The 57,671-nt window shown below is 37.3% G+C and carries 49 protein-coding genes and 1 tRNA gene (1 of these 50 running past the window's edge); 34 read left to right on the top strand and 16 right to left on the bottom strand.

What is annotated here, in order from left to right:
* The 4 genes from L1967_RS06520 to trxA form a co-directional block, all read left to right on the top strand.
* A protein-coding gene (locus tag L1967_RS06520; RefSeq protein ID WP_249600923.1) for an efflux RND transporter permease subunit crosses the window boundary here: on the top strand, positions 1-2,984 show its 3' portion. Its footprint begins 163 nt before the window's first position; only the last 2,984 of its 3,147 coding nucleotides appear in the window; its start codon lies off the left edge, out of view; it ends in the stop codon at positions 2,982-2,984.
* A gap of 5 nt (positions 2,985-2,989) precedes the next feature.
* Positions 2,990-4,387 carry an efflux transporter outer membrane subunit gene (locus L1967_RS06515; protein ID WP_249600922.1) on the top strand — a complete coding sequence of 466 codons (1,398 nt, stop codon included), beginning with the start codon at positions 2,990-2,992 and terminating at the stop codon, positions 4,385-4,387.
* 84 nt (positions 4,388-4,471) lie between these two features.
* A complete protein-coding gene (locus L1967_RS06510) occupies positions 4,472-5,584 on the top strand; it encodes an adenylate/guanylate cyclase domain-containing protein (RefSeq protein WP_249600921.1) in 1,113 nt (370 codons plus the stop codon).
* A 188-nt stretch (positions 5,585-5,772) separates the two neighbouring features.
* The gene (gene trxA, locus L1967_RS06505; RefSeq protein WP_249600920.1) at positions 5,773-6,069 is read left to right on the top strand and encodes a thioredoxin; all 297 of its coding nucleotides are present in this window, start codon (positions 5,773-5,775) and stop codon (positions 6,067-6,069) included.
* Between the two features lie 113 nt (positions 6,070-6,182).
* On the opposite strand, the gene L1967_RS06500 is transcribed toward trxA, so the two are convergent.
* Both L1967_RS06500 and L1967_RS06495 read right to left on the bottom strand, forming a co-directional pair.
* On the bottom strand, positions 6,183-6,650 hold the full coding sequence (locus L1967_RS06500; RefSeq protein ID WP_249601009.1) for a CYTH domain-containing protein: 468 nt from the start codon (positions 6,648-6,650) through the stop codon (positions 6,183-6,185).
* A complete protein-coding gene (locus L1967_RS06495; protein WP_249600919.1) occupies positions 6,637-7,311 on the bottom strand; it encodes an NAD(P)H-binding protein in 675 nt (224 codons plus the stop codon). The genes L1967_RS06500 and L1967_RS06495 overlap by 14 nt, the downstream gene beginning before the upstream one ends.
* A 97-nt stretch (positions 7,312-7,408) precedes the next feature.
* On the opposite strand from L1967_RS06495, the gene dinB reads away from it, so the two are divergent.
* Positions 7,409-8,497 carry a DNA polymerase IV gene (dinB, locus tag L1967_RS06490; protein ID WP_249600918.1) on the top strand — a complete coding sequence of 363 codons (1,089 nt, stop codon included), beginning with the start codon at positions 7,409-7,411 and terminating at the stop codon, positions 8,495-8,497.
* Positions 8,498-8,587: 90 nt separating this feature from the next.
* Here the strand turns inward: dinB and pyk are convergent, their stop codons facing one another.
* The 5 genes from pyk to L1967_RS06465 all read right to left on the bottom strand — a co-directional run bounded on the left by pyk (position 8,588) and on the right by L1967_RS06465 (position 12,868).
* The gene (pyk, locus tag L1967_RS06485) at positions 8,588-10,018 is read right to left on the bottom strand and encodes a pyruvate kinase (RefSeq protein ID WP_249600917.1); all 1,431 of its coding nucleotides are present in this window, start codon (positions 10,016-10,018) and stop codon (positions 8,588-8,590) included.
* Positions 10,018-10,506 (bottom strand): IPExxxVDY family protein, encoded by a 489-nt coding sequence (locus L1967_RS06480; RefSeq protein WP_249600916.1) that lies wholly within the window; start codon positions 10,504-10,506, stop codon positions 10,018-10,020. Before L1967_RS06480 ends, pyk begins: the two co-directional genes overlap by 1 nt.
* Before the next feature lie 117 nt (positions 10,507-10,623).
* Positions 10,624-11,355, bottom strand: coding sequence for a ribonuclease III (rnc, locus tag L1967_RS06475; protein ID WP_249600915.1), 732 nt, complete (start codon positions 11,353-11,355; stop codon positions 10,624-10,626).
* Between the two features lie 6 nt (positions 11,356-11,361).
* A complete protein-coding gene (fabF, locus tag L1967_RS06470) occupies positions 11,362-12,615 on the bottom strand; it encodes a beta-ketoacyl-ACP synthase II (protein ID WP_249600914.1) in 1,254 nt (417 codons plus the stop codon).
* A 16-nt stretch (positions 12,616-12,631) separates the two neighbouring features.
* The gene (locus L1967_RS06465) at positions 12,632-12,868 is read right to left on the bottom strand and encodes an acyl carrier protein (protein ID WP_013069791.1); all 237 of its coding nucleotides are present in this window, start codon (positions 12,866-12,868) and stop codon (positions 12,632-12,634) included.
* Between the two features lie 147 nt (positions 12,869-13,015).
* On the opposite strand from L1967_RS06465, the gene purN reads away from it, so the two are divergent.
* The 4 genes from purN (at position 13,016) to L1967_RS06445 (ending at position 17,185) form a co-directional block, all read left to right on the top strand.
* Positions 13,016-13,615, top strand: coding sequence for a phosphoribosylglycinamide formyltransferase (purN, locus tag L1967_RS06460; RefSeq protein WP_249600913.1), 600 nt, complete (start codon positions 13,016-13,018; stop codon positions 13,613-13,615).
* A gap of 3 nt (positions 13,616-13,618) precedes the next feature.
* Positions 13,619-14,080, top strand: a complete 462-nt coding sequence (gene rnhA, locus L1967_RS06455; RefSeq protein WP_249600912.1) for a ribonuclease HI — start codon at positions 13,619-13,621, stop codon at positions 14,078-14,080.
* Between the two features lie 83 nt (positions 14,081-14,163).
* Positions 14,164-15,087, top strand: coding sequence for a PfkB family carbohydrate kinase (locus L1967_RS06450; protein WP_249600911.1), 924 nt, complete (start codon positions 14,164-14,166; stop codon positions 15,085-15,087).
* A 199-nt stretch (positions 15,088-15,286) separates the two neighbouring features.
* Positions 15,287-17,185 (top strand): amidophosphoribosyltransferase, encoded by a 1,899-nt coding sequence (locus L1967_RS06445; protein ID WP_249600910.1) that lies wholly within the window; start codon positions 15,287-15,289, stop codon positions 17,183-17,185.
* Between the two features lie 285 nt (positions 17,186-17,470).
* On the opposite strand, the gene L1967_RS06440 is transcribed toward L1967_RS06445, so the two are convergent.
* The gene (locus L1967_RS06440; RefSeq protein WP_249600909.1) at positions 17,471-18,079 is read right to left on the bottom strand and encodes a superoxide dismutase; all 609 of its coding nucleotides are present in this window, start codon (positions 18,077-18,079) and stop codon (positions 17,471-17,473) included.
* Between the two features lie 157 nt (positions 18,080-18,236).
* Here L1967_RS06440 and L1967_RS06435 point away from each other — a divergent pair, with 157 nt between their 5' ends.
* The 6 genes from L1967_RS06435 to L1967_RS06410 all read left to right on the top strand — a co-directional run bounded on the left by L1967_RS06435 (position 18,237) and on the right by L1967_RS06410 (position 28,602).
* A complete protein-coding gene (locus L1967_RS06435; protein WP_249600908.1) occupies positions 18,237-21,359 on the top strand; it encodes a UvrD-helicase domain-containing protein in 3,123 nt (1,040 codons plus the stop codon).
* Positions 21,360-21,404: 45 nt separating this feature from the next.
* Complete coding sequence (gene kbl, locus L1967_RS06430; protein WP_249600907.1) at positions 21,405-22,601, top strand: glycine C-acetyltransferase; 1,197 nt, start codon at positions 21,405-21,407, stop codon at positions 22,599-22,601.
* A gap of 178 nt (positions 22,602-22,779) precedes the next feature.
* Positions 22,780-24,165, top strand: a complete 1,386-nt coding sequence (locus L1967_RS06425) for an OmpA family protein (RefSeq protein WP_249600906.1) — start codon at positions 22,780-22,782, stop codon at positions 24,163-24,165.
* 88 nt (positions 24,166-24,253) lie between these two features.
* The gene (locus L1967_RS06420) at positions 24,254-26,995 is read left to right on the top strand and encodes a PD-(D/E)XK nuclease family protein (RefSeq protein WP_249600905.1); all 2,742 of its coding nucleotides are present in this window, start codon (positions 24,254-24,256) and stop codon (positions 26,993-26,995) included.
* Positions 26,996-27,001: 6 nt separating this feature from the next.
* On the top strand, positions 27,002-27,904 hold the full coding sequence (locus L1967_RS06415; protein WP_249600904.1) for an alpha/beta hydrolase family protein: 903 nt from the start codon (positions 27,002-27,004) through the stop codon (positions 27,902-27,904).
* A 122-nt stretch (positions 27,905-28,026) separates the two neighbouring features.
* Entirely contained in the window at positions 28,027-28,602 is a 576-nt protein-coding gene (locus tag L1967_RS06410) for a DUF4468 domain-containing protein (RefSeq protein ID WP_249600903.1), read from the top strand.
* A 27-nt stretch (positions 28,603-28,629) separates the two neighbouring features.
* Here L1967_RS06410 and L1967_RS06405 read toward each other — a convergent pair.
* A tRNA-Ala gene (locus L1967_RS06405) sits at positions 28,630-28,703 on the bottom strand.
* Between the two features lie 57 nt (positions 28,704-28,760).
* Here L1967_RS06405 and L1967_RS06400 point away from each other — a divergent pair.
* The 7 genes from L1967_RS06400 (at position 28,761) to L1967_RS22255 (ending at position 32,628) form a co-directional block, all read left to right on the top strand.
* Positions 28,761-29,264, top strand: coding sequence for a GNAT family N-acetyltransferase (locus L1967_RS06400; protein WP_249600902.1), 504 nt, complete (start codon positions 28,761-28,763; stop codon positions 29,262-29,264).
* A gap of 23 nt (positions 29,265-29,287) precedes the next feature.
* Positions 29,288-30,628 (top strand): MATE family efflux transporter, encoded by a 1,341-nt coding sequence (locus L1967_RS06395; protein WP_249600901.1) that lies wholly within the window; start codon positions 29,288-29,290, stop codon positions 30,626-30,628.
* Between the two features lie 110 nt (positions 30,629-30,738).
* On the top strand, positions 30,739-31,506 hold the full coding sequence (locus L1967_RS06390) for an enoyl-CoA hydratase/isomerase family protein (RefSeq protein ID WP_249600900.1): 768 nt from the start codon (positions 30,739-30,741) through the stop codon (positions 31,504-31,506).
* A gap of 3 nt (positions 31,507-31,509) precedes the next feature.
* Positions 31,510-31,668: a hypothetical protein gene (locus L1967_RS06385; RefSeq protein ID WP_249600899.1), complete on the top strand. Its 159-nt coding sequence runs from the start codon at positions 31,510-31,512 to the stop codon at positions 31,666-31,668.
* 123 nt (positions 31,669-31,791) lie between these two features.
* Positions 31,792-32,241 carry a GNAT family N-acetyltransferase gene (locus L1967_RS06380; protein WP_249600898.1) on the top strand — a complete coding sequence of 150 codons (450 nt, stop codon included), beginning with the start codon at positions 31,792-31,794 and terminating at the stop codon, positions 32,239-32,241.
* Positions 32,242-32,326: 85 nt separating this feature from the next.
* Positions 32,327-32,500 (top strand): hypothetical protein, encoded by a 174-nt coding sequence (locus L1967_RS06375; RefSeq protein ID WP_249600897.1) that lies wholly within the window; start codon positions 32,327-32,329, stop codon positions 32,498-32,500.
* Positions 32,500-32,628 (top strand): hypothetical protein, encoded by a 129-nt coding sequence (locus L1967_RS22255; RefSeq protein ID WP_262917421.1) that lies wholly within the window; start codon positions 32,500-32,502, stop codon positions 32,626-32,628. The genes L1967_RS06375 and L1967_RS22255 overlap by 1 nt, the downstream gene beginning before the upstream one ends.
* A 115-nt stretch (positions 32,629-32,743) precedes the next feature.
* On the opposite strand, the gene L1967_RS06370 is transcribed toward L1967_RS22255, so the two are convergent.
* Entirely contained in the window at positions 32,744-33,388 is a 645-nt protein-coding gene (locus L1967_RS06370) for a 2OG-Fe(II) oxygenase (RefSeq protein ID WP_249600896.1), read from the bottom strand.
* A 289-nt stretch (positions 33,389-33,677) separates the two neighbouring features.
* Between L1967_RS06370 and L1967_RS06365 the strand changes: the two genes are divergently transcribed.
* The 6 genes from L1967_RS06365 (at position 33,678) to L1967_RS06340 (ending at position 43,003) form a co-directional block, all read left to right on the top strand.
* Positions 33,678-34,262 carry an RNA polymerase sigma-70 factor gene (locus L1967_RS06365; RefSeq protein WP_249600895.1) on the top strand — a complete coding sequence of 195 codons (585 nt, stop codon included), beginning with the start codon at positions 33,678-33,680 and terminating at the stop codon, positions 34,260-34,262.
* Between the two features lie 167 nt (positions 34,263-34,429).
* On the top strand, positions 34,430-35,365 hold the full coding sequence (locus tag L1967_RS06360) for a FecR family protein (protein ID WP_249600894.1): 936 nt from the start codon (positions 34,430-34,432) through the stop codon (positions 35,363-35,365).
* An 84-nt stretch (positions 35,366-35,449) separates the two neighbouring features.
* Positions 35,450-38,890 (top strand): SusC/RagA family TonB-linked outer membrane protein, encoded by a 3,441-nt coding sequence (locus L1967_RS06355; protein ID WP_249600893.1) that lies wholly within the window; start codon positions 35,450-35,452, stop codon positions 38,888-38,890.
* A 43-nt stretch (positions 38,891-38,933) separates the two neighbouring features.
* The gene (locus tag L1967_RS06350) at positions 38,934-40,352 is read left to right on the top strand and encodes a SusD/RagB family nutrient-binding outer membrane lipoprotein (protein ID WP_249600892.1); all 1,419 of its coding nucleotides are present in this window, start codon (positions 38,934-38,936) and stop codon (positions 40,350-40,352) included.
* A gap of 27 nt (positions 40,353-40,379) precedes the next feature.
* Entirely contained in the window at positions 40,380-41,954 is a 1,575-nt protein-coding gene (locus tag L1967_RS06345; protein WP_249600891.1) for a calcineurin-like phosphoesterase C-terminal domain-containing protein, read from the top strand.
* Positions 41,955-42,085: 131 nt separating this feature from the next.
* Positions 42,086-43,003 carry a glycerophosphodiester phosphodiesterase family protein gene (locus L1967_RS06340; RefSeq protein WP_249600890.1) on the top strand — a complete coding sequence of 306 codons (918 nt, stop codon included), beginning with the start codon at positions 42,086-42,088 and terminating at the stop codon, positions 43,001-43,003.
* 294 nt (positions 43,004-43,297) lie between these two features.
* Here L1967_RS06340 and rseP read toward each other — a convergent pair whose 3' ends face one another.
* Positions 43,298-44,617 carry an RIP metalloprotease RseP gene (gene rseP / locus L1967_RS06335; RefSeq protein ID WP_249600889.1) on the bottom strand — a complete coding sequence of 440 codons (1,320 nt, stop codon included), beginning with the start codon at positions 44,615-44,617 and terminating at the stop codon, positions 43,298-43,300.
* Positions 44,618-44,770: 153 nt separating this feature from the next.
* Here rseP and L1967_RS06330 point away from each other — a divergent pair, with 153 nt between their 5' ends.
* From L1967_RS06330 to feoB, 3 genes are all read left to right on the top strand, one after another.
* Positions 44,771-45,445, top strand: a complete 675-nt coding sequence (locus tag L1967_RS06330) for an SCO family protein (RefSeq protein ID WP_249600888.1) — start codon at positions 44,771-44,773, stop codon at positions 45,443-45,445.
* Between the two features lie 199 nt (positions 45,446-45,644).
* Complete coding sequence (locus L1967_RS06325) at positions 45,645-45,875, top strand: FeoA family protein (RefSeq protein WP_013069760.1); 231 nt, start codon at positions 45,645-45,647, stop codon at positions 45,873-45,875.
* On the top strand, positions 45,872-47,974 hold the full coding sequence (gene feoB / locus L1967_RS06320) for a ferrous iron transport protein B (protein WP_249600887.1): 2,103 nt from the start codon (positions 45,872-45,874) through the stop codon (positions 47,972-47,974). The genes L1967_RS06325 and feoB overlap by 4 nt, the downstream gene beginning before the upstream one ends.
* A 255-nt stretch (positions 47,975-48,229) precedes the next feature.
* Here the strand turns inward: feoB and L1967_RS06315 are convergent, their stop codons facing one another.
* From L1967_RS06315 to L1967_RS06300, 4 genes are read right to left on the bottom strand one after another with little or no spacing between them, the layout of a single operon-like run.
* Positions 48,230-48,637, bottom strand: a complete 408-nt coding sequence (locus L1967_RS06315; RefSeq protein WP_249600886.1) for a hypothetical protein — start codon at positions 48,635-48,637, stop codon at positions 48,230-48,232.
* A 51-nt stretch (positions 48,638-48,688) separates the two neighbouring features.
* Complete coding sequence (locus tag L1967_RS06310; protein ID WP_249601008.1) at positions 48,689-49,510, bottom strand: ZIP family metal transporter; 822 nt, start codon at positions 49,508-49,510, stop codon at positions 48,689-48,691.
* A 14-nt stretch (positions 49,511-49,524) separates the two neighbouring features.
* Positions 49,525-51,417: an Nramp family divalent metal transporter gene (locus L1967_RS06305; RefSeq protein ID WP_249600885.1), complete on the bottom strand. Its 1,893-nt coding sequence runs from the start codon at positions 51,415-51,417 to the stop codon at positions 49,525-49,527.
* Positions 51,410-52,072 (bottom strand): metal-dependent transcriptional regulator, encoded by a 663-nt coding sequence (locus tag L1967_RS06300; protein ID WP_249601007.1) that lies wholly within the window; start codon positions 52,070-52,072, stop codon positions 51,410-51,412. The genes L1967_RS06305 and L1967_RS06300 overlap by 8 nt, the downstream gene beginning before the upstream one ends.
* A gap of 97 nt (positions 52,073-52,169) precedes the next feature.
* Here L1967_RS06300 and L1967_RS06295 point away from each other — a divergent pair, with 97 nt between their 5' ends.
* Both L1967_RS06295 and L1967_RS06290 read left to right on the top strand, forming a co-directional pair.
* A complete protein-coding gene (locus L1967_RS06295; RefSeq protein WP_249600884.1) occupies positions 52,170-54,530 on the top strand; it encodes a TonB-dependent receptor in 2,361 nt (786 codons plus the stop codon).
* 231 nt (positions 54,531-54,761) lie between these two features.
* Positions 54,762-55,202 (top strand): hypothetical protein, encoded by a 441-nt coding sequence (locus L1967_RS06290; RefSeq protein WP_249600883.1) that lies wholly within the window; start codon positions 54,762-54,764, stop codon positions 55,200-55,202.
* A 132-nt stretch (positions 55,203-55,334) separates the two neighbouring features.
* On the opposite strand, the gene L1967_RS06285 is transcribed toward L1967_RS06290, so the two are convergent.
* Positions 55,335-55,697 carry a hypothetical protein gene (locus tag L1967_RS06285; protein WP_249600882.1) on the bottom strand — a complete coding sequence of 121 codons (363 nt, stop codon included), beginning with the start codon at positions 55,695-55,697 and terminating at the stop codon, positions 55,335-55,337.
* Positions 55,698-56,882: 1,185 nt separating this feature from the next.
* Between L1967_RS06285 and L1967_RS06280 the strand changes: the two genes are divergently transcribed.
* Positions 56,883-57,173 carry a GIY-YIG nuclease family protein gene (locus L1967_RS06280; protein ID WP_249600881.1) on the top strand — a complete coding sequence of 97 codons (291 nt, stop codon included), beginning with the start codon at positions 56,883-56,885 and terminating at the stop codon, positions 57,171-57,173.
* The last annotated feature ends 498 nt before the right edge of the window (positions 57,174-57,671 follow it).

Below are 57,671 nucleotides of genomic sequence, written 5' to 3'. Positions count from 1 at the left end.
AAACGATCTTAGAAAGTGTAATTATCCCTATTGAGGAACAGATCAATGGTGTGGAGGGGATGACCTACATTACCTCTACCGCTACCAATAACGGTACGGCTGAAATTACTGTATTTTTTGATCAGGAAATAGATCCAGATATTGCTGCGGTAAACGTACAAAACCGGGTGGCCCGTGCCAACCCTCTACTCCCTGCTGAAGTAAAACAAACCGGGGTTACCACGCAAAAGCAACAGACCAGTGCATTAATGTTCATGTCTTTTTATAGTACAAATGAAGATTATGATGATACCTTTATTCAGAATTACCTGAAAATAAATGTGATTCCTGAAATTCAAAGGGTAAATGGGGTAGGTAACGTAAATGTATTTGGGGAAAAAGATTATGCCATGCGAATCTGGTTACAGCCAGAAAAATTGACGGCCTATAATTTAGTCCCTTCTGATGTTATTGGAGCACTAAATGAACAAAGTTTAGAGGCCGCTGCCGGTGCGCTTGGTGAAAATAATGGAGAAGCTTTTTCGTATACTATTAAGTATAGTGGTCGTTTTAAAACAGAACAAGAATACAACAATATCATCATAAAGGCTTTAGGAGATGGTGAATATTTAAGGTTAAAAGATGTTGCCAAAATCGAACTGGACGCCCAATCCTATAGCGGCGGTTCTACGACCAAAGGAAATCCTGCGGTAAACATGGGTATTTTTCAGACCAAAGGGTCTAATGCCCGTGATATTATTCAAACCATTAAAACCAAATTGAGTGAAATTGAGGCTAACCTTCCTGAAGGTATAGAAATTTATATCCCTTACGATACCAATAATTTCTTAAATGCCTCTATCGAAAAAGTAGTGCACACACTGGTAGAAGCATTCATCCTGGTTTTTATTGTAGTTTTTATTTTCCTTCAAGATTTTAGATCTACTTTAATTCCGGCTATTGCGGTTCCCGTTTCTATTATCGGTACCTTCTTTTTCTTAAACCTGTTTGGGTATTCCATTAACCTGCTTACACTTTTTGCATTGGTACTGGCCATTGGTATTGTGGTAGATGATGCCATTGTGGTGGTAGAAGCGGTGCACGCAAAAATAGATGAAGGCGCCAATAGTGCAAAAAATGCAACACTGGATGCGATGCACGAAATCTCTGGAGCAATTGTTTCCATTACCCTGGTTATGGGAGCGGTTTTTGTTCCGGTGACATTTATTCAGGGACCTACTGGTGTTTTCTATGAACAATTTGGGATTACTTTAATTGTAGCCATCTTTATTTCTGCAGTTAACGCCTTAACTTTAAGTCCGGCATTATGTGCATTATTCTTAAAAACCCACAATGAAGAAGAACACGAAAAAAAGAAAAACTTCTTACAAAGATTCTATGCCGCATTTAACCGTGGATTTAACGCAACCATTAACCGCTATGGTAAATCACTTCATTTTCTGTATAAAAACAAATGGATTAGTGCGCTAATCCTTATCCTGGCAGTAGTAGGTATTTGGTGGACTTCTTCTACAACTCCTACCGGATTTGTACCTGATGAAGATAGGGGGTTATTATTTATAAATGTTGAATTACCTGCCGGGGCTTCCATTGATAGAACGTCTCAAGTGAATAATGAGCTTTATCAAAAAATAAAAGATATACCTGGTGTTGAAGGCGTATCTGTAATTAATGGACGAAGTTTAATTAGTGGTGCCGGTAGTAACTATGGTCTGGGCTTTGTAAAACTACAAGATTGGGAAGAACGTGACACTGATGAACTTTCGCTAAAAGCAATTACCGGAAAATTATTTGGTGTTGCAGCTACTATTCCAGAAGCGAATATTATATTTTTCGCACCGCCAAGTATTCCAGGTTTTGGGAACTCTGCAGGATTTGAAGTGAATCTATTAGACCGTTCAGGTTCAAGTTTTGAAGAATTAGATGCCGCCAACCAGGAATTTATAGGAAAGCTGATGCAGCGCCCAGAAATACAATACGCGCAATCTTCCTTTAACACCAAATATCCACAATATGAGATTAAGTTAAATGTTCCTGTAGCAAAAGATAAAGGAGTTTCGGTAAGTGAAATTTTCTCGACCTTACAAGGTTATATTGGAGGAATTTATGCCGCCGATTTTTCAAGATTCGGTAAACAATATCGTGTATATGTACAGGCACTTCCGCAAGATAGGGCCACTAAAAGTGATTTAAACAAACTTTATGTGCGAACTAAAAGTGGAGAAATGTCACCTATTACCCAGTTTGTAACCCTAAAAAGAGTGTATGGTCCGCAATCGGTAACCAGGTTCAACTTATTTAATTCAACTAAACTAACAGGGGCCACCAATCCAGGATTTAGTTCGGGTGATGCGATTAATGCCATTGAAGAAGTAGCTTCTACTTTACCGGGTAACTACGGAACCGCGTATTCAGGGTTAACACGAGAGGAAGTAAATGCCGGTAGCCAAACCACGACTATATTTTTACTTTCTATTGTATTTGTTTATTTCTTATTGGCTGCACAATACGAGAGTTATTTATTACCGCTTTCAGTATTGCTTTCATTACCATTAGGAGTATTTGGCGCTTATTTTACAACCAAAATGGCAGGACTTCAGAATAACATCTATTTCCAGATCGCCCTGATTATGTTAATTGGTCTGCTCGCTAAAAATGCGATTTTAATTGTAGAATTTGCCATCCAAAGAAGAAAACGTGGAGAAAGCATTGTAGATGCTGCTATAGATGGCGCCAAAGCCAGGTTACGACCAATTTTAATGACCTCTTTTGCTTTTATTCTAGGATTAATGCCGTTAGTATTAGCCAGTGGTGTGGGTGCTGAAGGTAACCGATCTATTGGTACCGGTGCGGCCGGAGGTTTATTAATTGGTACAATTACAGGAATATTTGTGATCCCTATGTTGTTTATCCTTTTCCAATGGTTACAGGAAAAAATTGGTAAAAAGCCAGAAGCTGTACAATCTCAAAACACAGAACAATAAACGCTATGAAATTTTTATATAAACATAAATTTATCGTCCTATCGGTAGTGGTGGTTAGTCTACAATCTTGTTTTGTAGCAAAAGATTACGAGCAACCCGATATTGTTAACCAAAACAATTTTAGAACCGATAGCATTCCGCAAGATAGTCTAACCATGGCAAATGTTTCTTGGCGAGAAATGTTTACCGATCCCGTTTTACAAGAGTATATTGAAGAGGGGCTTACCAATAATATTGATATTCGGGTAGCGCTTCAGCAAATTCTTTACGCTGAAGCTTACCTGAAACAAGGAAAAGCAGGTTATTTCCCTTCTTTAACGGGAAATGCCACATTCACCCATCAGGAACTATCTTCTAACAGTCAGTTTGGTGGATTTTTCTCTTCTTTAGATCAATATGAAATTTCAGGAAACCTATCTTGGGAAGCTGATATTTGGGGAAAAATCAGGAGTCAGAAAAGAGCTTTTGAAGCTTCCTACTTACAAAGTGTAGCAGCCCATCAAGCGGTAAAAACCAAGCTTATCTCTAATATTGCTTCTACCTATTACCAATTACTTTCTTTAGATGAGCAACGAAAAGTTACTGAGGAAACAATTGAAAACAGGAAAAACAGTTTAGAGACTACCAAGGCGCTTAAAGATGCAGGGAATGTAACTGAAGTTGGGGTAAAACAAACCGAAGCCCAGTTGTACACCGCTCAAGCTATACTTATTGACACCAACAATCAAATAAGATTATTGGAAAATACGATGTCTATTTTGTTAGGGAAAGAACCGGAAGATATTAACCGAACTTCCTTAGCTCAACAAAGTATTGATACCGAATTAAAAACCGGGGTACCCGCGCAATTGTTGAGAAACCGACCAGATGTAATTCAAGCGGAATATGGTTTAGTGAATGCTTTTGAAATGACCAACGTGGCAAGAGCTAATTTTTACCCATCCCTTACGCTAACAGCAACGGGAGGTCTGCAATCATTAGATTTAGGAGAGCTTTTTGACACCAATTCTTTATTTGCTACGATTGTAGGAGGATTAACTCAGCCTATTTTTCAAAAGAGAAAAATAAGAACGCAATATGAAGCTTCACAAGCACAACAAGAGCAAGCAAGACTTCGTTTTAGACAAGCCTTTTTAACAGCAACTAAAGAAGTAGCCGATGCTTTATATAATTATGAAGCGGCTACCGAAAAAATTGAAGTAAAAGAAAAAGAATATAATGCTTACGACACTGCTACCAATTATTCAGAAGAATTATTGGATAATGGTTTAGCAAATTACCTGGAAGTTTTAACCGCAAGAGAAAATGCGTTAAACTCTAGGCTAAATCTAATCAACGCCAGGTATACCCAATTAAATTCGATGGTGAATTTATATGAAGCACTTGGTGGTGGCTGGCAATAATTTGAATATTGTTATTTGTTAATTGTTGAAAATAGCCTCGAATTTTAATTCGGGGCTGTTTTATCTAATTTATATTTACAGCTTATGAAAAAAAATTACGCTGTAAGTTTTTATAGCTTTTCTAATCAATATCCATTTTTAAGCAAAATCATCAAACAGATTGTTTTTTGGATTTTTGCTTACGGATTATTGTTTTTGATTATTCATCTAACCGCACTATCGGTTTTACAGGCAATGGGCAGATCTACAGATCTTTCTATTGGTGGTGTCTTCACATTGTTTTTAAGTCTTGGGGCTTTATTAGGGATCGCATTAGGCATTACAGATCATTTTCTAAACAATCGTACCTTTAGAAATCGATCACTAGGTTTCAATATTTTGGTTGGTGGGATTCTTTATTTTACCGTTTTAACCATCATCATCTTCCTTTTAAGATACGTGGTAGTAGAATACGCAAGTGAAAACATGCTAAACCAATATACCGAAAACATTGTTAGAATGAACTGGAAATTCTATAATGTGATTATCTTAAGCTATACGCTGTTTATGACTTTGATATTGAGTTTTATTAATCAAATGACCACTAAATTTGGCCCTGGTTTGCTTGTTCCCTTTTTATTAGGAAAATTTAGATACCCATCTGAAGAAAACAGGTTATTCATGTTCCTCGATTTAAAAGATTCTACCAAATTAGCCGAGAAGTTAGGGCATTTAAAATACAGTGCTTTTATTCAGGAAAGTTTTATGGATATTAACCAGATTGTCAAAGAATATAATGCCCAAATTTATCAATACGTTGGTGACGAAGTCGTGGTAAGTTGGCCATTATGCTCTTTTGATACCAGCCAGGCAATCAAATTTTTCTTTGCGGTTCATAAACGTTTTCAGAATAAAAAAGAACACTACTTAAAAGTTTACAATCATGTCCCCATATTTAAAGCAGGTGCTCACCAAGGATTGGTTACCGCTGTAGAGGTTGGCGATATAAAACGAGAAATCGCCTACCATGGCGACACTTTAAATGTAACGTCTAGAATAGAGGGACTTTGCAAAACCTATGATAAATCAATCCTCATTTCCGGAACGGTAAACCAAAACCCTAAAATCGGCCAGGATTTTATTGTTGCTCCTTTAGGCCCTCAAAAATTGGAAGGCAGGGAAATGAGTGTAGAGGTATTTTGTGTTGCTGAAAAATAAGCCGAATACTTAACAATATTGCATTTTAATTTTCTGCTGAATTTTCTAATTTTATGAAAACGACTTTTATTAAAAATTTGAAGCATTTGAGTATTAAAATAAGCTGAACTACCTATTTCAAAAAAATAACACGTTAGATTAACGAATATCAGCTGAAATAAAAACAACCAACACGTAAAAATTAAAACATGAGCACTTTTGGAGATATTATTGCAGATGACAAACCCGTTTTAATCGATTTTTATGCCGACTGGTGTGGCCCGTGTAAAACTTTGGCTCCTATTTTAAAAGAAGTTAAAACCGAACTTGGCGCAAACATAAAAATTATAAAAATAGATGTTGATAAAAATCAGCAACTCGCGGCTAAATATCAGGTACGTGGTGTTCCTACGGTGCTATTGTTTAAAAATGGCTCGCAACTTTGGCGTCAATCTGGAGTGTTACAAAAGCAAGAGCTTATCAATATTATTAAATCTAAGACCTAATTTGCCCAATTCCTTTCCTGTTAAACAATTTTATTCACCTTAGTTTCCAGGCATTCCCAAGTGGAATTTCACTTAAAAATCCAGTCCTAAAATCACCAAAATCGAATAACCTTTTACCATGATTTAAACGGATTTTTACTCAGTTGCGAATTGTAATATTTAGGATCCCCGGTAACCTCTTCACCTAGCCAATCTGGTTTCTGAAAAACTTCAGACTCTGTTGCCAATTCTACTTCAGCAACAATTAATCCGTCGTTGTCACCATAAAATTCATCCACCTCAAAAACATGATTCCCTGCGTTCACTAAAAACCGTGTTTTATCGATCATTCCAGGTTCGCAAAGTTTTAAAAGTGCCTCTGCATCCGTCTTATCGATTTCTTTTTCCCACTCAAACCTGCTTAAACCAGCTTCATTATTTTTTCCTTTAACGGTTAGAAAGGCCGTTTCGTCCTTAATCCTGATTCTAACGGTACGCAATGGATCGGTATTTAAAAATCCTTGCTTTATACGGTTCTTTTGGTAAGCTTCCTCTTTAAAAAGTGCAGACTTTACTAAAAATTTCCTTTCAATCTCTATCATCATATTTTGCTGCCAGTTCGTTTATTTTATCTGATTTAATAATGGGACCTGAATACCAAAAATTTGCCACCTGCATCATAGCTTTTGCAATATTCTGGGATTTAACCGATCGATATTTCTTAAGGTTCCCAACCAGGATAAAATTAAATAATTTAAAAGCATGCATCGCCACTTTCTCGAAAAAACGTTTCTCTTCGCGATCACCAACAATTAATGCCGGCCTAAAAATGTAAATATTCGGGATATTTTTTTCCATGACATCCTGCTCCATTTCGCCTTTGGTACGATTATAAAAAATACGACTATTAGCATCGGCTCCCATAGCCGAGATCACCACAAAACATTCGGCTCCATTTTTTGCGGCCAGCTTTGCAGCTGTCACCGGAATCCCGTAATCAATCTTTTTATAAAGTGTTTTATCGGGTGTTTTTGTTTTAGTAGTCCCTATACAACAAAATACGTCGTGAGCTTTAAAATTATCCTTGCAATTTTCTAATTCTAGCACATCGACAAGGTATTCTTCCAGCTTTGGGTGTTCACTCCCAAACTTGCTTCTAGAAAACAAGGTTACTTTAGTATAGTTTTTATTTCTTAAAAGCTCTTCTACCAGATGTCGCCCTGTTAACCCGGTTGCTCCCAAAACAATGGCTGTCTTCTCCATAATGCACGATTTAGATGATCCTTTTAAATATAATTAAATTAGCTGACTGTACTTTCTGCTTGCATGCTTTTAGCATTAAATTTGCAGTATCGTGAAAATGCGCAAGATAATTCATATCGACATGGATGCGTTTTACGCTTCAGTAGAACAGTTGGACAATCCCGAATTACGTGGCAAACCAATTGCCGTTGGTGGCAGTTCGCAACGTGGCGTGGTAAGCGCTGCCAGTTACGAAGCAAGAAAGTTTGGAGTGCGAAGTGCAATGAGTAGCGTGATCGCGAAAAGAAATTGCCCTGACTTAATTTTTGTAAAAGCGCGTTTTGATCGTTATCGAGAAATATCACAGCAAATACGAAATATCTTTTTTGAATATACAGATTTGGTAGAGCCGCTTTCATTAGATGAAGCCTATCTGGATGTAACTGAAAATAAAAAAGGAAATCCCAGCGCTACGATGATTGCCAGGGAAATTCGGGATAAAATAAAGCAAAAAACAGGCTTAAATGCTTCGGCAGGAATTTCTATAAATAAGTTCATTGCAAAAGTTGCCAGCGATATCAACAAACCTAACGGACAAAAAACCGTGAATCCTGAAGAAGTCATGGATTTTCTGGAACAACTGGAAATCAGGAAATTTTATGGCGTAGGTAAAGTAACGGCTGAAAAAATGTACCGCCTGGGGATTTTTACCGGAAAAGATCTAAAATCGAAATCTGAAGAATATCTTGCAGATCACTTTGGCAAACACGGGCCATATTATTATAATGTTGTTAGAGGAATACATGAAAGTGAAGTAAAACCAAACCGAATGCGAAAATCCCTTGGTGCAGAGCGCACTTTTAGTGAAAATATTTCTTCGGAAATTTTTATGCTTGAAAAACTTACCAATATTGCTGAAGAAATAGAACGCCGTTTACAGAAAAGTAAAGTTGCCGGAAAAACAGTAACCTTAAAAATAAAGTATAGTGATTTTACTCTACAAACCCGTAGTAAAACAATTTCTTATTTTATTTCCAGCAAAGACTTAATCCTGGAGATGGCTAAAGAATTACTCTATCAGGAAAAGATGAAAGATTCAGTGCGCCTTTTAGGAATATCGCTATCTAATTTAAATACTGATAAGCCTTCTCAAAAAACAAAAGAAGAAAAGAAAGAAGTCGCCGTACAACTTAAATTCGATTTTTAAATTGGTAAAAAGTGCTTTCAGTAATAAAAATGCATAAAAAAACCTCGAATAAAATCCGAGGTTCTTTACTCTTATAAAATTGTTTGGGTATTACTCAATTTCAGAAACTCTAAGTGTATTTACCATGCCCTTGGATGCAATAGGCATTGCTGCCAGATTAATGGTAAAATCCCCTTGCTCTACAAAACCTCCAGCTTTCGCGATACTATTAATATCGTCAATGGTTTCGTCTGTAGTGCTATATTTATCGTAATAAAAAGCCTTCACTCCCCAAAGTAAACTTAAACGGTTAAGGATCCTTTTATTATGGGTAAATACTAAGATATGACTTTCTGGGCGCCATGCTGAAATCTGAAAAGCAGTGTACCCACTGTTAGTCAAAGTACAAATTGCTTTTGCTTTAATTTCATTGGCCATGTGTGCTGCATGAAAACAAACAGACTTCGTAATATATCTTTTAGTACGCACATGTGGTGGATCGTGAGGAACTTTAATTAGCGGAGAATTTTCTACACTTGTTAAAATTGATGCCATCTTTTGGATCACTTGTACAGGATATTGACCAACTGAAGTCTCCCCACTAAGCATTACGGCATCTGCACCATCCATAACCGAGTTAGCGACATCATTAACCTCTGCCCTGGTTGGTGTTAAACTGGTAATCATTGTTTCCATCATTTGGGTAGCAATAATTACAGGGATACGGGCTTTTTTAGCAACCAATACTAATTTCTTCTGAATTAATGGTACTTCCTGAGCCGGGATTTCAACCCCCAGATCTCCACGAGCAACCATTAAACCATCACAGTAAGCTACAATCTTTTCGATGTTCTCTACTCCTTCAGGCTTCTCGATTTTAGCAATAATCGGAATTTTATATTCGGTATGCTCTTTAATTAAATCCTGAAGTTCTATAATATCTTTTTCATGTCTCACGAAAGATAAAGCTATCCAATCTACATCTAAACTACAGGCAAATTTTGCATCTTCCACGTCTTTTTCTGTAAGTGCAGGTAAAGAAATATTAGTGTTAGGAAGGTTTACGCCCTTTTTAGATTTTAAAGGTCCACCCTGAACTACTTTCGCTACAACCTCGTTCTCTCTATTGGTGCTAACAACCTCGAAGATTAATTTTCCATCGTCTAAAAGAATTCGCTCTCCTTCATTTACATCTCTAGGAAAAGCGTCATAATTCATATAAACACGCTCCTTAGACCCCTCGAATCTTTCTCCTGTTGCAAAAACAATTTCATCTCCCTTCGCAACGACCACATCCTCTTTCATGGTCCCTACACGCAACTTAGGTCCTTGTAAGTCGGCTAAAATTGCAGCGGTAAAACCTTCCTGGTCGTTAAGATCTCTAATCATTTGTACACGCTCCCTAACATCATCATAATTAGCGTGGGAAAAATTAATTCTGAAAACATTTACTCCTGCCTGGAGCATTTCTCTTAAGGTGTCTTTGGAACTTGTTGCCGGCCCTAAAGTGGCAACTATTTTTGTCTTCTTATTTGTTGGCATTATTCAAATATTAGATTTTGTTTGGATTTTAATTGATCTACATGGATCTTGTACGCAGCCTGTACCTGGGGAATGCGACCAATTAGGTTCACCAACTGATGAACCTGCTGATCTTCTATATTTTCTTCTATCTTCAAAAAAAAATCGACTTTTTTATATTGAGGAATTAAATTAACCTCTAAAGGTCTTACTTCTTCTTCCAAAAATAAAGATCCAGTATTCAATATTTTTCTGGATTTACCTTTAAATTTATTACTAACAAGGTAATAATCTCTATAATTCGCAAGGTCTTTGTACGTAAATAAAGCATACATCGCCTGGACATCCTTATGATTAAAATCGACATCAAAACGACTTCGCATCAATTTTAAATTCAAAAAACGGTTTAGCAGAAAAGCCATTTTATAAGGCTCTAAATTTGCGTAAATCGCGATTAATTTAAAGTCTGCTTCATCTACATCATCCAGCAACATTTTATGTGCTTGCATGCTAAATCTGCTTTATCGATAAAGATAAAATATCGATGACAAAAGTAAAGATTTAAATTGATTAATTTTTCATAATTTTTCACGAAAACGTTATAGTTATAGAGAATATGACAAAAATTAATTCATTTTATTTTGAAGTGCATAATACGCCCTTCTCGAAGCTTTCTCCTCAGCTTTCTTCTTGGAAGTAGCGCGAGCTTTAGAAATTACCTTTTTATCGATCCATAATTTAACCGCAAAATGCTTAAGCTCATCTTTACCGGTATCCTCGTAAACCTGATAATTAAATTCCTTTTTTTGCTTTTGGCACCATTCTATTAAAAGGCTCTTATAACTTATTACACGGCCTTCTAAAACTTCGATATCAACATAAGGTTCTATAACGCGGTTGTAAATAAACCGGTTACAATATTTATACCCCCTATCAAGATAGATCGCCCCTACAAGTGCCTCAAAAATATTTCCGTGAATATTTACACCAAACTGATCGTTAGGAATGTTAGATTTTACAAATCTTATAAGATTAAGATCTTTACCTAACTCGTTAAGATGCTTTCTACTTACAATTTTAGAACGCATTTTGGTAAGATACCCCTCATCCCCTTCAGGTACTTCCTGATAAAGGTGGGAAGCAATAACAGATCCTAACATGGCATCTCCTAAAAACTCGAGTCGCTCATAATTTATAGGATTCCCCAATTGATCTTTTACATTTAATGATCTATGGGTAAAAGCCCTCTCATATATCGAAAGATCTTTAGGGCGAAAACCTAATAATTTATGCAGCATATTAAAAAAATTCCCGCCTTTTGAAGAACGGGAATTTAATATGTTACGAATAACACTCATTAAGAGTTACTCAGTTAATTTTTTAAATGCTACACAGGCATTATGCCCGCCAAACCCAAAAGTATTACTCATCACGATATTCAATTCACGCTTTTGAGCTTTATTAAGGGTTAAGTTTAACGAAGCATCAATATTTTCATCAACATTTTCATGATTAATGGTTGGGGGTACGATGCTATGTTGCATAGCAAGTACACTCGCTATCCCTTCAATCGCACCGGCAGCACCAAGAAGGTGACCCGTCATCGATTTTGTTGAATTGATATTAATATTCTTCGCGTGATCTCCAAAAACTTTAGTAATTGCCTTTAATTCTGCCACATCTCCTAAAGGAGTAGATGTTCCATGCGTATTAATAGCATCTACATCTTCAGGCTTAATACCGGCATTTCTTAGACAGTTTTCCATCACTCTAACTACACCGTTTCCATCTGGATGTGGCGCTGTCATGTGATAAGCGTCTGAAGAAAGACCTCCACCAATTACTTCCGCATAGATTTTAGCACCTCTTGCTTTTGCGTGCTCATACTCTTCCAATATAAGCGCGCCGGCACCTTCACCTAGAACAAAGCCATCACGGGTTGCATCAAATGGTCTGGATGCAGTCTCTGGACTTTCATTTCTGGTAGAAAGGGCATGCATGGCATTAAATCCTCCCATTCCTGCAATAGTCACAGCAGCTTCTGATCCTCCTGAAACTATCACATCGCTATATCCTAAACGGATATTATTTAACGCGTCTATCATTGCATTGGCTGAAGAAGCACAAGCCGACACCGTAGTGTAGTTAGCCCCCATAAAACCATGTTTAATAGAGATATTACCAGGGGCAATATCAGCGATCATTTTAGGAATAAAGAAAGGATTAAATCTTGGAGTCCCATCTCCCGCCGCGAAGTTAAGCACTTCGTTCTGGAAGGTTTCCAATCCACCAATTCCGGCACCCCAGATTACACCTACGCGATATTTGTCTACCGCGTCCAGGTCTATCCCGGAATCTGCAATAGCCTCGTCTGAAGCTACCATGGCATATTGGGTAAATTTATCCAGCTTTCTAGCTTCTTTCCTGTCGAAGTAGTCTAATGGATTAAAATTTTTGAGTTCACAAGCGAATTTTGTTTTGAACTTTTCGGGGTCGAAATGCGTAATAGGGCCGCTACCACTTTTACCATTTACCAAGCCGTCCCAATATTCGCTAATATTGTTACCGATTGGGGTAAGGGCACCCAAGCCCGTTATTACAACTCGCTTTAACTCCATATGGTTCTTTTAAATTTTATTTTTTCGCGTCTTCAATATAAGAAATTGCTTGACCTACTGTTGCGATATTTTCAGCCTGGTCGTCTGGAATTTGAATATCGAATTCTTTTTCGAATTCCATGATTAATTCCACAGTATCTAATGAATCAGCACCTAAGTCGTTGGTGAAGCTTGCTTCATTAACAACTTCGTTCTCATCAACACCTAATTTGTCAACGATAATCGCTTTTACTCTTGATGCAATGTCAGACATAATATTTTATTTTAATTTTGATTAGGTGGCAAAAATAAAAAACTTTATTTTAAAACCGATTTTTACTTTAAAAATGTGAAGGTAATTTACATATTTTTCGATGAAAGAGGTTAACTTTATGTCCTAATAATTGTTAATAGCCTTGTTTTGAGCGATCAACTAAATAATAATAATGTAAGAAAAATCGTAATATTTGCTTCCGGATCAGGATCAAATACCGAAAATATTATACGCTATTTCGAAAACTCTGAAAATATTAAGGTAGCAGCCGTCTTCTCGAACAAAAGAAACGCCAGGGTTTTGCGCCGCGCTTACGATTTAGATGTACAGGCATTATATTTTGATAGAGATGCCTTTTATCACTCCAATGATGTACTTCATGTTTTAAAAGATATCGATCCAGATCTTATTGTACTTGCTGGCTTTTTATGGATCGTACCTAAAAATATCATCGAAAATTTCCCAAATCGTATTATTAATGTGCATCCTGCCCTATTACCTAACTATGGGGGAAAAGGAATGTATGGGATGCGCGTTCATGAAGCAATTATTACCAATAAGGAAAAAGAAAGTGGCATTACCATTCATTTTGTAAATGAACATTATGATGAAGGAGAGCATATCTTTCAGGCAAAAACCACTATAGAAACACATGATTCTCCAGAAAGTCTGGCCTCTAAAATTCACGAATTAGAACATCACCATTTTCCTTTGGTGATCGAAAAAATACTCCAAAAAGACACCTAAACATTGCAGGAACAAGTTCGAATTTATACTGATGGAGCTGCCAGAGGCAATCCCGGCCCGGGCGGTTATGGCATAGTCATGGAATGGGTGGGTAAATCTTACAAAAAAGAATTTGCCCAGGGCTTTAAACATACGACCAATAACCGTATGGAACTTTTAGCGGTGATCGAGGCACTTAAAAAACTCAAAAAAAATAATCTTACTATTAGAGTTTTTACCGATTCTAAATATGTAGCCGATGCCGTAGAAAAAAAATGGGTTTTTGGATGGGAGAAAAAAAACTTCAAAGACCGTAAGAATGCAGATTTATGGAAAGAGTTTCTAAGGGAGTACAGGAATCACCAAGTCTCATTCACCTGGATTAAAGGACATAACAATCATCCCCAAAACGAAAGATGTGATTCACTGGCTGTTCAAGCTTCCAAAGAAAAAGAATTATTAGAAGATACAGGTTTTAAAAATTAACCTTACAAATCGTCTAATTTAACTTTTGGTTTACAGCTTGAAAAACAAACCGTATATTTGCACCATAATTTTTGAATGCAATTATGAGCAAACTAGTTATTGTAGGAACTGTAGCCTTTGATGCTATCGAAACTCCTTTTGGAAAAACCGATAAAATTCTTGGTGGTGCAGGAACTTACATTGGCCTTTCGGCCTCAAACTTTAATGTAGATAGTGCAGTAGTCTCTGTAGTTGGTGGTGACTTTCCTCAAAAATACCTGGATCTTCTTTCTTCAAAAAATATAAATATAGACGGTATCGAAATTGTTGAAAACGGGAAGACATTTTTTTGGAGCGGTAGATATCATAACGACCTAAACTCTAGAGATACCTTAGATACCCAATTAAATGTACTGGCAGATTTTAATCCTGTAGTCCCTGAAGCATATAAGGATGCTGAATATGTGATGCTTGGCAATCTACATCCTTTAGTGCAGCTTAGTGTATTGGACCAGGTTAAAAATCCAAAACTTGTGGTTTTGGATACCATGAATTTTTGGATGGACAATACATTAGAAGATTTAAAAAAGGTAATCGCTAAAGTAGATGTTATTACTATTAATGATGAAGAAGCAAGGCAACTTTCTGGTGAATACTCTTTAGTAAAAGCAGCCAGAGTTATCGAAAAAATGGGACCAAAATATGTAGTTATTAAAAAAGGAGAGCATGGTGCTTTACTTTTTCATGAAGAAAAAGTATTCTTTGCCCCTGCCTTACCTTTAGAAGAAGTTTTTGATCCAACTGGCGCAGGCGATACTTTTGCCGGTGGTTTTATTGGCTATTTAGCACATACCAATGATATTTCTTTTGAAAACTTAAAAAATGCGATTATTTATGGATCAAATCTCGCTTCGTTTTGCGTAGAGAAATTTGGCACCGAACGCATGAATAACCTGTCGAAAGAAGATGTAAATATGCGGCTTGAAGAATTTAAAAAACTCACACAGTTTAAAATAGAACTAAAGTAAAGAAACGCGCCCTGTAATGTCAGGGCTTTTTTTGTTACTAATGTAAAATAAGGATGTCGATGAGCACATCATGATATTCTAAAAATAGAAATATAATTTAATTAACTAGAGTCCCTTATTCTAAAATTATGAGGATGAGGAAAAAATTAAAATCTCGTTGATCGAGTAAACAAATCCCACAAGGAGCAACAATACAACTATGAGTGACGCCATTAAACACGAATGTGGAATTGCACAGGTTAGACTGTTAAAACCACTTGAATACTACAAGGAAAAATACGGCACCGCTTTTTACGGCGTAAATAAAATGTACCTGTTAATGGAAAAACAGCACAACCGTGGGCAGGATGGTGCTGGTTTTGCCAGCATAAAACTTAATGTGCAACCTGGCGAACGCTATATAAGCAGGGTTCGCTCTAACCAGGCACAACCTATACAGGATATTTTTGAGCAGATAAATCAGCGTATTAATGACGAGATGAAAGAGCATCCCGAATATGCCGATGATATAGCGCTTCAAAAAAGAAAAATCCCATATTTAGGTGAACTTTTTCTAGGGCATGTGCGCTACGGTACTTTTGGCAAAAACAGCATCGAAAGTGTTCACCCATTCTTAAGGCAGAACAACTGGATGCACCGTAACCTTATCGTTGCAGGGAACTTTAATATGACCAATGTGAACCAGCTTTTTAACAACCTGGTAGAACTTGGGCAACATCCAAAAGAAAAGGCAGATACCGTGACCATTATGGAAAAAATTGGTCATTTCTTAGATTCTGAAGTTAGAAAATTATACAAAAAACTAAAGAAAGAGGGCTACACCAAACAACAGGCCTCCCCGCACATTGCAGAGCAACTTAATGTTGCCAAAATCCTTAAAAAATCTTCTAAAGACTGGGATGGCGGTTATGCAATGGCCGGACTTATGGGACACGGCGATTCATTTGTGCTTCGTGATCCTGCCGGAATTCGCCCTTGTTATTACTATAAAGACGACGAGGTTGTAGTGGTCGCTTCAGAACGACCTGTTATACAAACAGTTTTCAATTTAAATTTTGAAGACATTAAAGAATTAGATCCCGGCCATGCCATTATTACCAAAAAAAATGGCGATGTTTCGATTACTAAAATTATTGAACCTTTAGAACGAAAAGCATGCTCTTTTGAACGCATTTATTTCTCTAGAGGAAGTGATGCCGAAATTTATAAAGAGCGTAAAATGTTAGGTAGATTATTAATGCCCGAAGTACTTAAGGCCATTAACTATGATACCATAAATACGGTATTCTCATTTATTCCAAACACTGCTGAAACCTCTTTCTACGGAATGGTTGAAGCCGCACAGGATGAGTTAAACCGACAAAAAAACGAAGCCATCTTAACTGAAAAAGAAAACTTAACCGATGAGCGTCTTCAGGAAATCCTGGCCCATCGTCTAAGAACAGAAAAGATTGCGATAAAAGACGTAAAACTAAGAACTTTTATTACTGAAGATAGCAGCCGTGACGATCTTGTAGCCCATGTTTATGATGTAACTTATGGTGTTATAAAAGAAGAGGACAATCTGGTAATTATAGATGATAGTATCGTAAGAGGTACTACCCTAAAGAAAAGTATCATCAAAATGATGGATCGTCTTAATCCAAAACAAATTGTGGTCGTTTCTTCTGCACCACAAATTCGTTATCCAGATTGCTATGGGATTGATATGGCACGTCTTGAAGATCTTGTTGCTTTTAGAGCCGCTTTAGAATTACTAAAAGAACAAGACAATTATCAACTGGTTGAAGAGGTTTATAAAAAGTGTAAAGAACAATTAAACCTTAAAGATAAAGACGTTCAAAATTTCGTAAAAGAGATTTACGATCCGTTTACAGACGAGCAAATTTCAGCAAAAATATCTGATCTGCTAAGCGAACCTACCGTAAAAGCCGATGTAAAAGTGATCTACCAATCGGTAGACAATTTGCATAAAGCCTGCCCTAAAAACCTAGGAGACTGGTATTTTACGGGAGACTACCCAACTCCTGGCGGTAACAGAGTTGTAAATAGAGCATATATCAACTTTTTTGAAGGAAATAAGGACAGAGCTTATTAATTTTATTAAAATATGTGTATTTCAACCATTTTATAAGCCTTTTATCTAAAAGTTTTTAAACGAATATACATTATATCTATCTTAGTCTTGCCATAAAATTTAAGTAGGTTAAGTTCATGGTAGATTTGGGGCAAAAAAGGTGGATAACAATCCACCTTTTTTATTTTCTATACTTTCCTAAACACCCAAATACTAAAATCTTGAGGTCATTTCTAAAAACTTTAGAAATTAAAAAAGGCCGTTCTTACGAACAGCCTCTTTCAAACTTTAACATTAATCACTTAACTATTTTTCTTTTGCATAGCGACTTGCTACTTCTTTCCAATCGATCACGTTAAAGAATGCATCGATATAATCTGGACGTTTATTTTGATAGTTTAGGTAGTAAGCATGTTCCCAAACATCTAATCCTAAGATTGGTGTCCCGCCACATCCTACTTCAGGCATCAATGGATTATCCTGATTTGGAGTAGAGCAGATTTCTAATTTTCCGCCGTTGTGAACACATAACCATGCCCAACCTGAACCAAACTGAGTAGCTGCAGCGTTAGAAAATTCTTCTTTAAAAGCATCAAAAGAACCAAAAGCACTATCAATAGCTTCCGCTAATTCACCTTCTGGTTTTCCACCTCCGTCTGGAGACATCACTTCCCAGAATAAAGAGTGATTGTAAAAACCACCTCCATTATTTCGAACAGCGCTATTAGTTAAATCTAAATTTTTAAGAATATTCTCGATGGTTTTACCTTCAAGATCAGTTCCTTCGATTGCATTATTCAATTTTGTGGTATATCCAGCATGATGTTTATCATGGTGAATCTCCATTGTTTTTGCATCTATATGTGGCTCTAACGCATCGAATGCGTATTTAAGCTCTGGTAACGCAAATGCCATAGTCTTATATTTTTTTAGCGATTAGTAATAAATTCACTCAAATTTAAGTATTAAGCGGTGCAATGAAAACATTTAAATGTTATAATATACTTAAAAGCTTAGCCTTTTATAAAATCAATTTTACCTTACCTTTAACTCACATTTTTTACGAACAACTTTGACTAACAATTTCACCATATACAACGCTTCGGCAGGATCTGGAAAAACCTTTACCCTGGTAAAATCCTACTTAAGCCTACTTTTTAAATCGGGAAAAACCGATAGTTATAAAAACATCCTCGCTATTACCTTTACCAACAAGGCAGTAAACGAGATGAAAACCAGGATTGTAGAAAGTCTTTATGCCTTTACCAAAAAACCGGTTCCAGAAAGCTCCAAGGCACTTTTAGAAGCGGTTGCCAAAGAAACAAAACATTCTACGGAAGAAATTCAGCAAAAATCGGTAGCCATTTTAAAGAATATCATCCATAATTATGCGGCTTTCGAGGTTTCTACGATAGATGGTTTTACGCACCGCGTACTGCGCACATTTGCCAAAGACCTTGGATTACCCGTAAATTTTGAAGTGGAACTGGATACCGATAAGATCCTGAATGAAGCAGTAGACCGATTAATAAACCGTACCGGAAAAGACGAAAAGCTTACCAAAGTGCTGGTCGATTTTTCATTAAGCAAAGCCGATGACGACAAAAGCTGGGATATTGGTCGGGATTTGCTAGAAATTGCCAGGCTTTTGGTAAATGAGAACAATCAGTTTTACCTAAAACAACTACAGCCCAAAACGCTGGAAGATTTTGAAACCTTCAGAAAAAAACTAAAGCGACAAATCAAAAACAATCAGGCAGAAATTGGGCAAAAAGCAGATCAATTTTTTGAATTGATTGCCGATAGCGGCATTGACGCCACAGATTTTAGCGGGCAATATTTACCCAAGCACTTTCTAAAGCTTAAAGCCAACGAATCACCAAACTTCACTTCTAAATGGGTCGAAAAACTGGAAAATGAAGGCATTTTACCGTTAAAAAAGGGCAAAATGGCACTTGGTGACGCGATTCAGTCGCAAATCCTGGATCTATTTATTCAGACTAAAAAACTCTATTTCAGCTTAGAATTTTATACTGAAATTGGCAAACGCCTCACACAACTTTCGTTATTAAATGCCTTAAATCGGGAAATTCAGGACATTAAAGAAGAGCGACAAATTTTACTGATTTCAGAATTCAACCCCATGATCAGCGCTCAGGTTAAAGACCAGCCGGCACCGTTTATCTATGAACGTTTGGGCGAGCGTTACCAGAATTATTTTATCGACGAATTTCAGGATACCTCACAAATGCAATGGGAAAACCTGATCCCGCTTATCGATAACAAACTCTCGATGGAATCTCTACCTAACGAAACTTCAAGTTTAATGTTGGTAGGCGATGCTAAACAATCTATTTATCGATGGCGTGGCGGTAAGGCAGAGCAGTTTATCGATTTAAGCAACGAAGGCAATCCTTTTCAGATCGAAAAACAAGTTTACAACTTACCCGATAATTATAGAAGTGCTGCTGAAATTGTGAATTTTAATAATCGGTTTTTTGGATATGCTGCCGATTTTCTTGGTCACCCCGAATACAGTAACTTATTTAAACAAAGTGCACAAAATCCTAAAAAATCGGGATCGGGATATGTAAATATCAGCTTTATCGAAGCTGAAAATAGCGAGGAAGAACAAGAAGTTTATCCTGAAAAAGTGATCGAAATAATAAACAATCTCGACGCTAAAGGTTTCAAAAGAGCTGATATTTGTATTCTTACCCGACGAAAAAAAGAAGGTATCGCGATTGCTTCAGCTTTAAATGAACAGGAAATCGATGTGGTTTCTTCTGAAACCCTATTGATTTCGCGCTCACCTGAAGTACATTTTATCTGTGACCTTTTAAAATTCTCGATCACTCCAGAAAATAATGAGCTTAAATTATCGATTTTCGCTTTTATACAGGAACATTTATTACAACTTAAAGATCCCCATGCGGTAATTTCAGAAAAAATAACAGCGAACGGAAACGACTTTTTTATCTGGTTGCAGCAATTTGAATTCGATTTTAATCTGGATTTCTTAAATGAATATTCCGTTTACGAAAGCTGCGAATACATTATTAGAAGTTTTGGACTGGTTAAAGATTCTAACGCCTACATTCAGTTTTTTCTGGATTTTGTTTACGAAACCACACAAAAAGACACCGAAGGGATTCAGGGGTTTTTAGAAATCTGGGAACAAGAAAACGAGAAGCTTAGTATTATTGCACCGCAACAGGAAAACGCGGTGACTATCATGACCATTCATAAAGCCAAAGGCCTGGAATTCCCTATCGTGATCTATCCTTTTGCCAATTCAGATTTTAAAGACACACGCAAAGACTCGCTTTGGGTGCCAAATGATAAAAATTTAAACGAGATTCCGGTAAGTTATATCAACGCATCATCTAAAATGGAAAATTGGGGCGAAATCCCAGACGCCTTGTATACGCAATTGCTTTTTCAAAACGAGTTAGATACCCTAAACGTATTATACGTAGCTTGTACAAGGCCCGTAAAACAGCTGTATATTTTATCGAAACTCGACCTGGATAGAAGTGGTAACGAAAATCCTTCAAAAACTTCAGGATTACTTATGGGCTATCTAAAACAAAATAACGTTTGGAACGACGAGCAAAAAAATTACGAATTTGGTGAGATTGAACCACCAACTTCCAAAGAGAAAGAAAATGCAGACATCACCCTGCAATACTTTTACTCCTCTGCAACGCAAAACCAGGCCGTAAATATTGTTACGCGATCGGGTAGTTTATGGGATACCAAACAACAGGAAGCGATCGAAAAAGGGGAAATTATTCATGATCTTTTAGCTGAAATTAATACCGTAAAAGACCTAAAACCGGTATTAAAAAATGCCATTGCCAACGGCATTATTACTGAAGAGGTTTTTGATACCATAGAAACTTTACTAAAAAGCATTATTAAGCATCCAGAGCTTGAAACCTATTTTTCTGAAGCCGTAAAAAATTATAACGAAAGGGATATTATTACTCAAGACGGCGAACGATTACGCCCGGACCGATTAAATTTTAAAGAGCAGCTGGTAAGCATCATCGATTATAAAACCGGTGCTTTTGATGCAAAACATGAACGCCAGATTAATAATTATGGCGAAACGCTCACCAAAATGGGCTATCAAATCGACAAAAAAATACTCGTATATACAAACAAAGCGCTTTCCCTTCGGTTTGTATAAAAGAGATACTTAATTTTGAAAAAAAAATCAAATCACCTAACGATTATGTACGGATCTATTAAAGAACACCTTCAAAAAGAAATAGAAGACATTAAAGACAACGGATTGTTTAAAAGAGAACGTATCATTACGACTCCACAAGATGCTGTTATTAAAATTAATACCGGGCAGGAAGTGATTAACTTTTGCGCCAATAATTACCTGGGGCTTTCTTCGCACCCAGAAGTTATCCAGGCCGCAAAAGAAACCATGGATACACACGGATTTGGAATGTCTAGCGTTCGTTTTATTTGTGGGACTCAGGATATTCATAAAGAATTAGAACAAAAAATTGCCGATTTTTACGGAACAGAGGACACCATTCTTTATGCCGCTTGTTTTGACGCGAATGGCGGAATTTTTGAGCCACTGTTAACCAAAGAAGATGCAATTATCTCAGATTCTTTAAATCATGCTTCGATTATAGATGGAGTTCGCCTTTGTAAAGCAGCACGTTACCGTTACCAGAACGGAGACATGGCAGATTTGGAAGCACAACTTAAAGCCGCTAACGAAAATGGCGCCCGTTTTAAATTGATCGTTACCGATGGTGTTTTCTCTATGGACGGACTCGTGGCGCCATTAGACGAAATTTGCGACCTCGCCGATAAATATGATGCCATGGTGATGATCGACGAATGCCATGCCACCGGATTTATTGGAGAAAAAGGAATAGGCACTTTAGAAGAAAAAGGAGTGCTGGGCCGTGTAGATATTATCACAGGTACTTTAGGGAAGGCGCTTGGTGGCGCCATGGGCGGCTATACTACAGCAAAAAAAGAAATTATAGAAATACTTAGACAACGCTCTCGTCCTTATTTATTTTCAAATTCTTTGGCACCTTCTATCGTTGGGGCTTCCCTAAAAGTTTTTGAAATGCTAGAAAAAGATGATAGCCTAAGAAATAAACTAAAAGAAAACACCAAATACTTTAAACAAGGAATTAAAGATGCCGGTTTTGATATTATTGATGGTGACGCGGCTATTGTACCGGTAATGCTTTACGATGCAAAACTATCACAGGATATGGCCGATAAATTACTGGAAGAAGGTATTTATGTAATAGGATTCTTTTATCCTGTAGTGCCAAAAGAAAAAGCAAGAATTAGAGTGCAATTATCGGCAGCACACCAAAAGAAACATCTTGATAAAGCTATCGCAGCATTTACAAAAGTTGGAAAAGAACTTGGGGTTATTGATTAACTTATTTTTAGGAATTAGAAAATAAATTCTTAACAAAACCATAAAATCGAAGCAAATCTTCTAAAGAAAGTTATTATATCGATGATATTATTAAGAAAACTTTATTATCGCAAACTTTGGTACTGAGCAAACACCAACTAATTTTGCGGTAATTAACACTTAAAACTAAACTATTGATATGAAACATCTTTCTAAACTAATCGCACTATCGATGGTCGTTCTGGGTATAAGTTCTGCTAGTGCGCAGGATTCAAATAACCCTTGGGCGGTAAGCATTGGTACAAACGCTGTGGATTTTTATCCAACAAATAACGGAGCTCCATTGAGTAATGGATTTTTAGATGAATATTTTAATGTAGGTGACCACTGGAATATTTTGCCTTCTGTTTCCCAACTTACTGTTGGTAGATATATTGGTGCCGGGTTAGTTGCAGAAATTGACGGTTCTATTAACCAAATTAGTGATTTTGGAGACAGAGCCGTAGATGATCTTTCTTACTACTCTGTAGACGGATCTATTAATTACTCTTTAAGAGCAATGCTTAACGATGGATGGTTTGATCCTGTTGTTGGTGTTGGTGGTGGTTATACCTGGATTGGTGACCAAGACGGTGAAGATCTTGAAAATTTAGATGCTGCTACTTTAAATGGTAGCTTAGGGATTAACTTCTGGTTTACAGATAACTTAGCACTTTTTGTAGAGTCTAAATATAAACATGCTTTTGACCCTAAAATGGGACAACATTTCCAACATAGTGCGGGTATCAAATTTATGTTTGGTGGAACAGATACCGATGGTGACGGAATTTACGACAAAGATGATGAATGTCCAGAAACACCAGGACTGCCAGAATTTAATGGGTGTCCAGACTCAGATGGTGATGGAATTCCAGATAAAGATGATGAATGTCCTAATACTCCTGGTTTAGCAGAATTTAATGGGTGTCCTGATACTGACGGTGACGGAATCGCTGATCCAGATGATGAATGTCCAGAAACTCCTGGTTTAGCTGAGTTTAACGGATGTCCAGATTCAGATGGTGACGGTGTACCAGATAAAGATGATGAATGTCCTGATACTCCTGGTTTAGCCGAGTTTGACGGATGTCCAGATTCAGATGGTGATGGTGTACCAGATAAAGATGATGAATGTCCAGAAGTTGCAGGAACTGTTGCTAACAATGGATGTCCAGAGCCTACTGCTGAAATTATTAAAGAATTAAACGAATATTCTAACACTGTATTATTCGACTTTAATAAAGCTACAATTAGAAGCGAGTCTGAAGAAGCTCTAAATTCTATCGTAGAAATTATGCAGGAATACCCAAAAACTACATTCCACATTGGTGGCCATACTGATAGTGTAGGTAGTGATAAATATAACCTTAAACTTTCTAAAGAAAGAGCTGCTTCTGTTAGAGAATATCTAGTTGAAGGTGGAATCCCAGCAAACAGATTAACTTCTGAAGGTTATGGCGAAACAAGACCTATCGCTTCAAACAGTACTGATGCCGGTAGACAAGAGAACAGAAGAGTTGAAATCTCTTTACAGGAAGAAGAATAGTAACAAACGCTAACAAAATACTTGTTAGAAACACTATAAATCTCGAAAAAACGCGCTGAATGCTCAGCGCGTTTTTTATTTTTATACTATGAAATCATTTATTCGTCAGGTACTAGAACAACTGCAAAAAGAAGATACTCCAATCTCAGATTTAGTATTTGTTTTACCCAGTAAAAGAGCAGGAGCTTTTTTACTAAACGAACTTAGCCAACTTACGGCTACCACTATTTTTGCCCCTAAAATTTATAGTATAGAAGAGTTTACTGAAGAAGTATCGGGTTTAAAAAGTATCGATAATACTACCAGTTTATTCGAGTTTTATGAAGTTTACCAACAACTTACGCACAAAGAAGAATTAGAAAATTTTGAAACTTTCCTGGCCTGGGCACAAAGTCTTATTCATGATTTTAATGAGATTGACCGTTATCTAATCGATGCCGAAAAGTTTTTTAACTACCTGGCCGATATTCAGGATATCAATCACTGGTCTAAGCAGCACCGAACCGAACTTATCGAAAATTACCTGAAGTTTTGGGATCAACTACCCCAATATTATGCGGTTTTAAAAGAAAATCTTTTCGAAAAAGAGCAGGGCTATCAGGGGTTAATTTATCGTTCGGCGGCTTCAAAAATCGCTGAATATGCTTCAGAAAATTCATCCCAAAAACATATATTCTTAGGTTTTAACGCGTTAAATTCAGCCGAGCAGGTTATTTTTCAGGAGCTATTGCAGCAAAAATTAGCAACGGTTTTTTGGGATATCGACAATGTGTTCCTAAAAGATTATCAACACGAAGCTTCGCTGTTTATAAGGGAATATTTAAAAGACTGGCCTTTTTATCAGGAACATCCGCTTAATCCGGGAATCGAAGAATACCGTGAAGAAAAAGATATTTCAATTACCGGAATTCCTAAAAATATTGGTCAGGCCAAATATTTAGCTGAACTACTAGCTGATAAAAGTGAAGCCGAATTAGAAAAAACAGCTATTGTTTTAGGTGATGAAAGCTTGCTATTGCCTATTTTAAACAGTTTACCGCCCAACGTAAAGGATTTGAATATTACGATGGGATTTCCGCTAAAAAACGCGCCCGTCACCTCTTTATTCAATTCGTTATTTGATTTACACACCAAATCGGGTTCCAGCTATTACTATAAAAATGTCATTGCCATTATAAATCATCCTTCTCTGCATCAAATATTAAAACCGTATGCTTCAAAATTTATTCAGAAAATAAATAAAGAGAACACTGTATACCTGAAATTTGAAGAAATTGACGCTAATTTTCCCGCAAAGCTTCAGGAGTTTATTAGCTGGTGTTTTAAAAGCTGGGAAAATTCGGCCAAAAATGCCATCCAAAATTTTCAGAATATTGTTTTTAGCATAAAAAATAGTTTAAAAGAGCAACAAGCAGGTAAACTACAATTAGAATTTTTATATCATTTTCACAAACTATTTAATCAGCTTCAAACTTTAAATACTACGTATCCTCATATCAGCAGCTTAACCGCTTTGCGGAATTTTTATAATGAAATTATGAGTACGCAAAGTCTGGATTTTCAGGGACGGCCATTTAAAGGCTTGCAGCTTATGGGAATGTTAGAATCCCGTGCACTGGACTTTGAAAATGTGATTATCACCTCGGTAAACGAAGGTACGTTACCATCAGGTAAATCCAATAATTCATTTATTCCTTACGATCTTAAAAAGTCCTACAACCTGCCTACCTATCGTGAAAAAGATGCGGTATATACCTATCACTTTTACCGACTTTTACAGCGCGCTAAAAAAGTGACCTTACTTTATAATACCGAAAGTGGCGGATTAAATTCCGGAGAAAAAAGCAGGTTTTTAACCCAGCTGGAAATTGAAAAGCAACCCAGGCACCGTTTAAAAATCAATACCGTCTCGCCAAAAGTGCCCAAGGTAAATAACAAATTAAAGGTGATTGAGAAAACCCCGGCCATAATCGAGAAATTAAAAAGTCTAGCTAATTACGGGTTTTCACCTTCAGCGTTAACCAGCTACATTAGGAATCCGCTAGATTTTTATTATCAATACGTACTGGGTGTTAAAGAAGAAGAGGAAGTTGAAGAAACCGTGGCCTATAACACCCTGGGAACAGTAATACATGATAGCCTGGAAGCATTTTACAAGCCACTGGAAGGAACGCTATTAACTGAAGCCCATATTCTGGATTTTAGAAAACGTATTGGCCAGGAGGTTGCCACGCAGTTTTATAATACCTACACCAAATCACCAATCTTACAGGGGAAAAACTACCTTATTTTTGAAATCGCCAAACGCTACCTCTCGAACTTTTTGGATCTGGAAAGTGATCGTTTAAAAAAAGGGGAAGCGATAGAAATTGAAAAGATTGAAAAAGATTTAAAGTCGAAAATCGATATTCCAGAAATGCATTTTCCTGTCTTCATCAAAGGAAAAGTAGATCGCGTAGAAAATTGTAACGGAATCACCAGAATTATTGACTATAAAACGGGAAAAGTCGAACAAAGTAAAATAGAAATTGTAGATTGGGAAGATCTCACTACAGATTATGATAAGTACAGCAAGAGTTTTCAGGTGCTTGCCTATGCTACGATGATGAAAAATGAAGAAAATATTCCGTTGCCTGTTGAAGGGGGGATCATTTCCTTTAAAAACCTGAAAGCCGGTCTCCTAAAATTTGCCAAGCGAGAGAAACCGCGAGGTGGATCTAAAGATTTCTCGATAAGCGAAGACACTTTTTTAGCTTACGAAGACCAATTAAAAAAATTAATTACTGAAATTTGCAATCCGGCGATTCCATTCACCGAAAAAGAGATTTAAAAGCTTATGGAGATTACTAGAAAGAAGAATATTCAAATTGAAGGAAAACATAACAAACCAATACTTTGCGATTTGTTTTTTCAGGACGATCAAAAACCAAAACCTGTGGTTATTTTTTGTCATGGCTACAAAGGTTTTAAAGACTGGGGCGTTTGGGATAAAATGGCCGAAACTTTTGCTGAAAAAGGTTATTTTTTCGTAAAATTTAATTTCTCGCATAATGGTACCACGCCAGAAAACCCCACTGAATTTTTAGACATCGAAGCTTTTGGTGACAACAATTACACCATAGAATTAGATGATCTACAATCGGTAATCGATTGGGTTTTATTACCAGATTTTCCAGATGCTATACAAATAGATGTTAGCCATATTAACCTTATTGGGCATTCCCGCGGCGGCGCTATAGCCATTATTAAAGCTGCCAACGAAAAGCGCATCACCAGACTGGTCACTTTTGCGGCCCCTACAGATCTTGGATCTAAATTCCCAACCGGAAAAGATCTTGAAAAGTGGGAAAAGAAAGGGGTGCAATACATTATAAATACACGTACAAAACAACAATTGCCTCACCATTATCAGTTTTATAAAAACTATAAGGAAAATAAAGAGCGTTTTAATGTGAAGAATGCCACTAAAAAGCTGGAAATTCCTCATTTAATAGCACACGGCAGTAACGATACTACGGTTTCTATTTCCTGCTCTGGTGAGTTATTTGAGTGGAGCCCGATTTCAAAATTACTGTTGGTAGAAAATGCCAATCATGTTTTTGAAGCATCACACCCTTGGGAAAAAGCAGAACTTCCAGAGAAATTTCAATATTTACTAGACAGGACATTTCCATTTATCGCTGCAGACGTTCAGGATCTGATTGATGAATATGGAGATAATGACGACGATGACAATTAAAATAAAGGATTTTAAAGCCTGTTTATAACCTTATCAAACCTCCTTATTCCATAATGAATGTAGGAGGTTTCTTTTTTTCTTTTCCCATAGGAATTATCTTTGACCTTAAAAAGCTATAAAAAATGAATCGATTTTTAATATTCTTTCTTTTGCTAGGCCTAACAGCATCTGCCCAGTTTAACGATAAAGGCAATTTATATTACGAAGAAACCATTAGCCTTAATGGTAAATCTACTGAAGAAATTAAGGAGAAACTCCACGAATGGCTGTTGTCTGAATTTGAACAATCTAACATAAAGGCCTCTAAAAACACCCAAAGTGAGATGATCGCAGATATTACTTCTACAGTGGATATCAAACAAGGAAGTGCTACCATTCCTATGAATATTTACTTCGGAATTTTAAGCAGTTTTAAAGATAATGAGATTAGCATACAGCTAAGTCATATCGATATTGGCCCTACGCAAACACCGGTTAAAATTAATTTTCCGGACTTTGAGACCTTTAAAAATGAAATGCAGGAAACGGTAAACCGACTAAGCGGTGACGCAAAAGCAAAAAATCAGGCTATTCTGGATAATGAAAAGAAAATTAAAAGTATTTACGAGCGTGGATTACAAAATCACGAGCAAATGCTCACTGCTGTAAAAGACTACATTACCGGAGTAGTAGAAAGATTAAAGGCCTATATCAAATAAAAAACCTCGCAATCTTGCGAGGTTTTGTGGAGAATATCGGAGTCGAACCGATGACCTTTTGGCTGCCAGCCAAACGCTCTAGCCAGCTGAGCTAATCCCCCGTTTTGATGGAAGCAAATTTATAAATTTTATTCAAATAAAAAAGTTTTTTAAACCGAATGATCAAACTTGCACTACCCCAGGATCTTACCGAGATAAAACGTCTTACTGAAAGTTGTGCTGAAGCCATGATAGATAAAGGGATTAACCAATGGAACGAAAACTATCCGTCTAAAGAAAAACTCGCTGCAGATATCGACAAAAAAGAACTATTTAAGCTGGTAAATACAGAAAATGAGATTATGGGGATCATCGTTTTATCTTCTGCGATGGATAAGGAATACCTTCCCATACACTGGATCACTGAAAATAAAAATAATCTATATGTGCATCGCCTGGCCACAGATCCAACTTTTTGGGGGCTTGGTAACGGAAAAAGATTAATGGACTTTGCTGAAGACTTCGCCAGGGATCACCAATATACTTCGGTTAGGCTGGATACCTTTAGCCAGAACAAAAGAAATCATCGCTTTTACGAATCTAGAGGTTATAAAAGATTAGGGGATATTTTCTTCCCGGTGAAAAGCGAATATCCGTTTCACTGCTACGAGTTAGTTCTATAAAAAACCCGTCTATCTTTACCAATATGGCTAAATTAGATACCTCAGCAGTAAGTTTTAAAAATATTAACAGGATAGCAATACCTGCAATTATCGCGGGTATTGCAGAACCTTTAATTTCGCTTACCGATATTGCCGTAATTGGAAATGTAGAAAATAACTCGGTTGAAGCATTAGCCGCAGCCGGCATTGTAGGATCATTTCTATCTGCCGTGATCTGGATACTCGCACAGACAAAAACAGCAATTTCAGCAAAAGTATCTCAGCATTTAGGTGCCAATCGGCTTCATGCGATAAAAACGCTGGTTCCCCAAACCATTGTTTTTAATCTGCTCCTTAGCCTTTTTATCTACGGAATTACCGCTCCACTGGCCCAAATCATATTTAGCGCGTATAATGCAGAAGGGTTAATTTTGGATTACTCGGTAAGCTACTATCAGATAAGAGCTATTGGTTTCCCATTAACACTGCTCACCTTTACCATTTTTGGCGTATTTAGAGGCTTGCAAAACACCTCTTGGGCCATGAAGTGTAGCTTAAGCGGTGCAGCAGTAAATATTATATTAGATTACCTGCTGGTATATGGCATCGATGGCTATATCCCGGCAATGCACCTGGAAGGTGCAGCCTATGCCAGTCTTGTCGCCCAGGCCGCCATGCTTATAATGGCTTTATGGTTTTTCTTTAAAAAAACACCATTTCATCTTAAACCCAGTTTAAAACTTAATCCTGAATTTAAACCGCTTTTGGTCATGGCCGCGAATCTTTTTTTAAGGACGCTTTCCTTAAATATCGCCATTATGCTAGCCAATGCCTACGCGACAGATTATGGCGAAAACTATATTGCCGCACAGAGTATTTTGATGAATATCTGGTTATTTTTTAGCTTTTTTATCGATGGGTACGCTAACGCCGGTAATGCTATTGGCGGAAAGTTACTAGGGGCTAAAGACTACAAAAACCTTTGGGAGCTCAGTAAAAAAATCTCGAAATACGCAGTACTCATCGCTTTGATTTTGATGCTAATTTGTGGAATTTTCTATAATCAAATAGGCATGCTGTTTAATAAAGATGAAGTAGTCTTAGCTCTTTTTGCCTCTGCTTTCTGGATCGTTCTTTTAATGCAACCCATAAACGCGATCGCTTTTATGTTCGATGGGATTTTTAAAGGCCTGGGAGAAGCCGCTTATCTGCGCAACCTGTTGCTGGTCGCTACTTTTTTAGGGTTTACCCCGGCACTGCTAATTTCAGATTATTTTGGGTTAAAATTATACGCAATCTGGATCGCCTTCTTCGTTTGGATGCTGATTAGGGCAAGCGGACTCGTTATTAAATTCCGAAGAAAATATCTTAATAAAGAAGTCTAGCATACATTACAGAATTCTTACGCTAACAAACATTTACTTATAGATTTTCGTAGCTTAAATCTAATTTCAGGATTACTATATAGTTTGTTACATTTGATAAAACATGAATTATGACCACTACACGTGAGAACGGAAGCTTATACACCACCATAGAAAATGGCATTGGGATTATTGAATTTGGGCATCCTGCCAGCAATAGTTTTCCCGGTGTACTTTTAGACCGACTGGAAAAAGCTATTTGCGAGTTTTCAGACAATACTGAAGTAAAAGTAATTCTCCTTAAATCTGAAGGGGAAAAAGCTTTTTGTGCCGGTGCGTCTTTTGATGAGCTTATGGCTGTTGAAAATATGCAACAGGGGAAGGTATTTTTCTCTGGATTCGCCAAGGTTTTAAATGCCATGCGAACCTGTAAAAAGTTAATTGTTGGTCGTATTCAGGGTAAAACTGTTGGTGGCGGTGTAGGGTTAATCGCTGCCTGTGACTACGCAATGGCAACTGAGGCAGCGTCTATCAAACTTTCTGAACTAAGTATTGGGATTGGCCCTTTTGTCATCGCCCCCGCTATAGCACGTAAAATAGGGGTTGCAGGTCTTGGAGAGCTTACTTTAGCCGCACACGAATGGAAAACCGCTTACTGGGCAAAAGATAAGGGACTTTACGCCCGGGTTTTTGAAAATATAAAAGATTTAGACCACGAAGTTGAAATCTTCACAGAGAAATTAGCCGCTTACAATCCTGAAGCATTGCTGGAAATGAAACGCGTTTTTTGGAAAGGCACAGAAAACTGGCCGACCATCCTAATGGAAAATGCAGCAATTAGCGGAGAATTGGTGTTATCTGACTTTACCCGGAATGCACTTGCTAAATTTAAAAAATAGTATATGAAAGTTTTACCACTAGACACTCTGGGCGATAAAGCCGAAATGCTGGGCGCATTCACAGTAGAAATTGCCGCGATGATGCTGCCATTTGCATTATTTACCCTCATCGCTTTTTTAGTTTACCGTATTTTTAGAAAGAAAAAATTAAATAAATCATGAAACACGCCGACGATATGGACATAGGAGCTCAGTTCAATGACTTTTTGATTGTACTGCTTCCTATCCTTATTCTAAGCTTCGTAGTTTTTATTGCCTATCGCGAATTCAGGAGAAATAAGTAATATGATTGAGATAAGACGAGCTACTTCTAGCGATATGGATTTTCAACATTTAGTTTCAGCATTAGATAGCGATCTTTCTGCAAGAAATGGAGAAACAAATGACTTCTTTGCACAGTATAATAAAATAGACCACATCGAAAATGTAATAATTGCGAGGGTTGACAATACACCTGTGGGATGTGGGGCAATGAAAAAATATGATAGCGAAACCATGGAAATCAAAAGGATGTTTGTTCCTATTGAAATGCGCGGTAAAGGAATAGCGGTTGAGATTTTGAAAAACCTGGAAAAGTGGGCAAAAGAAATGAATTATAGCAAGTGCGTATTAGAAACAGGAAACAAAATGCCCGAAGCGATTAGATTATACGAGAAAAGTAATTATAAAGTAACTCCTAATTATGGCCAATATCAAGGTATAGAAAGTAGTGTCTGTTTTGAAAAACACCTATAAGATTGAATAAAAACGAAAGCTAACTTTACGATTTCTTTGGCTGTATTCATTGCGGTATTTGCTAATTTTGGATAAATTAAAGAGCATGCTTTTTCAACAACCTGAATTACCCAAAGATCAACCTGCGACCGAATCACAGCAATATGGTTTTGAGCTCTCTGATTTTTTAAGTGACAACTTTTGGTTCCTACTCATTTTTGTAGCGATCACTGCCTTTGTAATTTTTGACCATTACCGCCGTAAAAAACAAAGAAAATAATGCAAAGTACCTTACCTGAAAATGAAGAAACTTTTGAAATCTTAAGTTTTCTTAGTGGCTATGGATTTTGGATGATTTTAGCTATAGTCCTTGTCATCCTGGTTTTTTATAAAAAGTTTAGAAAATAGTTCTCCCAACTAACTTTTCTGCGTTAGGGATTGCAATGGACATCCTTTTGTGAGGAACGAGCAAAAGATGGTAATGAAAAGCCCGGCCGAAGGCAACGCCCAAATCATAAGCTATTTACCTGGTTTTCAACCAACCGGTAATACTTAAACGCTCAGAGTTTTTTACTTCTTTTACCTCGTGCTCTAAAATCTGACTTTCGAAAATGACCACCCTTCCCGGTAAAGGATAAATTACTTCCTCGCTTTCATCTTCCTTATAAATTACTAGTTCTCCGCCGTTGGTATTTAACCAGTTTTCGTCGTTTAAATAGCTTACGATAGAAAGTTTACGGCGAGAATCGTTTTGAAAAGTATCTAAATGACGTTTGTAAAAGGTGCCTTTTGGATATACGGCATAATGGAATTCTTTATGCAAAATCCCCATAAAACAAGTCCTGTTAAGATATTCGATAAGATTGTTGACTTTGTTGAAGAAAATCTTTTCGGTTTCGCCAGCTTCGGCTTCGTTCATCCACAAAATGAAATCACCCCGAATCGCTTTTTCGATAAGTTCGTTAGTACGGTTACCTATAGCCGACTTTTTAAACTTGTCTTCTTCGTATTTATGAAGTAGCGAGTTTCTAAGTTTTACGATTTCTTCAGGATCAAAAAAATCGTCGACAATACTATATTGCTTTTCCAGCAAATCATCTATAATTTGCTCATACTGCTGATTTACGGTAAAATCCAGCTGCTCAAAAAGTTCTTCGTTCTCTTTCATAGCTATATAACGTGCGAAATTAGTTTATTTTTAAATACAAAACCTGAAAGAAAGCTAGAAAATAGACCGCTTAAGTATTGTAAATTAGAGAATAGACAAGCATTAAGAATAAGTGATATTATTTTGCATGCTGAAGAAATAAAAAAGCATAACGTAATTTGCCAAATACGACACCCTTGTAAACTTTTTACTTTCAACTCTCCAACTTTTAATAATTAACCTAATCTTAAAGCAAATACAATGGTTTACAAGCTAGGAATGTTTTTCATTTGCTATACCCTGCAAACCAATGGAAAACAAGATTTCTAAACTCACCGACGCCGAACTTTATCGCTTGTTTAAGGATAAAGACCCAGATGCTTTTCAGGCGATTTTCGACAAGTATTGGAAACGTCTTTATACTTACGCCTATAAGATTTATCAGGACGAACTCATTTGTGAAGATATCGTACAGGAAGTTTTTATAAGTCTGTGGGAAAAATTAGCAGATACCGAAATTATTCACTTAGAGGGCTATCTATTTAGAGCCGTAAAGTACCGTATTGCAAATCATATTCGGGATTTAAAATTTACAGAACTTCATGAAAAGATATTACTGGAAATCCCCTATCCTACAACGGCCTCTAAAAATATCGAATTTCAGGAATTTGAACAGCAAATAAAGACCCTGATTGAAAAACTACCTCCAAAATGTAGGGAAGTCTTTAAATTAAGCAGATACGAACAACTTTCTAATGCTGAAATTGCTGAAAAATTAAATCTTTCTACAAGAACGGTGGAAACCCATATAAGCAACGCCTTAAAGTTTCTAAAAAATAATATCGATCCTTACCAAATTTCCATCATTATTACCACAATGTTTATTAAAGGTTAGCCTAATGCTTTTATTGTTAACAAAAGTTTAAGACTACCTTTTTCTTTACGTGTACTCCTTGCTTTTTGTGACTTCCTCTTAGAAACGCTTGCTAAAACGACCGTTTTTGCCCTAAAAATTGCAAGAATAAAATTTATTAACCTCAATTATTGCGTAAAAATTAAGTCTTGAAAGTAGAAGAATTTAAAAAGTTAGCAGAAAAATACACTCAAAAAAAAGTGAATAGTCAGGAACGTCTGGCTATGGATATTTTTTTTTCAAAAATGCAGGAAGCAAATAAAAATATATTGGTGCCAATTTCTTCTGAAAAAGGAGAAAAGCTATTTTATAATATTCAGAAAAACCTCTCTGTAAATCGAGGAAAAAGAACTGCCATAAAAAAATATCTTGCGATTGCTGCCGGATTCAGCGCTCTATTGATGCTCGCTTTTTTTACCGGGATGTTCAGCAACAATTACACGACCGTTATTGCTGAAAAAGGAGAAAAGAAGGAGATAAAAATGGACGATGGTTCAGTAATTTTTCTAAACGGGAACAGTAGCATTACCTATAAAAATAATTTCACTGAAAAACGCACCGTCAAGCTACAGGGTGAAGCGTTTTTTGAAGTTGCCAGAGACGAATCCCATCCTTTTACCGTAAAAAGCAAAGATTTGAAAACACGGGTTCTGGGTACGTCTTTTAATGTAAAAAGCTATAAAGATCAACTGGCCATGGTAAGTGTAAATACCGGAAAAGTAGAAGTTACTCCTTTACAAAACCCGGAGAACAAAGTGATTCTTACCAAAAATCAGCAGGCTACTTTTAAAGAAAACCACAAACCTAAAATCAGCAAAGGTGACAGCGAAGATTTTAATGCATGGATAAGAAAGATGATTATCCTAAAAGATACAAGTTTAGAAAATACCGCTAAAATTATCGAAAACTGGTATGATGTAGATATCCAATTTGCCAACGATAGCTTAAAACAGCTAAAAATTACCGGGAAATTTAATGACGAAAAACTCTCTAATGTTCTTAAAAGTCTGGCGCTTATTAAGAACCTTAAAATCGATTCTACCAACAAAAAACAAATAATTATAAGAGCAAATCCCACAAACTAAACTAAAAATAAAACCCACTACTGCTGCCACAGCGGTGGGTCTAAAATTTACCGACTACAAATAAATAATCTATAGCCAATTGTAATGAATACGAAACTACAATTTTTCAGAAAACTTTGTGCTTATTATCTGGTATTAAGTTTTCTGCTACTTACGGGAAGCGCTGTCGCTTCTGCCAAAAATCAAAATTTAAACGAAATATTAATTACACTATCCATCAGGAATGCGAATTTAGCCGATGTCTTTTCTGAAATTGAATCTAAAACCGAATTCACCTTTGTTTTCGATGAATCTGTAACAAAATCACAGGAAAAATTCAATTTCAACGGAAAAAAACAACGACTTTCTACCATCCTGAAATTGATTAGTACCCGCACTGGATTAAAATTTCAGCAAATCAATAAAACCATCAGTGTCCTAAAAGCGGTCCCTCAGCAAAAAATAAATGGAAAAGTGTTAGATGATAAAAAACTTCCATTGCCGGGCGCAACGGTGATCGAAAAAGGAACTTCTAATGGAGTGACCACCGATTTTGACGGGAATTTTAGCATCAGCATCTCTAGTAATCCGGCGATATTAGAGGTTTCCTTTATGGGATTTAAAACTCAGGAAATCGTAGCAACCATGGGGCAACAACTGGAAATTGTACTTCAGGAAAATGCCAACGCTTTAAATGAGGTGGTAGTCACCGCTTTAGGAATAAAGCGAGAAGAAAAACAATTAGGCTTCTCTCAAGCTACTGTAGATGCTGAAAGTTTATCCCAAACAGCTCCCACAAATTGGAGCTCTGGATTAAAAGGAAAAGTGGCGGGGATGAATATTAGTTCTGCAGGATCTGGCCCTATTAACTCGCAGCAAATTACCTTAAGAGGAAATAGTTCTTTCAATCTAAACGGGAATTACGCACTTATCGTGGTAGATGGTGTTCCTATAAATACTGAAATGACCACCTCGGGATCGGGCAGTGCTTATATGGGTGAAGATTCTCCTATAGATTATGGTAACGGGATTTCTAACCTTAATTTTGACGATATCGAAAATGTCTCTGTTTTAAAAGGTCCGGGTGCCGCCGCATTATACGGGAGTCGTGCCGCTAATGGGGTGTTAATGATTACCACCAAATCTGGTAAGAAAAGTAAAGGATTAGGGATTACCATTAATTCAATTACTTCCTTTGATCGTATTCAAAGATGGCCAGATTATCAATATCGCTATGGCCAGGGAAATAATTACACCAACGAAGATGGAGAACTTTATTACTCCTACGGAAGTTCTGAAGACGGAGGTAGCACAAAGGGCACCAGTAGTGCCTGGGGACCCGAATTTAACGGGCAGCAATTCTTCCAATACGACCCTTTGGTACAGGGGCAATCTTTAGAAAGACAAACCTGGCGTCCCTATAAAGATAACCGGAAAGCATTTTGGCGAACCGGGGTGACCACTCAAAATAATATTTCTATCCAGGGGGGTGGTGAAAATGGCTCGATGAGAGCTTCTGTAGCTCACACAAAAAATGAGTGGATTATGCCCAATACCGGCTATGAGAGGATAACCGCTTCCCTAAATTCTAAATATAATATTTCAGAAAAAATTAGTTTGGGTGCCGTTGTGAACTACAACAACCAATGGAGTGACAATTTACCCAGCACAGGCTATAACAATGGTTCTATCGCTTATTTTATGATTTTCCAGAATCCCAATGTAGACCTAAACTGGTATCGCCCAATATGGCAGGAAGGACAAGAAAATATCCAGCAGATCCAACCATTTAGTTCCTATATCGACAATCCTTATTTAATTGCTTACAAATCTCTAAATACGCTTAGCAGCCATCAAATTGTTGGAAATTTAAATGCCAATATAAAGCTTGCCCCACATTTTAATTTAATGCTTAGAACAGCGATAAATACCTATAATCAGGAAAGAGAACAAAAAAGACCGTATAGCATTAACAGATATGCCCAGGGATATTATCAAACTCAGGATGTTTTTAAACAGGAAATCAATAATGATTTTCTGCTAAGCTATGGGAATAAATTTAAAGACTTTAGCCTGTCGGCCAATATTGGTGGAAACAACAGAACTGAAAAAAGAAGATTAAATAACGCCTCGGTGACAGGTTTAGTGGTACCAGATGTTTATAAACTTTCTAATGGTAAAAATGCACCATCGCTATATACTTCAGATCAAGATAAAGAAGTAAATAGTGTATATGGATTAATGACATGGTCATACAAAGATCAGATTTTCCTTGACATTACAGGAAGAAACGATTGGTCCAGCACCTTACCCAAAGAAAACTGGTCATTCTTTTATCCTTCAGCAAATACCAGCTTTATTTTATCTGACATTTTTAACTTTTCAGGAAAAGGAATCGAATACTTAAAATATCGATTCTCGTATGCGCAGGTAGGTAATGATACCAGTCCATACCAAACCAGAAAATATTATAGCCAAAATAGTTTTCCAAGTTCGGCCACAGTACCAACAACCCTTTACAACCGTGATTTTAAACCTGAAATTTCTACAAGCTACGAAACTGGTTTTGAAGCTAGATTATTAAACAATCGTATTAATATTGACGCCACGGTTTACCAGATCTCTACTGAAAACCAAATTATAGCCGTACCGCTAAACTGGGATACAGGATATAGCTCGGCCATTTTAAATGCAGGAAAAGTAAGAAACCGAGGTATCGAACTTACCTTAACAGGAAAAATCATAAACAACGATAACCTAAAATGGTCTTCTACCCTTACCTGGTCTAAAAACAAAGGTGAAGTTTTTAATCTTCCAGATAATATCGAAAATCAATATATAATCGATGAAGGAGGCCAAGCTTCTTTAATTGCCAAGGTTGGTGGTTCTCCTACTGCAATTTATGGGTATAAGTTTGTGCGCTCTCCAGATGGTCAAATTGTATACGACAATAAAGGCCTACCCGCATATCCAGAGTCTGGGGATATTCAGTATGTTGGTGATGCCATGCCCGATTGGAGAGCTGGTTTATACAACAAAATAACCTTGGGGAATTTTGATTTTAGTTTCACTTTAGATGGCCAGTATGGCGGGATCATTTATTCCCAAACACATCACAAACTTACTCAACAGGGAAAGCTTAAGTTTACTTACAAAGGTAGAGAGAATATGAGTATGGTTGGTGATGGAGTAGTACTGAATGCAGATGGTTCTTATTCCCCAAATACTACTGAAGTTGCCGTGCAGGAATGGTATAACCGATACTATCGTAGAGCTAATGTAGAATCGAATTCTTTTGAAGCTTCCTATCTAAAATTACGGGAAATAAATCTGCAATATCGATTCCCGGCAAAATGGTTAAATAACACCGGAATCCAAACCATGTCCATTTCTGCTTTCGGAAGAAATGTTGCCATGATAACCGACTTCCCAATTTACGATCCCGAAACGGCTGCTCTAAATGGAGACCGAGTTATGCCCGGTGTGGAAATAGGACAAATGCCTTCGCCAGCAACTTACGGAGTAAACCTAAAACTAAGCTTATAATCATAATAAAATGATGAACAAGAGAACATCAAATTTGCTAATTATGCTTGCTGTAATCATATTCACAGCCTGCACCAGCGATTTCGAAGAAACAAACTCAGATCCCAACAGGATTGAAGAAATTAGCCCGGCCACGTTATTAAACCCTATTATTTATAGTTTAGCAAGCCATAATGCCGGTCGTGCCAATGCCATAACCTTCGACCTTATGCAGGTTTCCCTGCCCTACCCAAGTGTTTCAGGCGGTTTACACCGCTACGATGTGAGCATGGGAATAGGGAACTCTTCCTGGAATAATTATTACCGATGGTTAAAAAACATCCAGGAAATGAAGGCCGCAGCCGTTGCCAGGGAAGATGTAAACTATCAGGCAATAGCACTTACTTTAAATGCCATGGTCTATGCCAACCTTACCGACCTTTTTGGCCCGGTACCAATGACCCAGGCAGTAATGGCCGAAGAAGGGATTCTTTACCCTGAATTTGATACTCAGGAAGAGATCTACACACAAATTCTAGCAGATCTTGAAACTGCAAATGCGCTTTACGATACTTCCAGAGATATGGTCTATCTTGAGGATATTTTGTTCCAGAATGATATAAAACGCTGGCAGAAATTCACCAATTCTTTACACATGCGATTGTTACTAAGAATCTCTAATCGCAGGCCAAATTCTTTTCAGCAATTAGCCAATATGGTGAATAACCCGGATACTTACCCGGTTTTTGAAAGCACCGAGGAATCTGCCATTTTACAAGTTACCGGCGTAGAACCTAATGTAAGTCCCTGGGGAAGACCACAGGATTTTAGACTGAGTGTAAAAATTGCATCCTTCTTTATCGATAACCTAAACAACTGGGAAGACCCAAGAAGACCTATTATCGCTACTACGGCAACCGAGACCGATGAAAACCAGAACACGGTAAATATTGGTTACAAAGGCATCCCGAGTGCTTACGACGGACCAGAGTCTCAGTTTACTTACAATGCATCTACTTTTAATATCGAGCAGGTGACCAATCCTATGCAGATCTTCCTGCTTACGTATGCTGAAGTAGAATTTATTAAAGCTGAATTGGCGCAACGTGGTTTTATAAGTGATGATGCTGAAACACACTACCAAAATGGAGTGATCGCCGCTATGGAACAATTGGAAGTCGAGGAAATTCCGGGTGATTATTTTGAAAATCCTGAAGCTGCTTATAACGGAACTTTAGAGCGCATTATGCTTCAAAAATACTATGCCCTTTATTTTACAGATTATCAGCAGTGGTTTGAATATCGAAGAACAGGATTCCCTGAATTACCAACTACAGCAGTGATGTTTAATGACGGGGTAATGCCTTCCCGATTCTACTACCCTACCGATCTTGCTATTGAAAATCCTGATGGCTATGCACAGGGAGTAGAATTGCTTGGCGGTAAGGATGATATCAACACAAAAGTATGGTGGGATCAATAAACCAGTTTAAAACAAAACATTTATACTATGAAAAGAACAATTTTAGCCGCAGGCACCTTTCTTCTATGTGTATCTGGTTTTGCCCAGCAAATGGCAACAGGATATGTATTTGAAGATCAAAATCAAAACGGCAAAAAAGACCGCAATGAAAAGGGAATTGCTAATGTATCTGTATCCAACAGTCAGCAGGTGGTAGTAAGCGATGCCAACGGAAAATACGAAATTCCTGTTGGGGAGGATAACATCATATTTGTGATCAAACCTTCAGGTTATGGGCTTAAAACTGATGAAAATAATCTTCCGCAGTTCTATTATATTCATAAGCCCAAAGGCTCACCAAAATCGGAATTTGCCGGAGTGCAACCAACCGGAAAATTACCAGAGTCCATAGATTTCGGTTTAATTCCTTCCGAAGAAAAAGACGAGTTTACCGCCCTTATTTTTGGAGATCCGCAACCTTACAATATAGAAGAAATTGAATATTTCGCTAAAGGAATTGTTGCTGAAGTTGAAGGAATTAAAAACATTCCTTTTGGTTTAAGCCTGGGAGATTTGGTAGGTAACGACCTCGACCTTTTTAATCCCTACATCAAAGCCGTTAAAAAAGCCGGCATCCCGTGGTACAATCTTATGGGAAATCACGATATGAATTTTGATGCGACTGAAGATCGATTGGCTGATGAAACTTACGAGGCTCATTTTGGCCCGGCCAATTATGCGTTTAATTACGGGAAAGTTCACTTTATTGTGATGGACGATATTTTATATCCAGATCCTCGCGATATGAAAGGCTATCTTGGTGGTTTTAGAAAAGATCAGCTGGATTTTATAGAAAATGACCTTAAGCACGTTCCTAAAGATCATCTGGTGGTTTTAGCCTGGCACATTCCGTTGTTCGAGCCAGAAGACAATAACACTTTTAGAGATGAAGATCGTGAGCGTTTATTTTCAATACTAAGTGAATTTCCGCATACCTTATCACTTTCTGCGCATACGCATATACAGCGCCAGGATTTCTTCGGAAAAGAAGAAGGTTTTAATCGAGATAAACCACATCACGAATATAACGTAGGCACTACTTCTGGTGACTGGTATTCGGGTAAACTTAATGAAGATGGCATCCCAATTTCAGTAATGAGAGATGGTACCCCTAAAGGCTATGCGTTTATTCATTTTGACGGAAATTCTTATACGATCGATTATAAAGTTGCCGGTGAAAATGAGGATTATCAAATGAAGGTTTTCGCGCCAAAAGTAGTAGCGAAAGGCCGAAGAACACAGGCCGGGATTTTTGTAAACTTCTTTATGGGTACCAAAGGTGATGAAGTTTTATACCGAATCGACGATGGCGAATGGCAACCTATGCAGTATACTGAACGTACAGACCCTTCTTATGAGTTTTTGGTGAACGAATGGGATCTTACGGAAGAATTAATGCCGGGAAGACGTTCTTCTAATCCTATAAACAGCACCCATTTATGGCGTGGAAATATCCCTACTAATTTAGACACCGGAAAACATAATATAGAGGTTAAAGCAACAGATATGTTTGGAAAAACCTATACTTCTAAATCCTCTTACCGGTTAGAAGAAGCAATTTGATTTTTAGTTTGTTGGAGTCCGTCGTCATTTCATTCTGGCGGCGGACTTTTTTAATCTACTACAAAAATTCACTTCTAGAAATCAAAATCTTAACTTTCAGATCTTACTCAATTTTTTCAAAATCATAAACTATGAAAATCGTTAAAATAAGCCTTCTTTTTATTGCGCTGGCAAGCTTAAGTTGTAAGGATAATAAAGAAGATAAGAATACTTCCGAAGAAAAAATCATTGCGGAAACATCGAAAATAGAAGTACAGGGACATCGCGGTGAACGTGGACATTCCCCTGAAAATAGTATCCCGGGATTTCTTGCGGCCATCGACAAAGGCGTTGATGTGGTTGAAATGGATGTCATTATGTCTAAAGACGGAAAAGTAGTGGTAAGTCATGAACCTTTTATGTCTTCAGCCTATGTTTTAACTCCGGCCGGCGATACCATCCCAAAACAGGAAGAAAAAGACTATAATCTTTTTACGATGACTTACGACAGCATCAAAAGATTTGATATTGGTAGCAAAGGCAATACCGCTTTCCCTGAACAAAGAAAACTTAAAACCTATAAACCTTTGCTTGGCGAAGTGATCGATAGTATAGAAAACTACGTGAAATCTAACAATCTTGATCCTGTACACTATAATATTGAAATAAAATCTGATGAAGCCGAATACGAAAAATCTCAGCCTAAACCCGCTGAATTTATAAAAGCAGTCATGCAGGTTTTAGAAGAAAAAGGGATTGTTTCTAAAATTAATATTCAGTCTTTTGATGTAAACATTTTAGAAGAAATGCACCAATCCTATCCAGATATTATTTTGGCTTATCTTGTGGGAAGCGGCGAGTTTGATGAGAATATGAAAAAAATAAGTTTTACACCACAAATTTATAGCCCGTATTATAAACTATTAGACCAGCAAAAAGTGGCGAAGATTCAGCAAAACGGCATGAAAGTAATTCCGTGGACCGTTAATGAACAGGCCGATATCGACGAGGTAAAGAAAATGAAGGTTGATGGTATTATTACCGACTACCCTGAAAGAGCCATTGAATAGTAAAGCTTTTTAGCAATAAGCTTTCAGCCAACAGCGATATGCTAAACTACAGGAATAAACAAAGCCCGAAATTCGATAATTTCGGGCTTTGTTTTTAAAATATTTAATGTCCGCAATAGATCATAATGAAGTGTTGTCACCCTGAACTTGATTCAGGGTCTCATCACAATAGCTTGTTCTTTACTACCGTATGAGATTCTGGATCAAGCCTGCCTTCCCGGCAGGCAGGTCCGGAATGACGAAAAAAACGAATTATTACAAATAACGGATAATCAATTAAAATATTTCTAAATCTTATTTATCGAATATTGCCCGATAAATATCGTTTCCATTCGCGTAAAGTACCAGCGCGATCAAAATAAAGAATCCTACCATTTGGGCGTATTCCATAAACTTCTCGTTTGGCTTTCTACCGGTAATTATTTCGTAAAGTAAAAACATCACATGCCCACCATCTAAAGCCGGAATTGGCAGAATGTTCATAAAGGCTAAAATGATCGAAATTAAAGCCGTGGTATGCCAAAAGGCCTGCCAGTTCCATGCATCTGGGAACATGCCTCCTATCGCACCAAAACCACCAACCTGGGTAGCTCCTTTTTTGGTGAACACATATTTAAATTGATATACATAATCCCTAAGGGTCCAGTAACCGTCTTTAAAACCTTCAGTAATACTTTCAGCAAAACCATATTTGCGGGTTTTCACCTCAAAATCCCTTCTTGGTGTTACTCCTAAAATACCATCTTCATCTGGAGTCGCCATTACACTTTTAATTTCACCATCACGCTTAAAAACAATTTCCATTTCCTTGTTTTTGTTCGCTCTGGTGTTTTTAGTCATTTCGTGCCAGTACCCAATTTCCTGATCGTTAATTGAAATGATACTATCCCCTTTTTGAAGTCCGGCAACATCAGCAGCAGTTTTAGCCGCCACACTATCTAAAATAGGTCTTTGGATGGGTATAAATGGCTGCATAATCCCATCTTCGAACATTTGCTCGCCAATATTTTCAGGAATATTGATGGTTTCTTCAGTTCCATTTTGGTGCAATACCGTTACCGTTTTTACATCACGCATAAACAGTTTACGATTAATATCTAAACTATTTTGAAGCTCTTCGCCGTTTATTTGTAATACACGGTCACCATCTTCAAAACCAAATTTTTTAAATTCATCAACTACAGCAAAACCTTCTGGCATCTCATCTGGACCAATATAATTGGTTCCCCAAACAAACAGGATCATCATAAAAAGCAGAAATCCTAATACCAGGTTTACCGTTACTCCGCCTAACATGATAATTAAACGCTGCCAGGCCGGTTTACTTCTAAACTCCCATTCTTGTGGTGGTTGCGCCATTTGCTCTTTATCCATGCTCTCGTCGATCATTCCAGAGATTTTCACATATCCCCCTAACGGAAGCCAACCAATACCATAAACGGTATCTCCTATTTTCTTTTTAAAAAGCGCAAACTTTACATCAAAAAAGAGAAAGAATTTTTCAACTCGGGTTTTAAATAATTTTGCAGGTATAAAATGTCCAAACTCATGCAACACAATAAGCAATGACAAACTAAGAAGAAGCTGAATTGCTTTTACTATAAATGGATCCATTCGCTAATATTCAATTTTTAAATCGCACAAAAGTAGTCTTTTAATAAGACCTAGAAAAGTTTGAAAGTTAACTAGCATTTATCCTGCCAAAATTTTAGCGCTTTTCATGTGGCTAATTAACCGCCAGGCCGTAATTTTGCACAAAAATTTGCTATGCGTAAATTTCTTTCCAAGTATAAAATCTTTCTTATCACTTTTGGTACCCTTTGTCTTGTTATCATGTGGTCTATTTACTCGCTACTGAATCCCGATAAGAAACTTCCCATTTACCAGCCAGATATGGTAAATACAGAACTGGTAGATACCACCATGCAGTATGTTAGAAAGTATCATAAAATTGCCGATTTTAAACTGGTAAACCAAAACGGGGATACCATTACCAATGCCGATTATAATGATAAAATTTATATTGCCGATTTCTTTTTTACGACCTGCATGACGATTTGTCCCATTATGACCGATCATATGGTGAAAATTCAGGAAAGGATAAAAGACGATCCAGATGTGCTGTTATTGTCCCATACCGTAATGCCAAGAATCGATACCGTAGCACAATTAAAGCGTTACGCCGAGGAAAAGGGGGTTATCGATAGTAAATGGAATCTTGTTACCGGAGACAAAAAACAAATCTACGACTTAGCCCGAAAATCATATCTGGCGGCAAAAAGTGAAGGTGACGGCGGAAAATACGATATGGTACATACCGAAAACTTTGTCCTTGTAGATAAAAACAGGCAAATACGCGGTTTTTATGATGGCACCAATCCTGAAGCCATCGAAGAACTAATGGAAGATATTAAAATTCTTAAACAAGAATACCAGGAGTAAAATACTGAAGGATAAACCCATTAAGCATTTCTTAGAAAATTATTTTCATTTCGGAGCCTCCTGATTCCGACACCTATCGGAACGGGACGGAATCATTTAATCCCGATTATCGAGTAAAAGACTACATTTTAACGCCTAAACTTTTGTACTTGGTTAAATTCCATTATTTTTGCGTTGTTTAAAATCAATCTAAATAAACGTGAAGGTTACAGTTGCTCATTTAAAGCGAGGCGAACGCGGAATTATAAAAGAATTTTCCGCAGATAATGTACCACTAAAACTATTAGAGATGGGATGTTTACCCGGCAATGAAGTAGAATTGGTACAAACCGCTCCTTTTAAAGATCCTATGTACCTTAACATCAACGGAAGCCATTTAGCCATCAGGAAAGAAACTGCTTTACAAATCGAAATAGAGCTTATCAAATGACGGGCAAACAGATTAATGTAGCGCTAATTGGAAACCCCAATACCGGTAAAACTTCAGTATTTAATCAACTAACAGGATTAAATCAAAAAGTAGGGAACTATCCGGGAATCACTGTAGAGAAAAAAGAAGGTCTCTGTAAGCTCCCACGTGGGCTTAAAGCACATATTATTGATCTTCCGGGTACTTATAGCCTTAACGCTTCTTCTCTAGACGAAAATGTGGTAATCGAATTATTGCTGAATAAAAACGATAAAGATTATCCCGATGTTGCCGTTGTAGTAAGTGATGTTGAAAACCTTAAAAGAAACCTTTTACTTTTTACCCAAATAAAAGATCTGGGAATTCCTACAATATTGGTTATTAACATGGCCGATCGTATGGAACGTAAAGGTATTTCCCTGGATATCGATATTCTTGAAGAACGATTAAAAACGAAAATCGCCCTGGTAAGTGCAAGAAAACGTATAGGTATCGACAAGCTTAAAGAATTGATTATCAATTACCGTACAATTCCTATAGAGCCTTGCGTAAATGCTTCGGTTATAGATCCAGATTACTTTGGCAACTTAAGAAAGACCTTTCCTAAACAGTCTATTTACAAGCTGTGGTTAGTGATCACTCAGGATGTAAACTTTGGTAATATTAACCGGAAAGAAATTGATAAAACATCAGGATTTAATACCAAATCATCATCAGAGCTTAAAAGGCTTCAGCAAAAAGAAACCATTCACCGTTACCAGTTTATCAACGGTGTTTTAAAAGAGACGCTTCGTGTAGACACCAATGCCGCTAAAGATTTAAGATCCAGATTAGACAGGGTTTTAACGCACAAAGTTTGGGGATACGTGATTTTCTTTGCGATCTTACTATTAATATTTCAGGCGATTTACGATTGGTCTAGCTACCCAATGGATCTTATCGACGGTGCTTTTGCCTCCTTAAGCGAGCTTGCCAAAGCAAATTTACCCAAAGGAGCTTTTACCAGCTTAATTGCCGAAGGAATTATACCGGGCTTGGGCGGAATCGTAATTTTTATTCCGCAGATCGCGTTTTTATTTCTGTTTATTTCCATTTTAGAAGAAACCGGCTATATGAGCAGGGTGGTATTTTTAATGGATAGGATTATGCGCCGTTTTGGACTTAGCGGAAAAAGTGTAGTACCATTAGTTTCAGGAACTGCCTGCGCCATCCCGGCGGTAATGGCAACTAGAAATATCGAAAACTGGAAAGAGCGTCTCATTACTATTTTAGTCGTACCCTTTACCACATGCTCGGCCAGATTACCGGTTTACCTTATCATCATTGCTTTAGTGATCCCAGATGAAACTTTTCTAGGCTTCAACCTCCAGGGGTTAATGCTTATGTTTCTTTATCTGCTTGGCTTTGGAACCGCCATCTTTTCAGCATGGATTTTAAACGGAATCCTAAAAATTAAGAACAAAAGCTACTTTGTGATCGAAATGCCCAACTATAAACTTCCGTTGCTTAAAAACATTGGGATTAACGTGGTTGAAAAAACCAAATCTTTTGTATTTGGTGCAGGTAAAATTATTCTTGCTATTTCGATTATCCTGTGGGTACTGGCAAGTTATGGCCCGGGAGATGATTTTAATAATGCTGAAGAAATAATTCGTGAGAATTATACCGAACAAAACGTTCCTAAAGAAGAATTAGAACAGGAAATCGCCAGTTATAAACTGAAGCATTCGTATATTGGGATTATGGGACGGGGTATCGAGCCGGTTGTCGCTCCTTTAGGTTATGACTGGAAAATTGGTATCGCAATCATTAGCTCTTTTGCGGCTCGTGAGGTTTTTGTTGGAACACTGGCAACAATTTATAGCGTGGGTAGCGACGAAGAAGAAACCATTAAAAACAGAATGGCAGCCGAAACAAACCCTATACTTGGCGGCCCTTTATTTACGCTGGCCAGCGGAATTAGTTTATTGCTTTTCTATGCTTTTGCCATGCAGTGTATGAGTACCCTGGCAATTGTAAAGAAAGAAACCAATAGCTGGAAATGGCCAATATTGCAATTAGTAATTATGAGTGCTTTTGCCTATCTGGTAGCTTTAATTGCCTTTCAGTTTTTAAAGTAAACTACCTGAGGGCAAGCCCGAGGCATTCGATAGAGACAAAATTATAATTCTGAGGCATCCAGATTGCTAATCTGTAAGCATTTTGTAGAATTTCGACTTAAATATTATGGAACTTATACAACATATCTTAGTTTTCATCACTTTCGTAACCGCGGTTGGATACTTAATAACCAAATTTATATGGAAACCTGCTTTTCTTAAAAAGAAAGTACATAAAGAGAAGGCCTGCGGAATGACCGACTGTGGCTGTAGTCATTAATTTAGCTGTTCTTCCAGCTGAATCGTAACCTGATATTCTGATGGCTTAATTTTTATTGGAGTCTCAGGATATGGGGCTAATCCAAGTAATTTTAAATTGATATTGGCTAATGCTGGCAATTGAAAATCGGCATCGATAGAATTCCCTATTTCTATTCGGTATTCTTTCCAGACTTCATTGGCTTTTCTAATTTCCAGTAAAACTTCTGCTGTCCCGGCCCAAACACAAGTTACGCTTTTAGGACATCTGGAATCCGAAATTACCCCTTTAATTACAATGCTATAATTTCCGCAGTCTAACTGCTCACCAACTTTTAAAAAAGATTGAAGCCTGGCCACCTCGGTTTGGGCAGACAGGCTCACTCCATTAACTAACAAAATTAAAACAAGTATTATCTTCTTCATCGTCATCTTTTTCTAAAAGACGATCTGTTTCAGGCAATGTTGCATTCGTTTTTACCCAAGACCAACATCTAAGGTCATCATCACCATAAAACCACCTATAAAACCTAAGGTACTTACATCGGTATATTTACTTTGTTGGGATTCGGGTACCACTTCTTCAACCACTACAAAAATCATAGCGCCTGCTGCAAAAGCCAGTGCATAGGGTAAAATAGGCTGAAAGGTCATTACTGCCCAGGCACCAAGCACAGCTGCAACGGGTTCTACAATCGCAGAAAGCTGCCCATAATTAAAACTTTTTCTTCGGCTAAAGCCTTGTCCTCTTAATGGCATGGCCACTGCAAATCCTTCCGGGAAGTTTTGCAAACCAATCCCAATAGCTAAAGCCACCGCGCCAGCAATACTTGCCCCCTCAAAACCGGCTGCCGCGCCACCAAATAAAACTCCTACCGCCAATCCTTCAGGAATATTATGTAAAGTAATCGCTAAAACCAGTAATATCGATTTATGCCAGGGAGTTTTAATTCCTTCTTTTTCAGTAGTATTAAAATTCACGTGTAAATGTGGCAATATCTTATCTAAGCCAAAAATAAAAAGTGCGCCCAACGCAAAACCAACAACTGCAGGGATGGTCTTTTCGAATCCTTCCCCCGGGCTCATTTCGATACCAGGCGCCAGCAAACTCCAAAAACTGGCAGCAACCATAACGCCACCCGTAAACCCCAGCATCCCATCAAAAAGCATTCGGTTCATTTTCTTAAAGAAAAATACCAGGCCTGCTCCAAGAGCAGTTAATCCCCAGGTAAACAGCGTAGCGTAAAAAGCGGCTAAAACAGGATCTAAAGTTTCAAAATAAGCTATTATTTGGTCCATCATAATTTAGTAAGTTAAGTAATAAAAATAGGAATCTCTACCCGATGTCTCACCACATCTACCGTTGTTCCCAGTAGGATATCTTTTATCATTTTATGCCCATGCCTACCCATCACCAGTAAATCGAAATTTGTTTCTTCGGCATTCAGTAATTTTGGAATGGCTTTTTTGGGATTTCCGAAGCTAAGATTTATATCTGTATTATACCCCAAAGTTTCTAACTGGTTTTTATAATTTTTTAGAAACTCCCGATCTTTATCGGTCTCGTAATCTTTTATTTGTGTGCCATAAATAAAAGCTCCGGGAGTTTCTACAGTATGTAAAAGCGTGTACTTCGCATTTTTCCCACCAATCTGGAGGGCAGCTGAAATACTTTTTTTATCTGATGCTGAAAAATCGATAGCAATAGCAATATGCTTAAAGTTTTTCTCTGTAATCGCTTCGATAGTTTGTGGATTTTTGTGGGGAGCGTGGTTAATGATCCAATTACGGCCAAGCTTTTCTTTAAATAAGGGCCATACCGAAATAAAAACCAGTAGTAAGGCAATAGCTATCGTAACAGGAACTACGAAGATCCAGATATAGGTGGCATCATTAACTGAAGTTATCCAGCTTTTTAATTCATCAAATACAAGTTTGGCGTTTAATACTACAATCACCAGACTAATAATCCAGGAAGCAATGATTAGCGGCCATTTTATATGAAAGCCATTCATGGTTTTTTTATCACTTACAAAATGAATAAGCGGTATAATCGCGAAACCAAGTTGTAAGCTTAACACCACCTGGCTAAGTACCAAAAGTTCTCCCGTAGCGCGCTCACCAAAATAAATGATGGTAAAAAACGCGGGAACTATGGCTAACAGTCTTGTAATTAATCGTCTTACCCAGGGCTGTATTCTTAGGTTTAAATAGCCCTCCATTACAATTTGTCCGGCTAAAGTACCGGTAAGTGTACTGCTTTGGCCGGCAGCAATTAAAGCCAGGGCAAATAAAATAGGTGCTAAAGAAGACCCCAAAAGTGGCTCTAGCAACTTATGTGCATCCTGAATTTCAGCCACTCCAAACATTCCGTTTTTAAAAAATACCGAGGCAGCAAGGATCAATATAGCCGCGTTAACAAAAAATGCCAGATTTAAAGCAATGGCGGAATCTATAAAATTAAAACGAAGCGCCTGCCGAATCCCTTTTTTTGTTTTTTCGATCTTTCGTGTCTGTACCAGCGAAGAATGTAGATAAAGGTTATGCGGCATCACTGTAGCCCCAATAATTCCAATCGCAATATATAGTCCGTCGCTATTTGGAATTGAAGGCACAAAACCTCCCAAAACCTCGGGTATATCTGGTTTCGCCAAAAACATTTCCAATAAAAAAGAACCTCCAATCACCGCGATTAACATTATAATAAAAGCTTCCATTTTTCGCATGCCTTTATTCAGTAAAAACAAGAGCAAAAAGCTGTCAAAAACGGTAATGGAAACTCCCCAAAGTAACGGTAGCCCAAACAATAACTGTAAGCCAATGGCCATCCCCACTACTTCGGCCAGGTCACAGGCTGCAATGGCAATTTCAGCAAAAATATAAAGTATAAAATTTACAAAAGGAGGATATTCTTCTCGTGAGGCTTGCGCCAAATCTACACCTCTAACAACACCAAGCCGGGTGCTTAAACTTTGCAGCAGTAAGGCCATGATATTGGACATTAAAAGCACCCAAAGCAAAGAATAGCCAAACTGGCTACCGCCTGCAAGATCTGTTGCCCAGTTACCGGGATCCATATAACCAACACTAATTAAATATGCCGGGCCTAAAAAAGCTAAAATACGCTTCCAGAGGGATTTTTTCCCAGACGTGTTTACAGAACCATGAACTTCTTCAAGCGATCTATGTGCATTTTTATCACTCAACTCCTATCGGTTTTAAGTAAATGTTATTAGCGGCAACTTTAGAAATTGTAAGCTCTTTATTATTCATTTTCAGGATCATCGAACCATCAAATTGTTCTTTCTCTAAAATGCTAATCGATTTTCCCAATTTGATCTTATTTCGATCTAAATATTGCAGAAATGCCGCTGAAGAATCCTTAACTCCTACACAAATTCCCTGCTCTCCTTCATCAAATTCCGCTAAAATTTTCTTCTCCAGATTTGCAAAATTACCCTGCGCATCGGGAATAGGATCGCCGTGAGGATCACGTTTAGGGTAATCCAGAAATTTATCGAGCTTGGCGATTAACTCATCAGATTTTATATGTTCTAACTGCTCGGCAATCTCATGAACCTCATCCCAGTTAAAATCCAGCTTTTCTACCAAAAAATATTCCCATAAACGGTGCTTTCTTATAATCTGTACTGCAATCGAATTTCCTTTTTCACTCAGTTTTACCCCCTGATATTTTTTGTAGTTCACCAGCTCCTTTTCTGAAAGCTTCTTGATCATATCAGTCACCGAGGAAGCCTTGGTTTCCATATCCTCGGCCAGTGCGTTTGTACTTACACCCCGAGTATATTTCTTCTCTAAATGATAGATCGATTTTAGATAATTTTCTTCTGAAAGCGTCATTTCTAATTTTATTATACACAAAAATACATTTTTTATTCTAAAAACAAATTTTTAGTTTTGTCTAAAAATAAAATTAAACAACCCGAATAACACTGAAATGAAGATACTTAAACTGCTATTTATACTATTTATTTCAACTCTTCACGCTCAGCAAATGGTAGAAATTCGTGGAAAAATAACCGCTAATACCGAAGCTATAGCCTTCGCGAACATTTCAGTAATAGGGCAATCTAAGGGTACTTCAACAGATAAAAATGGGCATTTTAGTATTAACATTTCCGAAGGAACATCATTAAAAGTTCAGGCGATTGGTTACAAAACCAAGATCATTAAAATTACTCCTGAAATTATCCAAAATCAACCATTACTTATTCAGCTTGAAGAAGATCAGCTGGGCCTGGATCAGGTAGTGATTAGCGCCACCAGAAATCGGGTGAACATAAAAGAAGCTCCGGTCGTGGTAAATGTATTAAGCCCTCGTCTTTTCAGTGCCACTCAGTCTATTTCGGTCGCTGAAAGTTTAAATTATCAACCAGGAGTTAGAGTAGAAACGAATTGTCAAAATTGCGGATTCACTCAGGTTCGCTTGAATGGTCTGGACGGCAGTTATACGCAGGTTTTAATTAATAGCAGGGCCGTATTTAGTGCTTTAAACAGCGTTTACGGTCTGGAACAAATCCCCACTTCTATTTTAGATCGTATAGAAGTGGTAAGAAGTGGCGGTTCTGCTTTATATGGCTCGAATGCCATCGCCGGGACGGTAAATATTATTACCAAAGATCCGGTATTAAATTCGTGGCAAATTTCATCGAATCTTGGTTTTATTGATGGTAAAATTCCTGATAGAACTATAAATATAGATGCCTCTGTAGTTAACGAAGAATTAACGAGCGGAATTACAGTTTTTGGGATGAAACGGGATCGCAATAGTTACGATGCCAACCATGATGGTTTTTCTGAACTTACCGAGCTTTGCAATACCAACCTTGGCGCCAAAGCTTTTTTAAAACCGAATGACAATAGCAAAATCACTTTAGATCTTACTGCATTGGAAGAATATCGTCGTGGCGGCGACCAATTGAATATAGCGCCGCATCTTACCGATATTACCGAAGAACTACATCACAACACGATAATTGGCGGAATTACTTACGAATTTCACAATCAAGACCGAAGTAATAATTTTTCTATTTACAGCTCTGGGCAGCATACCGATCGTAAAAGTTTTTATGGCGGGCTGGGTGGTGGCAGAACTCGGCAGGATTCTATTACCGCAGCTAATGCCTACGGAAACACCGACGATTTGGCGCTTTTGATTGGTGGACAATTTACCCGAAATTTTAAAAATACCGATGATGTTTTAACGCTTGGAAGCGAATATAATCTGAGTAATACCCAAGATCATATCCCCGGTTATCAACGTAAAATCGATCAAAAAGTGAACGCCATTGGGGCTTTTGCCCAGTACGAATGGAAACCTTCTGAAAGATTTACAGCACTTATCGGCAGCCGCTTAGATTATGTGAACATCAATGGCGACTATACCATTCAGGATATTGATAGAAATTCTGATATTAATCAAACAGTGGTGAGTCCGCGATTAACTTTGCGCTATAAATTTTCTGAAGACTGGCAGTTAAGAGGGGGGTACGCACGCGGATTTAGGGCGCCACAGGCTTTTAATGAAGACATGCATATTTCATCGGTGGGTGGTGAGCCGCAATTTGTCATTTTATCGAAGAATCTGGAAACCGAATATTCCAATGCCTACACTGCCTCGGTTAATTACGCGAAGAATTTCAACAAGCTGCAAACTAATTTTTTATTGGAAGGATTTTATACTGAGCTTCAGAATCCTTTTACCACCGTGAGCACTGGCACCAGTTTGCCCAATGGCTCTATTTTAGAAGAAGTAAGAAATGGAAGTGGCGCTTATGTAAGCGGAACGAATATTGAAATTGGCGTTTCTCCATCCTCAAAATTAAGTTTTCAGATGGGCGGAACTTTTCAAAACTCAAAATACAAAGAAGCACAGGTATTGTTTGAAGCAGATGGCAGTAAACCTAATGAAACCGATATTGTAATTTCTGAATTTGTACGTAATCCCAATATTTTCGGCTATATAAATACCAACATTTCGATTTTTGCAGAAACTAATCTCGATCTTACCGGTACTTATACAGGGCCAATGACGATTCCACGAGTGATTAGTGAGACCGGATTTTTACAGTTGAATGAAAGTAATTCATTTTACGATTTTAATATAAAACTGAATCATCATTTTGATATTACAGATAACTTTCAAATGAATATTTATGGTGGGCTTCAGAATATTTTTAATGCCTATCAGGACGATTTTGATACTGGTGCCACCAGAGATTCAGATTATATTTATGGCCCGTCACAACCCCGTACTTTTTTCTTCGGCATTAAGTTTGGAAACCTGCACGATCTATAATTTGAAGATGTGTTAATACGATATTGGTAAATATGTTAGATCGCTGTGCTATAAAACATAGATGAGACAATAAAGATGCAGGAAGAAAGAATCAATAAACCTGATTTCAAATCAATTATGATTTTCAATAATTCATTAAAAAATCAACACTTTATCTCCTAAAACCAAATAATCTAGCATCTAAAAAAGCAACTTGAAGTTGATTTCGGTATCTTTAATAAAAAGAATACCATGTCTATTGATAAATTAGTTCCGATTTTGTTTCTTATTCTTCTATTTACAAGTTGCGCTACAGATGATGCCGAGGTAGTTATTGAAAATCTTTCGTACGACGTATTTTTTGAGAATCAGTTAAGCTATTCTGAAGGAGAAAAAATACCAAAACAATATCAGCTTTTTACAAATCGGGAAGACTGGTTAGCCTTTATTCCAACAATTGAAAGGGTAAACCCTGATCGCGCTGAAAACTTAAGAAATATAGAATTTGATTTTGCCAATAACAATTTAATAATTGTAATCGGTCAGTTTTTTAATTCCTGTTGTACGAAAATCTCTATAAGTCGAATCTATAAAAGAAATGACAACCTCATTGTTGAATTTGAAGAAAGTGAACCCGGAATGTTAGCAGCTTTGAGTCAGACTTATCTATTATTAAAAACGCCAAAAACATAAAAAGTCTAATACACTAAAAAAACTTCTGACATCCCGTTATAACATCGATTAATTTTCAAATCAGGAAATTGGGACATTTTCAAATTATCATACTTATAATATCTAAAAGCGCAGCAAACTAGAAGCTAGATTCTAATTTTTCGACATATACTTCACGTAATAATGAAGGCGCATTTTAAAAATTGTTCCTTCCACAAGGTCGCAGATCTCATTTAATTCGAAAGCATTTACGGAAAAATCCATTTTTTGAAGCGGAGATTTAAGCAAAATATTACGCTCACAAATTTCAGAACTTACACAATGAAAACATTTGGGATGACGACGTTTGGCGGTTTGAATGTTTTCTGAAAACAAGACAACTTCTTCCGGCAATAAATAAAAACCCATGTTTTTAAACACCAGTTGAATCCGTTTTTCATTCGCATTGTCAATCCCGTTTTTCCATGTAAAAGAAATACCGGTTTCGTTATGATAAATAATATCTACATCGTCCATACGCTATGTTTAAGCAGGTTTGTTATCAAAGATAATAATATTATTTAAAATGAATCTAAATAGGTGTGATTTTTAGCGGTAAGCTTACAGCTTGATTTGAAGATTCTGTCATCTCGACCGAAGCGGAGAGATCTCTTTTTGGAAAGTTGTTCTGGATAAGATTTCTCCGTTCCGCTACGCTACAGTCGACATGCCGAGTTTTCATGTTACTAAATATGAAGTATGGGTCATCTCGACCGAAGCGGAGAGATCTCTTTTGGAATGTTTGTTCTGGATGAGATTTCTCCGTTCCGCTTCGCTCCAGTCGAAATTACAAAGCACGTTTTTTTTGCTTTCCTTTCTTCTATTGAACGTAATCTTTATTTCTCATAAATCTATCCAGCAAAAAAATAGGATTACTAGTATGGATTCTGTCATCTCGACCGAAGCGGAGAGACCTCTTTTTGGAAAGTTTGTTCTAGCTGAGATTTATCCATTCCGCTACGCTTCAGTCGACATCCCGAGTTTTCATGTTCCTAATATGAAGTGTGGGTCATCTCGACCGAAGCGGAGAGGTCTCTTTTGGAATGTTTGTTCTGAATGAGATTTCTCCGTTCCGCTTCGCTCCAGTCGAAATTACAAAGCACGTTTTTTTTGCTTTCCTTTCTTCTATTGAACGTAATCTTTATTTCTCATAAATCTATCCAGCAAAAAAATAGGATTACTAGTATGGATTCTGTCATCTCGACCGAAGCGGAGAGACCTCTTTTTGGAAAGTTTGTTCTAGCTGAGATTTATCCGTTCCGCTACGCTTCAGTCGACATCCCGAGTTTTCATGTTCCTAATATGAAGTGTGGGTCATCTCGACCGAAGCGGAGAGGTCTCTTTTGGAATGTTTGTTCTGAATGAGATTTCTCCGTTCCGCTGCGCTCCAGTCGAAATGACAAAGCACGTTTTTTTTGCTTTCCTTTCTTCTATTGAACGTAATCTTTATTTCTCTTAAATCTATCCAGCAAAAAAATAGGATTACTGGTTTGTTCATGAGCTTGATAGGAGGATTATTTCATCTCGACCATGCCTCGCCGGCAGGCAGGCGAAGCGGAGAGATCTCTTTTTGGAAAGTTTGTTCTGGGTGAGATTTCTCCGTTTCGCTACGCTTCAGTCGAAATGACCCTCGGTTAAAAAAATAAATTATTATATTTAATTATGAATGAGTATTATACTTATATAACCTGTAATTCTTCCAAACTTACATTTTATATTGGAGTAACAAATAATCTAAACAAAAGGCTGTCCCAACATTATGAAGATAGTATCAAGGAGAGAATGTCTTTTGCAGGTAAATACAACTGTTATAATCTTATTTATTTTGAAGTTTTTCACAGTATTGATGAAGCAATTGCCCGAGAAAAACAATTAAAAAAGTGGAGCAGGGCTAAAAAGGAAAATCTAATTAGGCTTAAAAATCCTAATCTAGAATTTTTGAAATTACACTGAGATTTCATGTTCCTAATATGAAGTGTGGGTCATCTCGACCGGAGCGGAGAGATCTCTTTTGGAATGTTTGTTCTGGGTGAGATTTCTCCATTCCGCTGCGCTTCAGTCGAAAGGACAAAGCCCAGTCTTATTACTTTCCCTTCTTCTATTAAACATAATCATTATTTCTCATAAATCTAACCATTAAAATACACGGTGACGAGTTTGTTATTAAGCTTGATATGAAGATTTTGTCATCTCGGCCCTGCTTCGCCGGCAGGTGGAGCGGAGAGATCTCTTTTTGGAAAGTTTGTTCTGGGTGAGATTTCTCCGTTCCGCTACGCTACAGTCGAAATGACAAGAAATTTTATTCAAAATTCAACAAAAAAGCATCTATTTGAACATCCCTAATTAGTGTTGACCGTTTTTAAATTTACATTTCATTATTAAAAATAGTGATTGATTGATTCTGAAAAGTACTTTTCAGAATCAATTTCTTTTCATAGGCTATCGGACTAA

Origin of the sequence: Zunongwangia pacifica, from assembly GCF_023499215.1 — a bacterium.
GTDB lineage: Bacteria > Bacteroidota > Bacteroidia > Flavobacteriales > Flavobacteriaceae > Zunongwangia > Zunongwangia pacifica.
This window is presented reverse-complemented; position numbering and strand designations above follow the sequence as displayed.

Coding starts and splice junctions, on each gene's coding strand:
- L1967_RS06515 (WP_249600922.1), top strand. CDS start 2,990: ATGAAATTTTTATATAAACATAAATTTATCGTCCTATCGGTAGTGGTG.
- L1967_RS06510 (WP_249600921.1), top strand. CDS start 4,472: ATGAAAAAAAATTACGCTGTAAGTTTTTATAGCTTTTCTAATCAATAT.
- trxA (WP_249600920.1), top strand. CDS start 5,773: ATGAGCACTTTTGGAGATATTATTGCAGATGACAAACCCGTTTTAATC.
- L1967_RS06500 (WP_249601009.1), bottom strand. CDS start 6,650: ATGATAGAGATTGAAAGGAAATTTTTAGTAAAGTCTGCACTTTTTAAA.
- L1967_RS06495 (WP_249600919.1), bottom strand. CDS start 7,311: ATGGAGAAGACAGCCATTGTTTTGGGAGCAACCGGGTTAACAGGGCGA.
- dinB (WP_249600918.1), top strand. CDS start 7,409: ATGCGCAAGATAATTCATATCGACATGGATGCGTTTTACGCTTCAGTA.
- pyk (WP_249600917.1), bottom strand. CDS start 10,018: ATGCCAACAAATAAGAAGACAAAAATAGTTGCCACTTTAGGGCCGGCA.
- L1967_RS06480 (WP_249600916.1), bottom strand. CDS start 10,506: ATGCAAGCACATAAAATGTTGCTGGATGATGTAGATGAAGCAGACTTT.
- rnc (WP_249600915.1), bottom strand. CDS start 11,355: ATGAGTGTTATTCGTAACATATTAAATTCCCGTTCTTCAAAAGGCGGG.
- fabF (WP_249600914.1), bottom strand. CDS start 12,615: ATGGAGTTAAAGCGAGTTGTAATAACGGGCTTGGGTGCCCTTACCCCA.
- L1967_RS06465 (WP_013069791.1), bottom strand. CDS start 12,868: ATGTCTGACATTGCATCAAGAGTAAAAGCGATTATCGTTGACAAATTA.
- L1967_RS06450 (WP_249600911.1), top strand. CDS start 14,164: ATGAGCAAACTAGTTATTGTAGGAACTGTAGCCTTTGATGCTATCGAA.
- L1967_RS06445 (WP_249600910.1), top strand. CDS start 15,287: ATGAGTGACGCCATTAAACACGAATGTGGAATTGCACAGGTTAGACTG.
- L1967_RS06440 (WP_249600909.1), bottom strand. CDS start 18,079: ATGGCATTTGCGTTACCAGAGCTTAAATACGCATTCGATGCGTTAGAG.
- kbl (WP_249600907.1), top strand. CDS start 21,405: ATGTACGGATCTATTAAAGAACACCTTCAAAAAGAAATAGAAGACATT.
- L1967_RS06425 (WP_249600906.1), top strand. CDS start 22,780: ATGAAACATCTTTCTAAACTAATCGCACTATCGATGGTCGTTCTGGGT.
- L1967_RS06420 (WP_249600905.1), top strand. CDS start 24,254: ATGAAATCATTTATTCGTCAGGTACTAGAACAACTGCAAAAAGAAGAT.
- L1967_RS06415 (WP_249600904.1), top strand. CDS start 27,002: ATGGAGATTACTAGAAAGAAGAATATTCAAATTGAAGGAAAACATAAC.
- L1967_RS06410 (WP_249600903.1), top strand. CDS start 28,027: ATGAATCGATTTTTAATATTCTTTCTTTTGCTAGGCCTAACAGCATCT.
- L1967_RS06400 (WP_249600902.1), top strand. CDS start 28,761: ATGATCAAACTTGCACTACCCCAGGATCTTACCGAGATAAAACGTCTT.
- L1967_RS06395 (WP_249600901.1), top strand. CDS start 29,288: ATGGCTAAATTAGATACCTCAGCAGTAAGTTTTAAAAATATTAACAGG.
- L1967_RS06390 (WP_249600900.1), top strand. CDS start 30,739: ATGACCACTACACGTGAGAACGGAAGCTTATACACCACCATAGAAAAT.
- L1967_RS06385 (WP_249600899.1), top strand. CDS start 31,510: ATGAAAGTTTTACCACTAGACACTCTGGGCGATAAAGCCGAAATGCTG.
- L1967_RS06380 (WP_249600898.1), top strand. CDS start 31,792: ATGATTGAGATAAGACGAGCTACTTCTAGCGATATGGATTTTCAACAT.
- L1967_RS06375 (WP_249600897.1), top strand. CDS start 32,327: ATGCTTTTTCAACAACCTGAATTACCCAAAGATCAACCTGCGACCGAA.
- L1967_RS22255 (WP_262917421.1), top strand. CDS start 32,500: ATGCAAAGTACCTTACCTGAAAATGAAGAAACTTTTGAAATCTTAAGT.
- L1967_RS06370 (WP_249600896.1), bottom strand. CDS start 33,388: ATGAAAGAGAACGAAGAACTTTTTGAGCAGCTGGATTTTACCGTAAAT.
- L1967_RS06365 (WP_249600895.1), top strand. CDS start 33,678: ATGGAAAACAAGATTTCTAAACTCACCGACGCCGAACTTTATCGCTTG.
- L1967_RS06355 (WP_249600893.1), top strand. CDS start 35,450: ATGAATACGAAACTACAATTTTTCAGAAAACTTTGTGCTTATTATCTG.
- L1967_RS06350 (WP_249600892.1), top strand. CDS start 38,934: ATGCTTGCTGTAATCATATTCACAGCCTGCACCAGCGATTTCGAAGAA.
- L1967_RS06345 (WP_249600891.1), top strand. CDS start 40,380: ATGAAAAGAACAATTTTAGCCGCAGGCACCTTTCTTCTATGTGTATCT.
- L1967_RS06340 (WP_249600890.1), top strand. CDS start 42,086: ATGAAAATCGTTAAAATAAGCCTTCTTTTTATTGCGCTGGCAAGCTTA.
- rseP (WP_249600889.1), bottom strand. CDS start 44,617: ATGGATCCATTTATAGTAAAAGCAATTCAGCTTCTTCTTAGTTTGTCA.
- L1967_RS06330 (WP_249600888.1), top strand. CDS start 44,771: ATGCGTAAATTTCTTTCCAAGTATAAAATCTTTCTTATCACTTTTGGT.
- feoB (WP_249600887.1), top strand. CDS start 45,872: ATGACGGGCAAACAGATTAATGTAGCGCTAATTGGAAACCCCAATACC.
- L1967_RS06315 (WP_249600886.1), bottom strand. CDS start 48,637: ATGAAGAAGATAATACTTGTTTTAATTTTGTTAGTTAATGGAGTGAGC.
- L1967_RS06310 (WP_249601008.1), bottom strand. CDS start 49,510: ATGGACCAAATAATAGCTTATTTTGAAACTTTAGATCCTGTTTTAGCC.
- L1967_RS06300 (WP_249601007.1), bottom strand. CDS start 52,072: ATGACGCTTTCAGAAGAAAATTATCTAAAATCGATCTATCATTTAGAG.
- L1967_RS06295 (WP_249600884.1), top strand. CDS start 52,170: ATGAAGATACTTAAACTGCTATTTATACTATTTATTTCAACTCTTCAC.
- L1967_RS06290 (WP_249600883.1), top strand. CDS start 54,762: ATGTCTATTGATAAATTAGTTCCGATTTTGTTTCTTATTCTTCTATTT.
- L1967_RS06285 (WP_249600882.1), bottom strand. CDS start 55,697: ATGGACGATGTAGATATTATTTATCATAACGAAACCGGTATTTCTTTT.
- L1967_RS06280 (WP_249600881.1), top strand. CDS start 56,883: ATGAATGAGTATTATACTTATATAACCTGTAATTCTTCCAAACTTACA.